The organism is Paraburkholderia podalyriae (assembly GCF_014397785.1).
GTDB lineage: Bacteria > Pseudomonadota > Gammaproteobacteria > Burkholderiales > Burkholderiaceae > Paraburkholderia > Paraburkholderia podalyriae.
Map to the genome: position 1 here is coordinate 1 of NZ_VZQQ01000020.1, position 57,671 is coordinate 57,671.

Here is a 57,671-nt window from a genome sequence, read left to right on the forward strand (position 1 = left end):
GCGCTCAACGTCACGTTCCTGATTCCATTACTACGTTGCGCATCCTGCTTGGACAAAGGCTCATGCAACGGTGGCTCTCTTCCTGTACGGCAATAGACTGCGCAACTACTTTTGTGACACAGTAGTAATAGCCGACGAGGTTCGAACGTGGAAACTGGTTTTTTGCGGCCCCGGTCCGATTTCGGCGAGTAGGCCGGGGCGCGCGGCGGCTCGAACGGGTGACGTGGGCCAAGCCGGACCAACTGTCCGGTTGAAATCTTTAAACCTGCTAAAATATTGGGTTTTTCGCCGATATCACATTCAAAGGGACGCGCCGTGCTGTCTACTGCCAACATCACCATGCAATTCGGGCCGAAGCCGCTCTTCGAGAACATTTCGGTCAAATTCGGGGGAGGGAACCGCTATGGCCTGATCGGTGCGAACGGCTGCGGCAAATCCACCTTCATGAAGATTCTCGGTTCCGACCTGGAACCGAGCTCGGGCAACGTGATGCTCGAGCCGAACGTGCGCCTGGGCAAGCTGCGCCAGGACCAGTTCGCGTACGAAGACGTGCGCGTGCTCGACGTCGTGATGATGGGCCACGCCGAAATGTGGGCCGCGATGACCGAGCGCGACGCGATCTACGCGAACCCCGACGCGACCGACGACGACTACATGCACGCGGCCGAGCTCGAAGCGAAGTTCGCCGAGTTCGACGGCTACACGGCCGAAGCGCGCGCGGGCGAACTGCTGCTCGGCATCGGCATTGCGATCGAAGACCACAACGGCCCGATGAGCAACGTGGCGCCCGGCTGGAAGCTGCGCGTGCTGCTCGCGCAGGCGCTGTTCTCGAAGCCGGACGTGCTGCTGCTGGATGAGCCGACCAACAACCTCGACATCAACTCGATCCGTTGGCTGGAAGATGTTCTCAACCAGTACAACTCGACGATGATCATCATCTCGCACGACCGGCACTTCCTGAACCAGGTCTGCACGCACATGGCCGACATGGACTATGGCACGCTGAAGGTCTACCCGGGCAATTACGACGACTACATGCTCGCCAGCACACAGGCGCGCGAGCGTCAGCAGGCCGCCAACGCAAAGGCGAAAGAGCGCGTGGCCGATCTGCAGGACTTCGTGCGCCGCTTCTCGGCGAACAAGTCGAAGGCGCGCCAGGCCACCAGCCGTCTGAAGATGATCGACAAGATCAAGATCGAGGAATTCAAGCCGTCGTCGCGGCAGAACCCGTTCATCCGCTTCGAGTTCGAGAAGAAGCTGCACAACATCGCGGTGGTCGCCGACAGCATTTCGAAGAAATACGAGCGCTCGATCTTCAATAACTTCAGCATCAGCGTGCAGCCGGGCGAGCGCATCGCGATCATCGGCGAGAACGGCGCGGGCAAGACCACGCTGCTGCGCTCGCTGCTCGGCAATCTGCAACTCGATCACGGCACGGTGAAGTGGGCGGAAAACGCGAACATCGGCTACATGCCGCAGGACACGTACGAAGAGTTTCCGAGCGACGTCACGCTGATGGACTGGATCGACCAGTACCGCAAGGAAGGCGACGACGAGCAGATGGTGCGCGGCACGCTCGGCCGCCTGCTGTTCAATGCGGACGACATCCGCAAGTCGGTCAAGGTGCTGTCGGGCGGCGAGAAGGGCCGCATGATCTGGGGCAAGCTGATGCTCGGCCGCCACAACGTGCTGCTGATGGACGAGCCGACCAACCACATGGACATGGAGTCGATCGAGTCGCTGCAGATCGCGCTGGATAAGTTCGACGGCACGCTGATTTTCGTGTCGCACGACCGCGAGTTCGTCAGCGGCCTCGCGAACCGGATCATCGAAGTGAAGACCAATGGCACGCTGAACGACTTCGGTGGCAACTATGAGGACTTCCTGACCAGTCAGGGCGTTCAATAAGCGTTTCGATTCGCGCTGATCGAATTGCGTCGCAGCAAAAAAGCCCGCTTCGTCGAAGCGGGCTTTTTCATGGCAGCGTCAACCCGCGATGCGCGCGACGAACAGCCTCACACCTTGTCGTTCTGAAACCGCATCGCCGTGCCTTCCCGTTCGATCCGGGCCCAGATCGCGCGCTTTTCCTCGTCGCTGAGGAACACCCAGTTCGACACCTCGCCGGCGGTGCGGCCGCAGCCTTTGCAGACCTCGTCGAAAAGCGTGGAGCAGACGCCGATGCACGGGCTGTCGGGAAGATCGTGGAGATTCGAAGTCATCGGAAACCTTGAGGCGGGGAGGCAAAGTCCCGCTATGTTAACCGATGGCGGCGCGTGCCTTGCACGCGGCGCTCAGCGTCGTGCGAAGTTCCTGCCAATCGCGCTGAGCTTTGCGTCCGCCATCACACCGCCGTCGCCAGTTGCCACAACAGCGCACCATTGAGCGCGATGATGAACGCCGCCGACAGCCACGACAGCGCGAGCGGCACGCCGCGCACGCGCCAGCCGCGCATCAGCGTCGCATCGGACGCACAGCGGATCAGCGGCACGACCGCGAGCGGCAATTGCAGGCTCAGCACAACCTGGCTCGCGACCAGCAACTGATTCGAGCCATGCTGGCCGAACGTTCCGACAGCGAGCAAGGCCGGCCCGATCGCGAGCGCACGCGTGAGCAGCGCGCGTTTCCAGCGCGGCAACCGCACCCGCAGGAAGCCCTCCATCACCGTCTGACCGGCCAACGTGCCGGTGACGGTCGCGCTGAGTCCACAGGCGAGCAGCGCCGTCGCGAACAGGATGCCGGCCCAGTGGCTGCCGACGAGCGGCGCGATTAGCCGATGCGCATCGGCCAGATCGGTCACGTCCCGATGGCCGCTCGCATAGAACACGGCGGCCGCGACGATCAGCAGCGCCGCGTTGATCACAAACGCGAACGCAAGCGAGCCGAAGGTATCGAGATTGACGACATGCAGCGCGGCCTTGATCTCTCCGTCGCTGCTGTCGGGCGCGTGATGCTTGACGAGCGCCGAATGCAGATACAGGTTGTGCGGCATGACCGTCGCGCCGACGATGCCGGCCGCGAGCCACAGCATGCCCGCGCTTCTGATCAGCTCCAGGCTCGGCGCGGTGCCGGCGAGCGCCGCGTGCCAGTCGGGCCGCGCGAGCGCGAGCTGTACGACGAAGCACAGGCCGACCAGGCCGATCAGCGCGGCGATCACCGCCTCCAGCCTGCGGCCGCCTTTCTGCTGGAGCGCGAGCAGCGCGAAGGTGCACACCGCCGACATCAACACGCCGACCGTCAGCGACACGCCGAGCAGCAGTTGCAGCGCGACCGCGCTGCCGAGCACCTCGGCGACATCGCAGGCGATGATCGCGACTTCGCTCGTGAGCCACAGGAACAGCGTCGCGCGCCGGCCATTGCGCTCGCGGCACAGCTGCGCGAGATCGCGCCCGGTCACGACGCCCAGACGCGACGACAGCCATTGCATCAGCATTCCCATCAGGCTCGACAGCAGCACGATGCCGAGCAGGCGGTAGCCGTAGCCTGCGCCGGCGCCGAGCGCGGTCGCCCAGTTGCCGGGATCGATATAGCCGACCGCGATCAGCGCGCCGGCGCCGAGGTACGAAAACCAGTGCGCCGGACGCGTCGGCTCGCCCGGCAAACGCCGGCGGCGGTTGGGACGCATCGCGAAAGGATTGGTGTTCATCGTGCCAGCGTTTCTGGGAAACCCATTCTGCTGCAAATCATATGGCCACCATTGCACGCGCGCCGCGGCTGGCCGGCCGTCGCGCGACGACGTCGCGCAATTCGCATCAAGAGGTCATGATAGGAGCATTCGAGCCGTCGTGGCGCCGCCGCGGCCAATGAAAGGTGCAGATCACGCCGACGCAGCTCGTCACCGGCAACGGCCGCCGGGCACCCGCGCGGGCCACGGCGACGCACCGCCCAGGTGCGCGACGACGCCGACCTGACAACCAGATAACAAGGACTCGACGAAACCCCGCAGCCTGTGCCCAGCGCCGATCAAGCGCGGCCGCGGCACGCGTATTTTTTGATAGACACGCGTCGATAACCCGTTAAAATTGCGCCCATTTTGCAGTGGTGCGGCCAGAGCCTGTACCGTTTGCGCGACAACTCCGGGTTTATTTTGGAGCGGGCAATATTTGGTGGTAGTTTTCGGGGTTTTCAGGGGGCCGTGCGCGCGAGGGCGCGGCTTGAGTGACGAAAGAATCGGAGAACGGGATGAACAAGCGGATAGTGGGGCATATGGCGGCGCTGATCTTGTGCGCGGCGCCGTGGTTGACGGCCGCTGCGAAGGATACGCAGCTCAACGTATATAACTGGTCCGACTACATCGCGAAGGACACGATTCCGAACTTCACGAAGCAGACCGGCGTTCAGGTCAAGTACGACAACTACGACAGCGACGACACGCTGCAGGCGAAGCTGCTCACCGGCAATTCGGGCTACGACATCGTCGTGCCGACCAGCAACTACGCGGGCAAGCAGATCGCCGCGGGCATCTTCGAGCCGCTCGACAAATCGAAGCTGCCGAACCTGAAGTACCTCGACCCGTCGCTGATGGCGCTCGTCGCCGGCGCCGATCCGGGCAACAAGTACGTGGTGCCCTGGGCGTACGGCACGACCGGCCTCGGTTACAACGTGACGAAGGTCCAACAGATCCTCGGCAAGGACGCGCCGCTCGATAGCTGGGACATCCTTTTCAAGCCGGAAAATATCTCGAAGCTGAAGACCTGCGGCGTATCGGTGCTCGACGCGCCGGACCAGATGTTCGCAGCCGCGCTGCACTACATAGGTAAGGACCCGATGAGCACGAACCCGGCCGACTACCGCGCCGCGCTCGCGATGCTGAAAAAGACCCGCCCGTACATCACGCAGTTCAACTCGTCGGGCTACATCAACGACCTCGTCGGCGGCGACATCTGCTTCGCGTACGGCTGGTCGGGCGACGTCGTGATCGCCAAGCATCGCGCGATCGAGGCGAAGAAGCCTTACAGGATCGAGTACTTCGTGCCGAAGGGCGGCGCGCCGGTGTGGTTCGACGTGATGGCGATTCCGAAGGATGCGAAGCACAAGGAAGCCGCGCTCGAGTGGATCAACTACATCGAGACGCCGCAGGTGCACGCCGCGATCACCAATGCCGTGTACTACCCGAGCGTCAATACGGAAGCGCGCAAGTACGTGGACAAGGACGTCGCGAACGATCCGGCCGTGTACCCGTCGCCGGAAACCATCAAGACGCTGTTCCTTTTGAAGCCGCTGCCGCAGGAAATCCAGCGGCTGCAAACACGGCTGTGGACCGAGTTCAAGTCCGGCCGCTAGGCGCGGCAACAAACAGATAAGCAGCATATGAAGCCCTCGGTGTTCACCGGGGGCTTTGTTCGTCAAACGCCGGAGTGAAGCAGCATTATGATCAGCAGTGAGCAGTCGGGCGCGCTGGCCGGGACGGCCGTGCCGTCGACGGGCCCGGACGCCGTTACGGGCGACGCAGCGGACGGGTTCATCCAGATCGTCGACGTCGTGAAGAAGTTCGGCGAAACCGTCGCGGTCAAAGGGGTCAGCCTGACGGTGAAGAAGGGCGAGCTATTCGCGCTGCTAGGCAGCTCTGGCTGCGGCAAGTCGACGTTGCTGCGCATGATGGCCGGCCTCGAAACCGTGACGTCGGGCAAGATCCTGATCGATGGCGAAGATCTCGCGCAGCTGCCGCCGTATCGCCGGCCGGTCAACATGATGTTCCAGTCGTACGCGCTCTTTCCGCACATGACGGTCGAGGCGAACGTGGCGTTCGGCCTGAAGCAGGAAGGTGTGCCCAAGGCCGAGCTGAAAGATCGCCTGCACAACGCGCTCGAACTCGTGCAGATGGGCCGCTTCGCGAAGCGCAAGCCGCATCAGCTATCGGGCGGGCAGCAGCAGCGCGTCGCGCTCGCGCGCTCGCTCGTCAAGCGGCCGAAGCTGCTGCTGCTCGACGAGCCCATGTCGGCGCTCGACAAGCAGATCCGCCAGCGCACGCAGATCGAGCTCGTCAACATTCTCGACCAGGTCGGCGTCACCTGCATGATGGTCACGCACGATCAGGAAGAAGCGATGACGATGGCCAACCGTCTCGCCGTGATGAGCGAAGGCCAGATCGTGCAGCTCGGCACGCCGCATGAAGTCTACGAGTATCCGAACAGCCGTTTCTCGGCGGAATTCATCGGCTCGACCAATCTGTTCGAAGGCCATACCGTCGAGGACGAACCCGATCACGTGTTCATCGAAACGCCGGATCTGACGTGCCATTTGCACGTCAATCACGGCATCACCGGTCCGCTCGGCATGCCGGTGACGATCTCGGTGCGGCCCGAACGCATCGCGCTCACGCGCAAGCCGCCAGAGGGCGCGTACAACTGGGGCAAGGGCGTCGTCACGAATATCGCGTACATGGGCGGCTATTCGCTGTATCACGTGAAGCTCGACGGCGGCAAGACCGTGATCGCGAACGTGACGAGCCTCGCGCTCACCGAAATCGATCCGCCGTCCTGGGGTGACGAAGTCTACGTGCGCTGGAGCGCATCGGCCGGCGTGGTGCTGACGTCATGAAAGAGGCGCTTGCGTCGTTTTTCGCATGGCCCGTGCGGCGTCTGCAGCTCACTGGCCGTACCGCGGTGGTGGCGGGGCCGTTCGTCTGGCTGCTGCTGTTTTTCCTGGTGCCATTCCTGCTGGTCGTGAAGATCAGCTTTGCCGATTCGCAGCTCGGCATTCCGCCGTACACGCAGCTCGTCAACTTCGCGGAAGGCGCACTGCACATCACGCTGGATCTGTCGCACTACGTGTTTCTGCTGACCGACAGCCTGTACTTCGCGACCTATGTGAATTCAGTCGTGGTCGCGGCGATTTCGACGGTGCTGTGTCTGCTGATCGGCTATCCGATGGCGTACTACATCGCGCGCTCGAATCCGGCCACCCGCAATCTTCTGATGATGGCTGTGATGCTGCCATTCTGGACCTCGTTCCTGATCCGCGTATATGCATGGATCGGCATTCTGAAGAACAACGGGCTGCTGAATAATTTTCTGATGTCGGTCGGCCTGATCCATTCGCCGATCGAGCTGTATCACACGAACACGGCGGTCTATATCGGCATGGTCTATTCGTACCTGCCGTTTCTCGTGATGCCGCTTTACGCGCATCTCGTGAAAATGGACCTGACCTTACTGGAAGCCGCCTATGACCTCGGCGCGAAGCCGTGGAAGGCGTTCTGGCAGATCACGCTGCCGCTGTCGAAGAACGGCATCGTCGCGGGCTGTCTGCTGGTGTTCATTCCGGCGGTCGGCGAGTATGTGATTCCTGAGCTGCTCGGCGGCGCGAACACGCTGATGATCGGCCGCGTGATGTGGAACGAGTTCTTCGACAATGCCGACTGGCCGATGGCGTCCGCCGTCACCTGCGCGATGGTGTTGCTGCTGCTGGTGCCGATGGCGCTGTTCCAGCATGCGCAGGCGAAGGCATTGGAGGAGGGCCGCCAATGAAGCCGAATCGCATGCTGCAGTTGATCGCCCTCGGTATCGGCTTTCTGTTTCTGTATATCCCGATCGTCAGCCTCGTCGTCTATTCGTTCAACGAATCGCAACTGGTGACGGTGTGGACGCGCTTCTCGACGCGCTGGTACGCGGCGCTGTTGCAGGACGGCGAGCTGATTACGTCGGCGTGGCTGTCGTTGCGTATCGGCCTGCTCACGGCATTCGCGTCGGTGATCATCGGTACATGGGCCGGCTTCGTGCTCGCGCGCATGGGGCGCTTTCGCGGCTTCACGCTGTACACCGGCATGATCAACGCGCCGCTGGTGATCCCTGAAGTGATTCAGGGCATCTCGCTGCTGCTGCTGTTCATCGAAATGGCGCGCTGGATCGGCTGGCCAGCCGAACGCGGCATCTTCACGATCTGGATCGGTCACGTGATGCTGTGCATTTCATACGTCGCGATCATCGTGCAGTCGCGCGTGCGGGAGCTGCATCCGTCGCTCGAGGAAGCCGCGCTCGACCTCGGCGCGACACCGCTGCGCGTGTTCTTTTCCGTCACGCTGCCGCTGATTTCGCAGGCGCTGGTGTCGGGCTGGCTACTGTCGTTCACGCTGTCGATCGACGACGTCGTGCTGTCCGCGTTCCTGTCGGGTCCCGGCTCGACGACCTTGCCGCTCGTCGTATTCTCGCGCGTTCGCCTTGGCCTGAACCCGGAGATGAATGCGCTCGCGACGCTGTTTATCGCGGTCGTCACGGTCGGCGTCGTCGCCGCGAACTTCTTCATGCAGCGCGCTGAGCGCAAGCGGGCCGTGATGGCGGTCTGAGAGGTTGCGTGATCGAACCGCCCCTCACTACTTCCGACGATAGCGATGATCGAGTCCCTTCTGCGTGTGCTGGACTGGGAGCCGCTTTATCGGCTGTGGGAACTGATCGTGATCATCGTGAAGTTTCTGTGGGAGCTGTTGCAGTTGCTGAGCGGCGGCGGGTGATGACAGTGCCGGCCCACGAGCTTCAACGCGCGAAGCGGTAATCCTGCGGCCGCACACGCCGCGTACGCCTGCGAAAGCTGAACGTGAAGCCGGGCCAGATCGCGGTGACTTTGCCGCTCTGCGTCTGATACCAGCTATGGCAGCCGCTCGTCCACACCGCGTGCTGCATCTCCCGCTGCAGACGCGCGTTGAAATCGCGCTGCACGTCGGCGCGCAAGGTCATCGTGCGTGCGTTCCGCTGGCGCAGCACGCGCAAGCAATCGCCGATGTACCGCAGTTGCGACTCGATCATGTAGATCATCGAGTTATGGCCGAGCCCCGTGTTCGGGCCAACGATCATGAAGAAGTTCGGGAAGTTCGCGATGCTCGTGCCGAGATAGGCCTCGGGGCCATCGCGCAGCCATAGCGTGCTGAGGTCGGTGCCGCCGAGGCCGGTCACTTCGAACGGCGCGGGCACGTCGTTGACCTGGAAGCCGGTGCCGCAGATGATCGCGTCCGCGCGGTGATGCACGCCGTCCTCGGTCAAGATGCCATCCGCGGCGATCTCGCGAATGCCGCTCGTCACGACCTCGACGTTCGGCTGACAGACGGCCGGGTAATAGTCGCTCGACAGCAGCACGCGCTTGCAGCCGAGCCGGTGGTTCGGCGTGAGCTTCGCGCGCAGCGCCGGGTCCTTGACGCGTCGCTCGAGATAGCTGAGGCCGAACTTCATCGGCATCTTCATCAGTTCGGGATTGACGACGAACGCGATTCCGCGCGATTCGAGCTGCCAATAGATCGCGCTGCGAACCAGGCGCTGCGTGAACGGCAGCGTGCGGAACAGCCATTGCGCGCGCGGGCCGATCGGCTTGTTGCGCTTCGGCATCACCCACGGCGCGGTGCGCTGGAACAGATCCAGGTGCGCGACGCGCGGCTGGATTTTCGGCACGAACTGGATCGCGCTCGCGCCGGTGCCGATCACCGCGACGCGTTTGCCGTCGAGCGGATATGCGTGATCCCAGCGCGCCGAATGGAACAGCTTGCCTTCGAAACGTTCGATGCCGGCGATACGCGGCAGCGCGGGACGCGACAGCGGACCGTTCGCGGCGATCAGCACGTCGGCCTCGATGGTTTCGCGAGCGCCGTTCGTGTCGAGCTCGACGAGCCAGATCTGGCGCGCTTCGTCGAAACGCGCGGCGCTCACTTTTGTATTGCAGCGCACGTAGCGCTCGATGCCGTACTTGCGCGCGCAGTGCTGCAGATACGCGAGAATTTCGGCTTGGCTGCTGAACGCGCGCGACCACGCCGGATTCGCCTCGAACGAAAACGAATACAGATGCGAGGGGACGTCGCAGGCCGCGCCGGGGTAGGTATTGTCGCGCCACGTGCCGCCGATGCCGCTCGCGGCCTCGTAGACCGTAAACGACGTGATGCCCATCTGCTGCAGACGAATCGCCATGCCGATGCCGGCAAAGCCACTGCCGACGATCGCAATGCGCGGCGCGGCGGATGAAGCGGAAGGGGCAGATGTCAAGGCGGTCTCCGGCATGGGGCGAAAGCGGCGGGTGAAACGATTGCAGCTGCGGCTACGGCGCAGTGGGCTCGCGCAGCACGAGGGCAGCCAGGCGGAGTCGGCGCGGGTGTAACTTGAACGAAGGCGGTGCGCAAAAACCGGCGGGCAAAAAACAGGCTCCGCGAAGGAGCCTGTTGTTGATTCGACGCGGATCGGCCAGGATCGATCAGGTATCGGTCCAACCGCCGGAATCGTCGTTGCTGCCCATGTCGATGCCGCCGCCGCTGCCGTCATCGTTCCAGTCGTTCGAACCCTGACCGAAGTCGAGGCTGCCGCCGTTTCCTGCGTCGCTGCCGCGCCGGCGCAGTTCGTCGGGGTCGACGATCACGTCGCGTTCGACGACGCGCTCACGCCCATGACTGAGCGCTTCGCCAAGCAGCACGCCGGTCAGCAGACCGCCCATGCCGCCACCCATGCCACCGCCTTGCTGCACGATGACCTGCGGCTGCTGCTGATATGGACCCTGTTGCGGATAAGGCGGCTGCGGACTGCCGAAGCGCTGGGCTTCCTGCGCGTACGGCGATTGCTGAGCGGTGCCCACGGACGCGGAAGTCGGATCGGGCCGGCCGTCGGCGCGCGCGCGCAGACTCGCGATGCGCTGCTCGAATTCGTCGAGTGCATAGGGCGGCAGCGGATTCTTGCCGGTCGACAGCGTTTCGACGGCGCCGCGCAACTGCTCTTCGGTCGCTTCGACGTCTTTTTCGAGCAACTCGTGACCCGGCGCGATGGACAGCTTCACGTCGAGCTTGATCGAACGCACCGTGTTGAGCATGTCGGTTGCGCGCTTCAATTGCGCGCGTCGATCGTCGTCGGCGCGCGTGTCTTCCTGGCTGCGCGCGCGTCTCAAGGTCCAGCGCAACACGAGCGCGATCACCGCGATCAGAACAATGATACCGATCCACATACCCACCCCCGGACCATGCCGTTGTTGCGCTTGCGACATCATCGCCGACTGTTGCTGCACAGCAGGCGCATTCTGCTGCGCGAACGGATTCGCGGCGTGACGGGTGACGTTGCCGCCCGCGCGTTCCGCGTCGCGGCGCAGGCGCGCTTCGGTTTGCGCGAAACGGCTCGGGTCGGCGAAACGGATTTGCGGATCCAGCGTCTTCGCCTGTTGGACCTGCGCGAGCGCCTCGGCCGAACGGCCTTCGCGATCGAGCACCTGGGCGTACAGATAGTGCGCGTGAGCGTTGTTCGGATGCGCTTGCAACACTTCGGCGAGGCCGGCGTCGGCCTGCTGCCAGTTGCCCTGCGACATCGCCGATTCGATTTGCTGAACGGTCGGCACCGCGAACGCCGCGGCCGACACGAGCAGCAGCGAAGCGAAGGCGGTTGCGAAAAATTTTTTCATTTGCAGACCGGGCGCGGCGCGCCCGTCTCCATCAGTCGATTGCGGTGGCTACCTGTGGCGGCCGGTATGCCGGTGCGTTCAGAAGCGAGCGCACCGGCATGTGCTACTACTGCTGCTGCCATTGCTGTGCGTACTTGCTGCGAGCAGGTGCACGCATCCGGCATTTACTGCGCCGGCGTATTGAGTTGCTTTTTCAGCGCTTCGAGCCGATCGTCGACGGACGGGCCGCGGTTCAGATCCGCGAGCTTGTCGTCGAGCGCCTTGCCGCTTTTCTCGTCGGCGGAGTTCAGACGTGCGTCGGAACGCGCGTTCGACAGCGCGACCTTGTCTTCGAGCTTCTGGAAATCCTCGGACAGGTTCTTGCCGCCGATGCCGCCGAGTGCGGTGGCCGCGGTATCTTTCGCCTGCGCGATCTGCTGCTTGGCCTGCAGGATATTCGAGCGCGCGTTCAGGTCGTTGCGGCGCGTGCGCATGTCCTCGATCTGGCTCTTTAGTTGCGCGACCGACGGTTCCAGCGAAGTCAGTTCTTTCGTCAGCGCATCGCGTTCGGCTTCGGCGGTGGCCTGCGCGCCGAGCGCTTCGCGCGCGAGCGCTTCGTCGCCGGACTGCAGTGCGCGGCGGGCACCGTCTTCATACTTCTTCGCCTTGTCAGCGGCAACATCGCGCTTGCTTTGCTGAGTGGCGACCTGCGCCTGAATCTCGATCAGCGAGTTCTCGGCCCGGCCGATGCTGTCGTCGAGTTCGCGCACGATCTGGCGCGAGTCGCGCGACGGGTCCTGCACGGAGTCGGCCGCATCGTTCAGAAGACCTTTGAGCGTGCGCGAAATGCTGTCAAAAAGCGACATGAAAACCTCCAGAGAATGTGGGCGGCGCCGACGATGCGTGCGCGCCTGAGTGCCTTGAACTACTGCTACTTTACGCCGCCGCGCCTGATGCTGCGCAGCGTTCGGACCGGAGTTCGGGGCGCACTTGCCAATTGCAATAGTGCAGCCCGTTTTTGTTGGGGCGCAATGCCGGTTGATGCTTGCCTGGATGTTGGAGAGCCGCGATGGGCATGGACTTGACGGCGGATATTACACCATCGGCTGTCTTAAAGATGGCTTAAACGATGCGGCCGCCCGAAGGCTCGCGCGATACTGGAAAAGCCGCTGTTTGCGCCTGTGGGCGGGCGTTATCGAACGGCATTCATACGGGTGTCACTGATGTAACGATATGCAACCGGCGTTGCGCACGAGTGCCGGCTTGCTCAAAGGCGGTGATCGCGGCTCATGCGGTAATTTTCCGTGACGCTTTTCGTCACGCGAAGCGGCCGCCTTCGGCGCGCGGGTCGCTGTCCGGTTCGTCGTCGTCGGGGGCGTCGTCGATGCGGGGGCGCTTGAGTGAGTTGCGCAGACGCGCCGACGTGCCGGACAGCCGTTTCGACGCTGCATCGTCGATTGCGTCCGTTTCGGCGTTTTCCGCGTTGTCGGCGGCTCGCGCTGCCGTCAGGCGCGCGACGGCTTCGGCGGTGGCCGCCGCCTGTTCGTCCTGCTCGGCGGCGAGCGCGGCGGCGACGCCGGCGGGAAGCAGCGGCGCGGGGGAGTCAGCAGGGTCGGTTGCGGTGTTGGCCGCCGCGTTTGTCGCCGCGTTTGCCGCGGCAGTGTCGCCAGAGGCACCCGCACCATCCGTCTGATGCGCTGGCAGCGACGCCGGCAATGCGGCACGTGCATGGCGTGTACCACGCGCGACGCGCTGCAGCGCTGCATTCAGCGCGTCGGGCGCGCGCGGCGCGCGCAGCCGGTCGACGATGCTCGCGGCCTTGACCTGTTCGCTGGTCGCGCCGAAGCTCAGCACCGCGCGCCGCATCAGTTCACTCACGCTGATACCCAGATCCTCCGCGGTCGCGGTGATCGCACGTTTCTGCGCGGTCGTGACGAATACGACGATGCGCTCGCTGGGCTTGGACATGATCGACTCGCAGTCTTGTTGGCATGGGCGGGTCGGCGCGTGCCTCCGGATACGGTGTCGGAGCCCGTCATCGGATTTGCGTTGGAGCCCGCCGTTGGGTCCCCGTCGCGCGCATCGAAGGACGCGCGCGGGGTTCATCATATGACGAGTTGCGCCGCCACGGAACAAGCGCGGTGCGAAAATCCCGTGACATCAATGAGTTGTAGTGTTTGCGGGCGGTTTGTCCACAGCCCTTTCAACAGAAAATGTTGATAACCCCGCACAAGCCGCGCGTCGAGCGCACGCTGGCACGCGCTGCGCGAAATTACAGACCCTTACCAGCAAAAGGCCGCCGACGAAGGGAATTCTTACAAAAAATCTGCGTTGGACCGCTGCCGATTTCTTTAAAATGCGCTGTTACATTGCGCCGGACATGGTCCGAGGCGTGCCGTGCGGCCGGCCGGGGGCAAGGTCCGCAGGGCGGCGTGTGTCCCGCCCAGCATGTCGAACACGACCCAGCGCGCGCCGCGAGCGCGTGCAGACAGGCGCGCAGTTGCGGGCCCATTACTCCAGTCATGCCAATTATCAAACGACCGCATTCCTCGAACTCTCCGGCCGGTGAAGACCGGGACTCCAACCAACGCACGCCTGGACGCAACGCCGCTTCGCGCGAGCCCGAGCGCGGCCGTCGGTCGATCGGCGCGTCGCTCGTTCTGTGGTTCTTCGGCCTGATCGCGACCGTCGTCGTGGTCGGCGCGCTGATCGTCGGCTATGCGCTGGTCGTGATGGGGCCGCAGTTGCCGTCGCTCGACGCGCTCACCGACTATCGCCCGAAAGTGCCGCTGCGCGTCTATACCGCGGATCACGTGCTGATCGGCGAATTCGGCGAGGAGCGCCGCAGCCTGGTGCGCTTCCAGGACATCCCCGACCAGATGAAAAAAGCGGTGCTCGCGATCGAGGACTACCGCTTCTACGAACACGGTGGCGTCGACTTCGTCGGCATCCTGCGCGCCGGCTTCGCCGACCTGGCGCACGGCGGCGCGTCGCAGGGCGCGAGCACGATCACGATGCAGGTCGCGCGCAATTTCTTCCTCTCCAGCGAGAAGACCTACACGCGCAAGATCTACGAAATGCTGCTCGCGTACAAGATCGAGCGCACGCTGACGAAAGACCAGATCCTCGAGCTGTACATGAACCAGATCTATCTGGGCGAGCGCGCGTACGGCTTCGCAGCGGCCGCGCGCGTGTACTTCGGCAAGGACCTGAAGGACATCACGCTGGCGCAGGCCGCGATGCTCGCGGGTCTGCCGAAGGCGCCGTCCGCGTATAACCCGGTCGTCAATCCGAAGCGCGCGAAGATCCGTCAGGAGTACATCCTGCGACGCATGCTCGAGCTGAACTACATCACGCGGCAGCAGTACGACCAGGCCTTGAAGGAAGAGATTCAGACGAAGAATCCGGGCAACGAGTACAGCGTGCACGCCGAGTACGTCGCCGAAATGGTGCGGCAGATGATGTACGCGCAGTACAAGGACGAAACCTATACGCGCGGCCTGAACGTCACGACGACGATCGATTCCGCCGATCAGGACGCCGCGTATCGCGCGGTGCGCAAGGGCGTGATGGACTACGAGCGGCGCCACGGCTATCGCGGACCGGAAGGCTTCGTGCAGTTGCCCGACGCGGGCGACGACCGCGATCAGACGATCGACGACGCGCTGACCGATCACCCGGACAACGGTGAGATCATCGCCGGCGTGGTGACGGCGGCGAGCGCGAAGCAGGTGGTCGCACAACTGGTCGACGGCACCCAGGTAACGGTCTCGGGCGATGGCCTGCGCTTCGTCGCCGCCGCGCTGAGCCCGCGCGCGAACGCGACGCTGCGCATCAAGCCAGGTTCGATCGTGCGCCTCGTCGCCGACGACAAGGGCAACTGGCAGATCACGCAGTTGCCGCAGGTCGAGGGTGCGCTCGTGTCGCTGACGCCGCAGGACGGTGCGATCCGCGCGCTGATCGGCGGTTTCGACTTCAACAAGAACAAGTTCAACCATGTGACGCAAGCCTGGCGCCAGCCGGGTTCGAGCTTCAAGCCGTTCATCTACTCGGCGGCGCTGAACAAGGGGCTGGCACCGGCGACGATCATCAACGACGCGCCGCTGTTTTTCCCGCCGAGCACGCCCGGCGGCGACGCGTGGGAGCCGAAGGACGACGACCAGCCTGATGGTCCGATGTCGATGCGCGTCGCGTTGCAGAAGTCGAAGAACCTCGTGTCGATCCGGATCCTGTCGTTCATCGGCACCAAATACGCGCAGGACTTCGTCACGCAGCGTTTCGGCTTCGATGCCGACAAGACCCCGCCGTATCTGCCCATGGCGCTCGGCGCGGGCCTCGTCACGCCGTTGCAGTCGGCGGGCGCGTACTCGGTATTCGCGAACGGCGGCTACCGCATCAATCCCTATCTGATCAGCGAAGTGAACGACGCGCGCGGCGTGGCGATTTCGCGCGCGCAGCCTCTCGTCGCTGGGCGCGACGCGCCGCGCACGCTCGAACCGCGCAACGCGTATGTCATGAACAGCCTGTTGCATTCGGTCGCGACCGCGGGTACGGGCGCGGGCACCAACGTGCTGAAGCGCTCGGATCTGCAGGGCAAGACCGGTACGACCAACGACGCGAAGGACGGCTGGTTCGCCGGCTATCAGCAGTCGCTGGTGGCGGTCGCGTGGATGGGCTACGACCAGCCGAAGAGTCTCGGCAGCCGCGAATTCGGTGCGCAGCTCGCGCTGCCGATCTGGGTCGAGTACATGCAGCGCGCGCTGCGCGGCGTGCCGCAGGCCGAGCCGCAGCAGCCCGACGATGTGACGGTGATGAACGGCGAGCTGTTCTTTACCGACATGTTGCCGGGGCAAGGCTTCGTCGCGAGCATCGGTCTCGATTCGGGCAATCCGATGGCCGGCTCGAGCGATGCGGTGGGTGGCGTCGGGCTGGCGGGCATGACGCCGCCAGTGGTGCCGCCGCCGAGCGTGACCACGACTGAGAAGAAGCAGATCATGGATCTGTTCGAGTCGAACAAGCCTTGATGTCGGGAGCGCAGGTGTGCGGGGTGGGCCCATCCTTTTCAAAGCGATTCGGGTGCCCGCCCGCTCTCGCCGCATACCGTCATATCAACGGTGAAATACCTCGACGCGAGGCACCTCGTCGGAAAAAGCGGACAGAAGTTCCCACGCCTCGTCAGGCCTTGCACCGGCAAGATGCTCCGATAACTTCATCGTCAGTTCATGCCAGGCTGAATCGTCTTCGGGCACAGTCAGGGTACGGCCATCGTTTAGCCTGACGAGCAACACGATCGAATTCCCAACCCATTGATCGCGCCCAACACTCTGGCTGATTTCGCACCGTACAAACAAATCGTAATACGTTCAATGCGTTAGCCCGCTTTTCAGGCAGTTTTCAACAGGCTCATCAACACGAACTGGGGATAAGTGCGCAGCGTTCCGTACGGAATCCCTCGTTTAGTTGGATGCCGCCGTGTTCGCCGCTTCAACCGATGCAGGCGCAGAAGCTGAAGTCGCCGCGGTCGATGACGCACCAGCCTGATCAACCGGCGGATTCCCCATCGCCTGAAACAACGCGGCCGTATCCGTCAGCCGCGCGCTCATATAGCGGATCTCATCGAGCTGCGCGTTGCGCCATTGCTGCTCGCTCGAACGCGTCGCCGCGACGGGCAGCGCGCCGAGCCGATAGCGCGCCGATGTCTCGTTGAACACGCCTTGTGCCGAACGCGCGGCGATGTTCGCGGCATCGAGCGACTGCGCGTCGTGCTCGAGCGAGGCGAGCGTATCGGCGACGTTCTGGAACGCGGCCAGCACGGTCTGCTTGTATTGCGACACGCTCGCCTCGTACGTGTGCTGCGCCGCGCGGCGCTGCGCGACGAGCGCGCCGCCATGAAACAGCGGTTGCGACAAAGAAGCGCCGATGCTCCAGATGGCCCCAGCACCTGACATCGCAACCGGCCAGCTAAAGCCGCCTTGTCCCATCGATGCCGACAGCGACAGGCTCGGAAACATCTGCGCGGTCGCGACGCCGACATCGGTCGCCGCGGCCTTCAGCGCGGCATCGGCCGCCTCGATGTCAGGCCGCGTGCGCAGCAGCTCCGACGGCACGACGACCGGCACCTGCTCGGGCACATGCAGCTGCGCGAGATCGATGTCGTCCGGCGCGGCATCGGGTGTGCGGCCGAGCAGCACCGCGAGCGCGTGACGCGTAGTGAGCCACTGCTGCTTCAGCGCCGGCAGACTCGCCGACACGCTCGCCGCGCTTTGCTGCGCGTTCAGCAGATCGGCATGCGACACCGCGCCGAGCGCGAAGCGCCGTTCGGTATCGCGCGCCTGATCGTTGGCGAGGCTCACGAGCCGCTCGGTCGTATCGATCTGAGCATGCAGCGCGGCGCTCGTAATCGTCGCCGTGACGATGTTCGCGGCGAGCGCGCGCCGCGCTGCCTCGAGCTGGTAGACCTGCACGTTCACGCGGGCGGAGAGTGCCGCGTTCGCCAGACGCGCGGCGCCGAACAGATCGAACGTATAGTGCGCCTGCAACTGACCGACGAACACGTTGTACAGAAACGTGTTCGGTCCAATCTCGGGAATCGCGAGCGCGCGATTGCGGGTGGCCTGGCCGCCGGCGTCGATGGTCGGCAGCAACGAGCTGCCCACCTGCGCGCGCAGTTGCTCGCGCGCGGCGGCGAGACTGCGGTCGGTCGCGGCGAGCGTCGGACTGTTGCGCAGGCCTTCGTCAACGAGCGTGTTCAGCGCATCCGAACGGTACAGCTTCCACCATTCAGGCACCGGCTGCGCGCCGGTCACGAACTGCTGCGTGACGCCCTGCGCGGGCACGGTTTGCGTCGGCATCGCTTCGGCGCCGTAGTGCGCGGGCTGCGGCATCGCGGGCGCATCGCCGTTCGGTCCGAACGAGCAGGCGCCGAGCATGCAGGTGAGGCTCGCGATGCTCGTGGCAATCGCGGTACGGGCCAGCGCATCGAAGCCCGCGCGGCGGTGGCGGGATAGGGCGGGAATAATCATGCTCGTGCTCATGCTCAGTTACCCGTGTGCGTGGCGCCGGCACCGGGCGGCGCGTGCGGCTCGCGCTCGTCGGTGCGCACACGGAACGACGCGGCGTACAACGCGGGCAGATAGAACAGCGTGAGGATCGTCGCACTCGTGATGCCGCCCATCAGCGCGGTCGCCATCGGCCCGAAGAAGTTCGAGCGCAACAGCGGGATCAGCGCGAGCACGGCGGCCGCGGCGGTCAGCGTGATCGGCCGGAACCGCCGCACGGTCGCGCCGACGATCGCATCGAAGCGTTTGTGCCCCGACGCGATGTCCTGCTCGATCTGATCGACGAGAATCACCGAATTGCGCATGATGATGCCGAACATCGCGATCACGCCGAGCATCGCGACGAAGCCGAACGGCTGGCCGAACAGCAGCAACGTAAGCACGACGCCGATCAGGCCGAGCGGCGCGGTCAGTACGACCATCAGCACGCGCGCGAAGCTTTGCAACTGGATCATCAGCAGCGTGAGCACCGCGATCACCATGATGGGAATCTGCGCGTTGATCGAGGTTTGACCTTTGCCGCTTTCCTCGACGGAGCCGCCGATCTCGATCCGGTAGCCGACCGGCAGCGTCGCGCGGATCGGCGCGAGCGCGCGATCCACCGCGTGCGTGACGTCGATGCCTTGGGCGCCGGCCGAAACGTCGGACTGCACGGTGATAGTCGGCTGACGGTCGCGTTCCCAGATCACGCCGTATTCGAGGTCGTTGCGCAGATGCCCGAGCGTACCGAGCGGTACCGGGCCGTTCGATGTCGGCATCGCGAGCGCGGTCAACTGCGACGGATCCACACGTTCGGCGCGCGGCGCGCGCAGATCGACGCTGATCAGCTTGTCGCGCTCGCGATACTGCGTGACCGTATAGCCGGACAGCGTCATCGCCAGGAAGCTGGAGACGTCTTCGGAAGTGACGCCGAGCTCGCGCGCGCGTTTCTGGTCGATCTCGAAGCGCACCGAGCGCTCGGCGGGCTCATCCCAGTCGAACTGCACGTTGCGCGTGCCGCGATTGGCGCGCATCGTCACGGCGACGCGCTCGGCGATCGAGCGCACAGTCGCGATGTCGTCGCCGCTCACGCGGAACTGCACCGGATAGCCGACCGGTGGCCCGTTTTCGAGGCGTGACAGGCGCGTGCGGATCGCCGGGAAGTTGTTCAGCAATTCCGGTTCGAGCCATTGCGCGAGCTTCTCGCGATCCTTGACGGACTTCGCGGTGATCACGAACTGCGCGAAGTTCGGTTGCTGCAATTGCTGATCGAGCGGCAGATAGAAACGTGGTGCGCCGGTGCCGACGAAGCTGACCGTGTGATCGATCTCGGGGCGCCCGTGAAGCGCTTTTTCGAGGCGTTCGGCCTGGCGCAACGTGGCATCGAACGACGCGCCTTCGGGCAGCCGCACATCGACCAGCAGCTCCGGCCGGTCCGAGCTCGGGAAGAACTGCTGCGGCACGAGCGAGAAGCCGGCCATCGCGAGCACGAACAGCAGCACGGTGATCGCGAGCACGACGAAACGCCGCTCGATGCACCAGCCGATCCAGCCGCGCAACCGCGTATAGAAGCGCGTGTCGTAGATGTCGTGTTCGTGGTCGTCGGGCTCGTGCGCGTGACGCTTGCGCTCCGGCAGCATGTGATAGCCGAGCAGCGGGATCAGCACGACCGCCGCGAGCCACGACGCGATCAGCGCGATCGCCGACACCTCGAAGATCGAGCGCGTGTACTCGCCGGTGCTCGATTTCGCGAGCGCGATCGGCAGGAAGCCCGCCACGGTGACGAGCGTGCCCGTCAGCATCGGAAACGCGGTGCTGGTGTATGCGAAGGCCGCGGCGCGCGCGCGGTTCCAGCCTTGCTCGAGCTTCACCGACATCATCTCCACCGCGATGATCGCATCGTCGACGAGCAGGCCGAGCGCGAGCACGAGTGTGCCGAGCGATACCTTGTGCAGGCCGATATCGAACAGGTACATGCACAGCGCAGTGACCGCGAGCACGACCGGAATCGAGATCACGACAACCATGCCGGTGCGCACGCCGAGCGACACGAGGCTGACGACCAGCACGATCCCGACCGCTTCGGCGACCGCTTCGAGAAAGTCGTTGACCGAGCGCGCGACCGCGTGCGGCATGCTCGATACTTCGACGAGCTTCAAACCGGCGGGCAGCGCGGCGCGCAATTGGGTCATCTGCTGATCGAGCGCGCGGCCCAGGCGGATCACGTCGCCACCCGTCTGCATCGTCACGCCGATGCCGAGCACGGGCTTGCCGCCGAAGCGCATCTGCGTGACGACCGGGTCGTCGTAGCCGCGCCGGATCGTCGCGATGTCGCCGAGACGAATGGTGTGGTTGTTGATGCGGATCAGCATGTCGGCGAGCGCATTGACGTCGTTGAACTGGCCGCTCGGGCGCACGAACACGCGGTCGTCGGTGGTGGTCAGCGTACCCGCGGGCGCGATCGTGTTCTGCGCGTTGATCGCCTGGCCAAGCTGTTGTGGCGAGATGCCGAGACGCGTCAACTGCGTGTTCGCGATCTCGATGTAGACGTGCTGATCCGGGTCACCGAAATAATCGACCTTGCCGACGCCCGGCACGCGCAGCAGCACCGAGCGTAGCTGGTCCGCGTAGTCGTGCAGTTGCGCGGCGGAAAAGCCGTCGCCTTCGAGCGTATAGATGTTGGTGTAGACGTCGCCGAATTCGTCGTTGAAGAACGGGCCCTGGATGCCCGGCGGCAGGGTCGCCGCAATGTCGCCGACTTTCTTGCGCACCTGGTACCACGTCTCGGGCACCTGGCGCACCGGCGCCGAGTCCTTCATCGTGAAGAAGATCAGCGATTCCCCGGGACGCGAGTAGCTGCGAACGAAGTCTATATAAGGCGTCTCCTGCAGCTTGCGGCCGATGCGATCGGTCAGCTGCTCCTGCACCTGGCGCGCTGTGGCGCCTGGCCAGAACGTGCGGATCACCATCACGCGAAACGTGAAGGGCGGGTCTTCCGACTGCGCGAGGCGCGTGTACGCGAGGATGCCGAACGCGGTGGCGAGCGCGATCAGGAACACGACCAGCGCCTGATGACGCAGCGCCCACGCTGACAGATTGAAGCGTCCTTCTTCGTGCGACGTGCTCATGAAGCGAAGTCCTCGGGATGCAGCGGTGCGATCGCGCGGACTTTCTGGCCGGCGCTCACGGTGTGCACGCCTTGCAGCACGACGCTTTCGCCATCTTTCAGGCCGTCGCTGACGACGAACGTGCGCTCGTAGTAGCGCGTGACGCTCACGCGACGCAGTTCGAGCGTGTTGTCCGCGGCGCGCACGACCCACACGGCCGGCTCGCGTCCCTCGTGAAAGAGCGCGGTGACCGGCAGCGTGAACACGCCATGCTGCGCGGCCGCCACGGCGAGCGGCACGGCCGGCGTGACGTCGGCGGTCATGCCGAGGCGCACCTCGGCACCGGCATCGAGCAGCGTCAGACGCGCGCGCCAGGTGCGGCTTTGCGGATCGGCGGCCGGCGACAGCTCGCGCACGCGCGCGCTGAGCCTGCGGCCAGGCAGCGCGGCGAGCGTGACGCTCGCGTTCTGGCCGACGGCGAAGGCGGTAAGTGCGCTTTCGGGCGCGTCGCACAGCACGTCGACGTCGCCGCTCCACGCGAGGTTGTAGACGGCCTGACCCGCCGACACGTTCTGGCCCGTGTCCGCCTGTTCAGCCGTGATGACGCCAGCATGACCGGCGACGAGCGTCGTGTATTGCAGCTGGTTCTTCGCGAGTGCCGCCTGCTGCTGCGCCTGATCGCGCTGCGCGAGCGCGGATGCGTAGGCGTTGGTGGTCTGTTCGAGCTGTGCCGGCGCGATCAGGTTTTCTTTGGCCTGCGCCTTGTCGCGCTCGAGCTGCTGCTGCGCATAGACGAGGTTGTGCTGCGCGGCGTCGAGCTGCGCCTCGGTGCCGGCGACGTTTTTCTGCGCATCGGCCGGGTCGAGCAACGCGACGACTTCACCGCTCTTCACCGTGTCGCCGAGCCGCACCCGGCGCTCGATGATCTTGCCGGCGACGCGGAACGACAGCGGCGTCGAATAGCGCGCCTGCACTTCGCCGGGCAGCGACGCCGCCTGCAGCGCGTGCCCGTCCGCATGGACGGCGAGCGCGACCACCGGGCGCGGCGCGGGCGCCGCGGCTTCCTGCTTCGAGCAGGCCGCGAGCGCGAGCACGCCTGCCAGCGCCAGCGCGCAGGTCTGCCGGGAGAAGCCGCGGTGACAGGATGGAGGAGACTGCTGGCGCATCGCTGACGATGCGAGAGAACCGGGACGCTTCACAATTACCCCAACTGGAGACAGCGAACGAACTCGGCAAGCCGCGCGGCCCGCCCGCGAAGACCCGCACGCCGAGTCATGCAATTGGCATACAGGTATGGCTTGGAATGACGAGATGCATTCTAATACACTCATGTATTTGAATGTGAGGGTGAATTTGAATTCTCTTCGGTGCTAGACTTGCGCCCATGAAACGTCAAAGACTCACGAGAGAGCAGAGCAAGGACCAGACGCGCGAGCGTCTGCTCGATGCCGCGCAGGTCATTTTCATGAAGAAGGGCTTCGTCGCGGCGAGCGTCGAGGACATCGCGGCCGCGGCCGGCTACACGCGCGGCGCGTTCTATTCGAACTTCCGCAGCAAGAGCGAGCTGTTTCTGGAGCTGTTGCGGCGCGATCACGAAGCGATGCAGGCGGACCTGCATGCGATCTTCGAGAGCGCGGCGTCGCGCGAGGAGATGGAGGCGCGCGTGCTGCGCTACTACAGCTCGCTGCATCGCGAGAACAAGTGCTTTCTGCTGTGGGTCGAGGCGAAGCTGCTCGCGGTGCGTGACGGGCGCTTCCGGCTGCGCTTCAACGCATTCATGCACGAGAAGCTCGAGCAATTGAGCGCCTATGTGCGCGAGTTCTCGGAGCGCGTCGGCACGCCGATGTCGATGCCGCCCGAGCAACTCGCGATCGGCCTGATTGGCCTGTGCGACGGCGTGCAGTTCTTCTACACGATCGATCCGCAGAACGTGCCGGCGGAGATGGCCGAAATGGTGCTGGCGGGTTTTTTCTCGCGCGTGGTGTTCGGGCGCGATGCGTGAGGTCAGGCGTTAAGCCTTGGGCGCGCAGATGCGCGAACGCGCGAGCCGGGCGGATCGCGCGTCAGATCCGGCGAAAACCGGAACAATCAGTCGATTGGCAATTTCGCACAAGCGTCGGCGGCGGGCGCCGCGCACGCGAACGCGTATTGGCCGCTGGCGCTGAGGATCTTTTCCCCGGCGTGCAGGGCTACCTTGATATCGGGGCAGCGCTCGTAACCGATATACGCCGAACTCGCGGCGGCCGACCAGCAAACCAGCGAAAACGCGATTTTTTCGAGCAGATGAAAACGATGTGGCATGGCGGGTGGTGCGGTGATTTCCTTTGGCCGCCATTTTACCTGCTGACTAGGGTTTATACCTAGCTAGAACCGACAATAGACGCCGCAATAGTGGCGCGATTAGCACACTGCGTCGAATCTGACCGGAATGTCATGTCTGGGTCAGGGTTGGGACATGTCCGATCGCTAGAATCGGTTGGGTTGGGCAAACCCGCGCTCGTCCATGCGGCGCGGGTCGACACTGGCGGCAACAGTTGCGCCGGCCCGGCTTTACCGACGCAGGAGTCGTCCCATGAATCAACTGCAGTCGATGCGCGTGTTCGTCAAGGTCGCGGACCTCGGCAGTTTCGTCGGCGCGGCGGGCGCGCTGGATCTGTCCACCGCGGTCGTCACGCGGCACGTCGCGGATCTCGAAGCGCGGCTCGGCACGCGACTGCTGAACCGCACGACGCGCCGTCTGTCGCTGACCGAATCCGGCGCGACCTATCTGGAGCGCGTGCGCCACATCCTCGCCGATCTCGAAGGCGTCGAGCAGATGGTGGTGGCGCGCAATCATGAGCCTGTCGGCACGCTGCGTATCGTCGCGCCGGTCGTGTTCGGACTGCACAGTCTCGCGCCGGTCGTGCAGTCGTACGCGGCGCGCTATCCGGACGTGGTGCCCGACGTCACGCTCGCCGACCGTCACGTCGATCTGGTCGAAGAGGGCTTCGACGTCGGCATTCTGGTTGCGCGGCACATGCGCAGCGCGAGCATCGTGACCCGGCGGCTGACGACCGGCTACATGACGGTCTGCGCGACGCCCGCCTATCTGGCGCAACACGGCACGCCGACGCGCCCCGAGGATCTGCTCAGGCATTCGTGCCTGAGCCGGCCGGCCGAGCAGGGCGGCGGCGAGGAGCGCGTGTTCAAGGGTCCGGATCGCGAAGTGCGGGTGCGGCCGACCAACGCGATCGCGGCGAACAATGCCGAGATGCTTCGGCAGTTCACGCTGCTGGGCATGGGCGTGGCGATCCTGCCGAGCTACCTGATCGGGCGGGATCTGACGGCGGGGCGGCTCGTGCGTCTGCTCGACGGGTACACTCTGCCGCCGATCGAAATCACGATTGCGTATCCGAGCCGGCTGCATCTGCCGGCGAAGGTGCGGACCTTCATCGACCATCTGGTCGAGCATTTCCAGCCGGAAAGCGCGTCGGCGCGGGATTCCCGTAGCGCAGCGCAGTTGCGGGCGACGGTGGAGGCGAGCGGGTCCGACGATCCGACTGCGCGCGAGATGACCGACCACGCGCTCGAAAGTGGTGGCACGACGCGCCGTGTGACGCGGGCCCCGCGCACGCGGATGGCGGTGTCGTCGCAGTTCTGATGAGTAAAGTGAGGCGCGTGTGAATGCGGGTTTGGATCCCTGGGTTCAGATCCCCAGGCCCGGGCCATAATTGCCGCCGATCAAGCGCGTGACCGACTCGATGTCGACATAATCCTGCTCTGGCATGCCGTCGAGCATCGCCAGCACCTCGTTGCTCGCGCCGGCTTCGCGCGCGGCGTCGACGAGCGCATCCTTGTTGGTCGGGAATTCGAGTTCAGCGAGAAGATCGGTAATCTGCAGATCGATCGATTCGCCCGGGATGTCCGAGGCCGTCATGCGCATGCTCCTGTCGTGCTGGTGTTGGTGTTGGTCGTCAGGGTGCAATTGCCGCCGCGCAAATTCAGCACCTCGCCGCGACGAGCTTCTCGCGGTCTCTCGCAGTTCCGCGCGCATCGCCACGCCATCGACCGCCGTTGCGGCCGCCCTCAGGTGGTCAGATGCTCGTTTTGCCCGGTAAGGCTGCGTTCCAGATGTCGGGACTTCGGCAACGCAATATGCTCCCATTGCTGCGGACGACTCGCGTCGGTGCTCGTGACGTCCGGAGCCGGAGGCGCGACCGGCGCGGCGTTCGCGCGTTGGGCAAGCGTGATGGAATCCGTGCTGTCCGACGCGGTATGGACCGGCGCGGCAAAGCACGAGGCTGACAGCGTCACCATGATTAACAGTGTCGAGGTTTTCATCGCCCGACCTCCTAAAACTCATGCGGCGCTGACAATCGAGCAAACCCTGTGCCGTCCCGCGTCGATAGGACGGTGCAAGCCAGGGACGGCGTGGCGCTGCGCGGCCCAGGCCCCTTACCATCTTAGATGGCAAATACTGCAACGCGCGCATATTTGCGACAACACCGTCTTGCAGATTCCATGATCGCCCGAACGGGCTCGCGCGTCCAGGCCCTGCGCTAGCGCAGCACGTCGAAGCGCGTCCACGGCCACGACGGCCGGTCGCGCATGTAGCCGTTCAGCCAGTTCCACTGCGGATGCCGCTTCATGAACGACTGCGCGTCGAACGGCCGGCCGCACGGATGACCCCAGCGCGCGGTGAACGCCATCTCGCGCGCCATTTCGCTATCGACCACCTTGCCGTCGTTCGCGCCCCACGGATTGAACGGACCGTGATCGGTGCCGCCGAAGCGCGCGTCGTCGAGCTCCAGATGCCCGCAGATCGTGCGCGAGCAGGGATTGTCGTTGCGATCGAGATAGACGTCGTGATGATCGGCGATCATCTGCTTCGCGAGTTCGACGTCGATGCTGCCGCGATGCATGTCCTCGAGCTGCATGAAGCGCAGACGCCGCGCGCCGTTCTTGCGCACGTCGGTATAGTCCTCGCCTTCGCCGATGCATTCCTGATTGCGGATCTTCAGATCCGTCGCGGTGTTGTAGCCGCTGTAGAAACCGTCTTTCGTGCTCTCGAAGCCTGAATAGTGCAGCCCGAGTTCGTAGCGCGCGATCTCGCCGGTCTTCGTGTCGCCGAGCAGCCAGCTGTTCGCGTAGCCGCCGTTGTTCGCGAGCGAGAACATGTCGCACCATTCCTTGATGCTGTCCGCATATTGCGACGCGCGCCTCGAGCGATAGAATTCCGGCGCGCCCGCCGCGTTGTAGCCCGCGAAGTTCGAGATCGTCGTTTCGGTGACCATCAGGCCGGCCGCCGTGACCCAGAAGTCGGTCAGGCTCGAAATGCAGCCCGGCAAGCCCTGCATCAGGATGCGGTTGCCGCGATCGGGCACGATGTCGAATACGACGTTGAACGCGTCGCCGGCGGCGTAGCGGTCCCACGAGTTGTGCGCCATCACGATGCGGCCGTCGCGCGTCGCGTTGCCGGTCGCGATGAACGCACTGCAGTGGTGACCGCGCCGGCCGCGCCACAGTTTCGCGCCCAACTGCGGCCGCTGCTGCGCCGCGTGTGTCGGCCACCAGCTTTGCAGCAGATCCATGTAGCCGTTCCACGCGAGCACTTCGGCGAACGGCAGCTTCGCGCCGTCGGCGATCCCCTGGATTTCGTCGGCGAATTCGGTGTCGAGCTTGCTCGCGAACTGGCTCGTTGCGGCGTTGAGGAAGGTGTCGAACTCCTCGCCGGTGTCCCATTTGGCGAGATAGCGCGCAGTGCGGATCGCGTTTCTGATTTCGTCGGCGAGCAACTGGCCGTGCTGTTCGCCGCGATCGTACGGCTCGCCTTCGATATGCACGAAAATCCAGCCGGCTTGATCGCGGCGTACGGCCTCGGGGGACGGTTCGCTCATCTTCGCTCCGACGATACGGCGGGCGCTGTCGCTGCACCCATGCTGGGCTCACGCGTGCCGCCCGCAACAGGGGCCGGCGGTCTGTTCATTGTAGAGAATCTGCGGCGCTTTGCATCGCGCCGCGAAGCGGGTAGCCGCGGAGCTTTGGCGAAGGCGCTAGGGCGATGGATTCATGCGGAAGTACGCATCCAGCAGCGAGGTCTTGTAGACGACGCCGGCGAGCTTCGGATGCGCGGTGCTTTCGATCACGGGCAACCGCTCGCCCTGAAACGCCAGGAAGTGCTGCAACGCGACGGCGAGCGACATGTCCGGCGTCAGCACGTCGAAATGCGGCTGCAGATAATCGGCGGCGGTCTTCATCGACGTGTCGCGGCCCTCGAGCAGATCGGACGTGATGTCCTTCAGCGCGACCACGCCGAGAAACGCGCCGGAGTCGTTCGCGACGTACAGATACTTGACCGGATATTCGAGGAACACGCGGGTCATGTCGTGCACGGTCGCGTTCGGCGGCACGACGGTTTGCGCGGGGCGGATCAGCTCGCGCATCTGCGTCGCGCGCAATCGCGAGCGCTCCTGCTCCTCGCGATTGCGGCGCAGCGTGATCTCGTACATCGAGGTCTTGCCGATCGCGCGCGCGATGAAATACGCGACCACGCACGACAGCATCAGCGGCAGCACGACCTGATAGCTCAACGTCATCTCGAAGATCATCAGGATCGCCATCAGCGGCGCCTGGGTCGCGCCCGCGAGAAACGCGCCCATGCCGACCATCGCATACGCGTAAGCGGCCGACGTCGCATGCGGCCACAACGCGTGCATGGCCTGGCCGAACAGCGAGCCGACCGCCGCGCCGACGAACAGCGTCGGCGTGAACACGCCGCCCACCGCGCCGGAGCCGGCCGTCGCCGCGGTCGCCGCGAGCTTGCAGACGAGCACGAGCAGCAGCGCGGACCACGTCCACGGCGAATGCAGGATCGAGTTCACGACGCTGTAGCCGTTGCCCCACACCTCGGGCTCCCCGACCGAAATGATGCCGACCACGAGACCGCCGAGCGCGAGCCGCAGAGGCAGCGCCACCGGCAGCTTGCGAAAGGCCGCCTTCGACGCATCGAGCAGCCGCAGGAACTGCGGCGCGGCCGCGCCGCACAGCGCGCCGAGCGCGACGAACAGCAGCACCTCGGCGCCGGTCACGGTCGGAAACTCCGGCATCTCGTAGGGCGGCTTGTAGCCGGCGAACTCGCGCATCGTGATGTTCGCGACGACCGCCGCGACCAGCACCGGCCCGAAGCTTTCCATCGCGATCGAGCCGAGCACGATCTCGGTGACGAAAAACGCGCCCGCGATCGGCGCGCTGTACGCGGAGGTGATACCGGCGGCCGCGCCGCACGCGACGAGCAGGCGCAGTCGTGGCGGATCGAAGTGGACCCAGCGGCCGACCAGCGACGCGGCGAGCGCCGCGAGCTGCACCATCGGACCTTCGCGGCCGATCGAACCGCCGCTCGCGATCGTAAACAGCGACGACACGCTGCGCCACAGGCTGAGGCGCACCGGCACGACGCCATCGCCGATCGCGACGGCTTCCATGTAGTCGGTGTGCGTGCTGGTGTCGGCGTGACGTCGCGCGATCAGCAGAAAAATGCCGGCGACCAGACCGCCCGCCGCCGGCACCCAGATGCGCGTGGTCCACGGCAGGCTGCGCGCCAGTTCGACGAAGCTGCCGGATTGGCCGGTCATCGCCAGTTGCAGCAGTTGGATGCAGTTGCGAAACGCGATGGTCGCGAATGCGCCGGCTATGCCGACCACAACCGACCAGACCAGCATCGTGTGGGCTTCGGAGAGGCGGAAAAGACGTTGGGCGCGGGTGCGCAGCTTCAGCAGGAAGGAAAGCACGTCGACGGTACGGGGCGTGAGCGAAGGTTGAAAAAAGCGCGGCACAACAGCAGCGCGCCCGCCTCGAATGGCGGGCGCGCGGCGGCGAGCGGGCGGGGGCGGGCGGCGCGGATCAAGTCGCCGCCCGGTCGAGTTCAGGATAGTGCCGGAAGATGCAACTTTCGTTATGGCCGATGCGCCGGTCCGAGTCCAGATACGCGGCGATGTTCGGTCTTGCGATCACCATGTCGTGCAGCGCGGCGAGCCGCGGATAGTGCTCGCCGAAGCGCTTCAGCGCGCGCGGAAACGCGTACAGCAGACCGTCGATCAGCTGGAACATCGACAGATCGACGTAACTCAGCGTGTCGCCGACCATGAAGTTGCCGCCGGCCGGATTCTGCGCGAGCACGCGCTCGAAGTACGACATGAACTTCGGAATCCGATGGTCGATGAAATCGTGCGCGCGCGACTTCGCCGCGTCTTTCTGCTCCTCGTAGTAGAGGCCGCTCGCGAGCGGATGGTGGGTGTCGTGCGCTTCGGTGACGACGTCGGCGATCGTCAGCTGCAGGCCGTTCGCGACATAGCGCAGACTGTCCACCGTCGGCGCGAGATTGAGCCGCGGGCCGAGATAGAACAGGATGTTGGCGGTCTGCGAGATCACCAGATCGCCGTCTTTCAGAAACGGCGGCGCGAACGGCGGATACGGTTCGTCGGGGCTTTGCATCACCGCCATCATCGCTTCGGTGCCTTGGCCCTTCGAGTGTTTGCCGCGCGCGACTTCGACGTAGTCGACGCCGGCTTCCTCCAGCGCGAGCCGCACGAATTCTCCACGCCCTTGCAGGCCATCCCAGTAGTACAGTTCCAGGCTCATCGATCGATCCTCATTCCGGTGGTCCGGACGCATCGCGCGAAGGCGGTGTCAGCGCTGCCATCGGACGTCGCGCACGGGCGGGTTGCGGGAGCAAAATTCGCAGCAACGAGTATGCCGTGTGATCGGCCCGGATGGTGCGCCAGAAAGCGCAAAACCCCGCGCGCGGCGGGGTGTCGGGAAAGGCGGGGAAGCCGGGGAAGCCGGCGACGGCTCAGTGGAACAGGTGCTGGACGGTCCATGTGATGCCCAGTCCGCCGGCGATCAGCCACACATACAGAATCAGGCCAGTGCTCAGCGCGCGCGGACCCGCTTCGCGAATCTGCGAGACCCGCGTTTCGATGCCGAGCGCGGTCATTGCCATCGTCAGCGCGAAGGTGTCGACGAGGTTCAGCGTCGAGGTGGCGCTTTCCGGCAGCACGTGCAGCGAGTTGATCACGACGCAGGCGAGAAAGCCGAGTGCGAACCAGGGAATCGCAAGCTTGCGCGGGGCGGCGCCGTCCGTGCTGGCATCCTTCGCGCCACGAGCAGCGCGGTTGACCCACAGGCCGACCACCAGCAGTACCGGCACGAGCAGCATCACGCGGGTCATCTTGACGATCGTGGCGATGTGCGTCGCTTCCGGGCTCACGTTGCTCGCCGCGCCGACCACCTGCGCGACCTCGTGGATCGTGCCGCCGAAGAACAGGCCGGCGCCGAGCGTATCGAGGTGCAGCCAGCCGGCCTTGAACAGCACCGGGTACAGGAACATCGACAGCGTGCCGAACAGCACGACGCTGCCAACCGCCATCGCGCTCTTGTGCGGCTTCGATTGCAGCGTCGATTCGAACGCGAGCACCGCCGCGGCGCCGCAGATCGCGCTGCCGGCCGCCGTCAGCAGCGCGGTGTCGCGATCGAGCTTCATGATTTTCATGCCGGCCCAGGTGCCGATCACGAGCGTGCTGACGACGATCAGCACCGACTCCGCGAGACCCGGCAGGCCGACCTGCGCGATTTCCTGCAGGCTCACGCGCAGGCCGAAAAACGCGACCGCGATACGCAGCAGCTTGCGCGCCGAGAAGTTGACGCCGGCCGCCCAACTGGCCGGCATGCCGTCGCGCAGTGCGTTGCCGTAGATCGCACCTGCGACGATGCCGACGATCAGTGGACTCAGGCCGAGACCGGCAATCGCCGGAATCGCCGCGATGCGCGTGACGGCGGCCGCGAACAGCGCGACGAACAGCACGCCGTTGAGCTGGCCGCGGGTGGACAGCGCGGGGGAGGCGGTGGGGAGCGGAACGGTGGGCGTGGACATGATCGGATGCCTGATCTCGTAACGGACTGCATGAAACTGCATGGGGAGCAACGGGGCTAATCCTAAATTAGATATATCGATATGAAAAATCATCATTTAGAATGTAAAGTATCGGCCTAACTGATATTTAATCGAGATGACCCCGGATCAACTTATAACGTTCGCCGCCGTCGCCGAACATCGCAATATCAGCCGGGCGGCGGTGGCGCTGCATCTGTCGCAGCCGGCGGTGTCCGGCCAGCTCAGGCAGCTGCAGGACGAATTCGGCGAGCCGCTGTATCAGCGCGATGGCCGCGGCGTGCGCCTGACCCCGGCCGGCGAGCAACTCGCCAGCTATGCGGCGCGGCTGCGCGACACCTGGCGGCAGGCCCATGCCTATCGTGACGCGCTGCGCGGTCTCGAACAGGGCACCTTGCGGATCGGCGCGAGCACGACGCCGGCCAGCTACCTGCTGCCGTACCTGATCGCCGAATTCCATCGCCGCTACCCGGACGTGACCGTGCATACCGCCAACGGCAACACGGCCGAGATCGTCGGCGCGCTCGGCTCGGTCGATATCGCGATGATCGAGGGGCCGCCCGGCGCCGATCTGCCGCCGGACACGGTCGTGCATGCGTGGCGCGAGGACGAGATCGTCGCGATCATGCCGCGCTCGCATCCGCTCGCGCAGGCGGACAGCGGCGGGCGCATCGAGCTGGCCGCGTTCGGCGCGTATCCGCTGGTGCTGCGCGAGGAAGGCTCGGGCGTGCGACAGACGGTCGAGCGCGAGTTCGCGCGCGCGGGCGTGCCGATGCGTGTCGCACTCGAAATCGCCGGGGTCGAAGGGGTGAAGGAGGCAGTCCGGGCCGGCATGGGCGTCGGCTTCGTGTCGGCGATGTCGATGCGGCACGAGAACGGTGCGCTGCGGCTGATGTCGCTGAGCCCGCAGCCGCTGACGCGGCGACTGTCGATTCTGGTGCCGCACGCGAGCGCACCGTCTCGGCTGGTCGAGCGGTTTCTGGCGATGTGCGTCGCGGATCAGCGCGGCTGAATGGCGCGCGGTCGTGCCAAACGAGTTCCGGGTCACGCTCGCCGCATGCCTACCGCGCCTGGGGATTTCCTCTATGGTGCGCGGTGGCTGTCCCGCGCACTATTCGCACGTCACAGCGCCTCGGCGCTTTTTTTCAAAGTAGTTTTGGAACCGGTTCCAAACATCAGTTTCACCCGAGGATCGAGCGAGTTCGACATGACTGAAGCCATAGAGATCGTGATCGTCGCCAGCGCGTTCGGCATGAATGCGGTGCGCGCCGACGGTCATCTGAAATGGGCGCGAGCGGCAAAGCGGGCCGGCGCGGCCGGGTTCGAAGTGCGCCGCGAACTGTTCGCGAGTGCCGCGGACGCGCACCCGCAACGGCTGCGCGCGCTCGGCGCGGCGTTGGCCGATCTGGGCCTGTGGTCGGTGTTTTCGACGCCGGCATCGTTGTACGCGGCGCACGGCCAGCTCGATACCGACGCACTGCGGGTCGCGCTCGACCAGGCGGCCTCGCTCGGCGCGCGCTTCGTCAAGCTGCAACTCGGTGGCTTCGCGGGCGACGCTGACGGCGCGGCCATCGCCGCGCACGTCGCGAGCGGCGCGCATCCACGAGTCGTCGTCGAAAACGGGCAACTGGCGCAGGGCGGCTCGCCCGCGCAGTTCGTCGGGCTGTTCGACGCGCTCGCGCGCGAAGGCCACGCGGGCGTGCTCGGCATGACTTTCGATACCGGCAACTGGGCGTGGCTCGACGTCGCGCCGCTGCAGATCGCCCCGCAGCTCGCGCCCCATGTCGAGTACATCCATTGCAAGACCACGGCGGGAGAGGGCGCGCGGCGCTTCGCGACCGCACCGGCCGACGATGACGCGCCATTCCGCGCGGTCCTCGACCGTCTGCCGCGCGATGTGCCGCGCGGCATCGAGTTTCCGTTCGACGCGAGCCGGATCGACGCGGATGCCGCGCGTTATGTGAACTGGCTCGCCCGCGTGTAGACGCGCGACGCGGCATCACGAATCACCCGTATCACCCGCATCACCAGCACCGCCAGGAGCCCAGCATGACCCACCCGTATCCCGTCCTCGATGTGATCACCTACGGCGAGGCGATGGCGATGTTCGTCGCCGCCGAAACCGGCCCACTCGCGGGCGTCGGGCACTTCACGAAGCGCATTGCCGGCGCGGACCTGAACGTCGCGATCGGCTTGTCCCGACTCGGCTTCAGGGTGGGCTGGATGAGCCGCGTCGGTGACGACTCATTCGGCCGGTACGTGCGCGACACGCTGACGAAAGAGGGCATCGACCAGCGCTGCGTGAGCACCGACGCGCGCTACCCGACCGGCTTCCAGCTGAAGTCGAAGAACGACGACGGCAGCGACCCGGCGGTCGAATATTTCCGCAAGGGCTCGGCGGCGAGCCATCTGTCGCTCGACGACTACGTCGCCGATTACGCGCTGAGCGCACGTCATCTGCATCTGACCGGCGTCGCGCCGGCGATCTCGGCCAGTTCGCGCGAACTCGCGTTCCACCTGGCGCGCGAAATGCGGGGGTCAGGCAGGACGATCTCGTTCGACCCGAACCTGCGTCCGACGCTGTGGCCGTCGCGCGCGGCGATGGTCGAAGGCTTGAACGCGCTCGCCGCGCTCGCCGACTGGGTGCTGCCAGGCATCGCCGAGGGCGAGCTTCTGACCGGCTACACGCAGCCGGAGGACATCGCGAAGTTCTACCTCGAGCGCGGCGCGCGCGGCGTGATCGTCAAGCTCGGCGCGCAGGGCGCGTATTACCGCACCGCGACCGATGCCGCGACGATCGCCGGCCGGCCGGTCGCGAACGTCGTCGATACGGTCGGCGCGGGCGATGGTTTCGCGGTCGGCGTGATCAGCGCGCTGCTCGAAGGCCGCACGCTCGCGCAGGCGGTCGCGCGTGGCAACCGCATCGGCGCGCTCGCGATCCAGGTAATCGGCGATTCCGAAGGTTTGCCGAGCCGCGCCGAACTCGACGCGCTCGAACTCGCCGAGGTGCCGGGCGTCGCAAGCGCGGCCTGACGCGTATCGGAGCGCATCGACGACGAGCATAAACACCCAGCATCGACGACAACGAGAGCGCCGTCAGCGCGCCCAGATTTTTTCATCATTGATTCGGGACGACGCCGTCCAAGGAGACTTCCATGACCTCATCGCTTGCGATTCGCCGCTGGTGGACGATCATGCCGATCGTGTTCATCACCTACAGCCTCGCGTATCTGGATCGCGCGAATTTCGGCTTCGCGTCGGCGGCCGGCATCAACCAGGATCTCGGCATCAGCAAGGGGCTCGCGTCGCTGATCGGCGCGCTGTTCTTCCTCGGCTATTTCTTCTTCCAGATTCCGGGCGCGATCTACGCCGAGCGCCGCAGCGTGAAGAAGCTCGTGTTCTGGAGCCTCGTTCTGTGGGGCGGCTGTGCCGCGCTGACCGGCATGGTCAGCAACATTCCGTCGCTGATGGCGATCCGCTTCCTGCTCGGCGTCGTCGAAGCCGCGGTGATGCCGGCGATGCTGATCTTCATCAGCAACTGGTTCACGAAGAGCGAGCGTTCGCGCGCGAACACCTTCCTGATTCTCGGCAACCCGGTCACGGTGCTGTGGATGTCGGTCGTGTCGGGCTATCTCGTGCATTCGTTCGGCTGGCGGCAGATGTTCATCGCCGAGGGCGCGCCCGCGATCATCTGGGCGATCTGCTGGTGGTTCCTCGTGAAGGACAAGCCCGAGCAGGTGTCGTGGCTGTCGCAGCAGGAAAAGGACGCGCTCGCGCAGACGCTGCGCGCCGAGCAGGCGGCGATCAAGCCGGTGCGCAATTACAGCGAGGCGTTTCGCACGCCCGCCGTGATCAAGCTGTGCGCGCAGTATTTCTGCTGGAGCATCGGCGTGTACGGTTTCGTGCTGTGGCTGCCGTCGATCCTGAAGAACGGCTCGTCGTTCGGCATGGTGGAAACCGGCTGGCTGTCGGCGCTGCCGTATCTGGCCGCGACGATCGCGATGCTTGCAGCTTCGTGGGCATCGGATAAACTCAACCGCCGCAAGGTGTTCGTGTGGCCGTTCCTGCTGATCGGTGCGATTGCGTTCGCGGCGTCGTACGGGCTCGGCTCCGCGCATTTCTGGGTATCGTATGCGCTGCTCGTGATCGCGGGCGCCGCGATGTACGCGCCGTATGGACCGTTCTTCGCGATCGTACCGGAGCTGCTGCCGAAGAACGTCGCGGGCGGCGCGATGGCGCTGATCAACAGCATGGGCGCGCTCGGTTCGTTCGTCGGCTCGTACGTGGTCGGCTATCTGAACGGCGCGACCGGATCGCCCGCGGCATCGTACGCATTCATGAGCGTGGCGCTCGTCGCCGCGGTGATCCTGACGCTTGCCGTCAAGCCGGCCAGCGTCGAAAAACGCGGCCCCGCTCGTGCCACCGTCGCAAGGAAAATTAGCTGATGAAGAAGATCGTCGCCTGGAAGTCGCTGCCCGAGGATGTGCTCGCCTATCTGCAACAGCATGCGCAGGTCGTGCAGGTCGATCCGTCGCAGCATGATGCGTTCGTCGCCGCGCTGCGCGATGCCGAAGGCGGCATCGGCGCGAGCGCGCAGATCACGCCGGCGATGCTCGAAGGCGCGAACCGGCTGAAGGCGCTGTCGACGATCTCGGTCGGCTACGACCAGTTCGACGTCGACGACCTCACGCGTCGCGGCATCGTGCTCGCGCACACGCCGGACGTGCTGACCGAATCGACCGCCGATACCGTGTTCTCGCTGATCCTCGCGTGCGCGCGGCGCGTCGTCGAGCTGGCCGATTGGGTCAGGGCGGGGCAATGGCGCGCCAGCATCGGGCCCGCGCAGTTCGGGCTCGACGTGCAGGGCAAGACGATCGGCATCGTCGGCCTGGGACGGATCGGCGGCGCGGTCGCGCGACGCGCGGCGCTCGGCTTCAACATGAAGGTGCTGTACACGAACCGCAGCGCGAACCGCGAAGCGGAACAGGCATATGGCGCACGGCGCGTCGAGCTGGCCGAATTGCTCGCGCAGTCCGATTTCGTCTGTCTGCAGGTGCCGCTCACGCGAGAGACGCGGCATCTGATCGGCGCGGCCGAATTGCGCGCGATGAAGAAGAGCGCGATCCTGATCAACGCGTCGCGCGGCGCGACCGTCGACGAACTGGCGCTGATCGAGGCGCTGCGCAACGGCACGATTCACGGCGCGGGCCTCGACGTGTTCGACACCGAACCGTTGCAGGCGGACTCGCCGTTGCTTTCCATGCCGAACGTGGTCGCGCTGCCGCATATCGGCTCGGCGACGCACGAAACCCGTCATGCGATGGCGCTGAACGCGGCGCAGAACCTGGTCGCCGCGCTCGATGGCACGTTGACGACGAACATCGTCAATCGTGACGTACTGGCCAGATGAATCGCGGGGCGGCGCGTCAGCGTCCGCCCGCGGTCCGACACGAGCGATCAGCGAATGAGCACGAAATGAGCACGACCCCGCCCAGCCCGCCACCCGGAAGTCCGCGCGCGGCGACGCGCCGCGCGACCATCACCGATGTCGCGCGCGAAGCCGGCACCGGCAAGACCAGCATCTCGCGGTATCTCAACGGTGAGATCAGCGCGCTGTCGCCCGAGCTGCGAGCGCGCATCGAAGCCGCGATCGCGCGGCTCGACTATCAGCCGAACCAGATGGCGCGCGGCCTGAAGCGCGGCCGCAACCGGCTGATCGGCATGCTGGTCGCCGACCTGACCAATCCGTACTCCGTCGAAGTGCTGCAAGGCGTCGAGGCCGCGTGTCACGCGCTCGGTCTGATGCCGCTGATCTGCCACGCGGCGAACGAGGTCGAGATGGAGCGGCGTTATCTGCAACTGCTGACCACGTATCGCGTGGAAGGCGTGATCGTCAACGCGCTCGGCGTGCGTGAAGAGACGTTGCGGCCGGTCGGCGACGGCGGGATTCCGGCGGTGCTGGTCGATCGGCGCGTCGAGGGGCTGGTCGCCGACATGGTCGGTCTCGACAATGGCGCGGCCGCCGGGCTCGGCACGCGGCATTTGCTCGAACGGGGCTTCGAGCATATCTGGTTCATCGTGCAGCCATTCGAGCAGGTCAGCTCGCGGCAACTGCGCGTCGCAGCGTTCGATCGCGCGATGCGCGACGATGGCCGCGCGCGCGGTCATACGCTGGTGCTGGATCTCGCCGATGCGGCCGCGCTCGAGCGCGGCCTCGCGGCGCTGGATCGTGCGATCGACTCGCTGGTCGGCGACACTGCCGAGCCCGCCGGCGCCACCGCACGCGTCGCGCTGTTCGCGGCCAACGCACCGGTCGCGTTGCGTGTCGCGCTGCATCTGAACGCGCGTTTCGGCGCGCACTGGCAGAGCCGTGTCGCGCTGCTTTCTATCGACGATCCGGATTGGGCCGAGCTCGCCGGCATCACGACGATCCGTCAGCCGACCTACGACATCGGCTATCGCGCGGTCGAATTCCTGCACGAGCGCATCGAAGGCGCGCAGATGGGCGCGCGCGACTGCCTGCTGCCGGGTGAGTTGATCGTGCGTGCGTCGACCGCGCGCTGAGTTCCGATCAATCTGCGATCATTCGGGGCTGCGGCGCGCAGCGGTTGCGCGCCGGGGATTGCAACGAACCCCGCAAGGATACACATGGTCGTGCCACCGCTTACCCTCGCGAGCCTCGCGCTCGCCACGCTCGTCATCGCCGCTTTACCGTTTCTGATTTACCGGCAGTTGCGCCGGCCGCTCGGGCTCAGACCGCGCGACGCGATCGCCGGCGTCGCGGTGTTCGCGCTGTTCGCGATGGTGATCGAGCGTGCGCTGAACGACTATCTGCTGCGCGGCAACGACGCGACCGCGGCGTTCCTTGCGCAGCCGATTGTGTTCGTCGTCTACGGTGCGCTGGCCGCAGGCGTTTGCGAGGAAGTGGGGCGGTTCTTCGGCATGCGGCTGCTCGTGAAGCGCGCGGCGGCGCGGCCGGTCGCGCGCCGAATGGCGAACCTCGACGCGAACGTCGGCGTCGATGCAAGCGCGGGCACCAGCACCGCCGCCAGCACGACTGCCGACCCGCGGACCGCCGCATTGCGCGCTGACGATGGCGTCGCGCTCAGCTACGGCCTCGGCCACGGCGGAGCGGAAGCGTGGATGGTCGGCGTGCTCGTGCAGTGCCAGTGGCTCGTGTTCGCGGTCCTCGAAAACCGCGGCCGGCTCGGCGACTATCTCGGCAATCTGCCGGCCGAAGCGGTGATGCGCGTGCATCTGATTCTCGCGAGCCTGTCGCCGCAACTGGCCGGGATTTTCGCGCTTGAACGCATCGCGGCGCTGGTGTTTCAGATCGGTCTGTCGGTGCTGATGTGGCGTGGCGTGCGGGCCGGCTCGCGCGTCATCCTGCCGCTCGCAATCGTGGTGCACGCGCTGATCGACGTGCCCGCGGCGATGTCGCAGGCGCAGCTGCTGCCGCTCGCGGCGGTCGATACGATCTATGCGGTGGCGGCGCTGTTCGTCGCGGGTTTGCTGATACGGAGTTACCGGCGGCCGGTCGTGGTGTGAGCGAATGAAGCGAATCCGCGCCCGGGTGGCCGGCGCCACGCGCCTCGCTATCCCCTCGGCGTTTCTCTAAAATGCGCCTACGTTTCAGTATCCTCTTTTCCCGGCAGCCTTCATGGAAGCTTACCAATACGACTGCGCGCATCCCGAGTTCGACGAGCTCGCGCGCGTCATCAGCGATCTGTTTCCCGAGCAGACGCAGTTCATCGAGCGTGCGGCCGACGACGGCGCGCCCACGCTGACGATCCACTGGGTAGCGATGCGCTTCGGTTCGACCGCGCGCCGTATCGTGATGACGGTCGCGATCGCGCCGGCGGCGCTCGCGCGTTATCGCGCGATGCCGGCGCGGCTGCGCGGCCGCAGCTTCGCGGTATTGCGCGCGTACGTCGAAGCGAGCCTCGGCTCCCTCGAAGAAATGTACGCGAACCGAGAGGCGGTTCCGCGCGAAGTCACGGTGGATCTCGGCGACGAGTTCGCGTGAAGCGCGGATGAAGCGCGGATGAAAGCGCGGATGAACTTGTCTCAGTCCGCGAGCCGATAGACCTTCGCGAAACGCGCGGCCTGCACGACACCGTAGTCGCCGGGCGCATATTGCATGACCCAGTCGCCGGCCGCGCCGTGCAGCACGTCGCCGCCGCTGGCCGAGCGCGCGAGCGAGAAGGCCTCGTCCATCCGACGGGCAAGCACGACCGCCGGGCGGTTGCGATAGGCGCCGGCCTGGCCGTGCGCGAGCGCGGTATCGGCGGGCAGGTACTTCGCGTCGAAGCGCTCGCGCGACACGACCCAGCGGTCGCCGGTCGAGCCGGTGATCAGCGCGTCGCCGCGTACATAGCGGTTCGGGCCTTCGAGGCTCATCAACTGGCCTTCGGCGGCGGCGAATTCGACGCTGACCGTTTCGTCCTTGACGACGCGTTGGGCGTGCGGATCGTCACGCAGATCGAGATTTCTGAGTTCGGTCATGAAGCGGGCGGGAGATTAGGAGTAGGTGTTGCGGTGAGATTTGCCGCTTTGCGGCGGTCGTGTGTCGGTCGCTGGGACGGATAGCCGGCCCGGACGTCGCGCACCGAATCATGCCAGATGCATGGGCCGGGCGGGGCATTCTGAAAGGCGGAGGGGAGGTGAGCAAGCCGCTTTTCGGGCGCAACGGGAATGGCTCAAGTCAAATGCGTCCGAACGGATCCGCGCCCGCAACGCGGCAACCCCCGCCGCGGGCGCCCTTTGATTACGGCTTCACGGTCGCGTCGCTCGCGGCTTCGGCCGCGGGCTTGCCGCTCGTGCCCTTGCCGTGATGGCCGTGATGGCGGCCACCTTCGGGGCCGCCCCGGTGAAACGTCGCGTCCGCGAGCTTCTTTTGCTCCGGCGACAGGCTGCTATACAGCGGATCGAACGCATCGACGAGCTTCTTCATGCCGTCCGCATGCGCCTGCGCGATCGTTGCGTACTGTTTCATGTCGTCGAGCGCGCTCACGTTGGTGGCTGACTTGCGCTGCTCGAACAGCTGGCCCATCGTTTCGCCGTTGCTGCGCATGACGTCGGCGAACGCCTTCCATTGCGTGTCCTGCGCGGGCGTGATCTTCAGTTGCGAGTGCAGATAAGCGATGCGGTCTTCGACGTTGCGTTCGTGGCCGGCCTTGGCCGCGGAGGCCGATGCTGTGGTGTCCGGCGCCGCGGCCGGCGCGGCGGTTTGGGCGAACGCGCCGCCCATCGAAACGGCCGTAGCCAGCATAACCAGTGCTTTTTTCATCGAAACTCCTGATGTCTGTTCGTTATTGAGACACGGCGCGCGGCGAGCGTCTTACCCCGCGCCAGCGGCGAATGCGGCGTCCGCCAAGCGGCTGCCGCATTCGCCCGTCGCCGCTATTAATAACACGTTAACCCTGGCATACGGTGTGTGTGCGACAAACGCTTACAACCGAAACGAACGCGAAACGGCTCGCGCCTGAGCGGCAATCGCGCCGATACACTGCGCCGAGGCCGCCCCACAATGTGCCGTGCATCTGTGACCGGATAGCGTGACATGGTGCCGCCGCGTGCAGACGCGCGATAATCCGCGACATTCCACACCAACTTCCTCGCCCTTTCGATGAGACCTCCGCGCCTCGACCAGCTCGACGACCTCGACCGCAACCTCGTTGCACTGCTTCAAGCCAACGCGCGCGAGAGCGTCGCGAACCTTGCGCGGCAGCTCGGCGTCGCGCGCACGACCGTGATCGCGCGCATTGCGCGGCTCGAGCGCAGCAACGTGATCGCCGGCTACAGCGTGCGGCTTGGTCAGGACGTACTCGATTCGAGCATCGTCGCGTACGTCGGCATCATCATCGCGCCGAAGCACGGGCCGGCCGTGCAGAAGCGCCTCGGCAAAATGCCCGAAGTGCAGCTGCTGTGCGCGGTGAGCGGCGAGTTCGACTACGTGGCATGGCTGCGCGCCGATTCACCGGAGCGGCTCAACGATCTGCTCGATCAGATCGGCGGCCTCGAAGGCGTCGAGCGGACCACGACGTCGATCATTCTCGCGCGCAAGATCGACCGCGGCACGGTTTGAGCCAGCGCGCGGCGTGACCTTTTCGCGAGCGCTTCGCGAATCCTTCGCGAGCCCGTTGTTAGCGCCTTTTTCTACGACATTTCGACGAATCGTTTTACGCGTTCGTCAGAACGTCGAACCTGATGGTCATACCGCAGCATTTTGCGCGTATGAACTGTTTTTGCTTCTTCCTACACTGTCATTCAAGGGTTCGGCCCGCAGGCGCCGCGCGCAACGCGCGGCGCCCCTTCCAAGCTCGAAGACAGCACATGGATAACAAGGAGAAGCAGATGAAAGTAGCTATCGTTGGCGCAGGTCTGATCGGTCACACCATTGCCCATATGCTGCGCGAGACGGGCGACTACGAAGTCGTCGCTCTCGACCGCGATCAGCACGCGCTCGACAAGCTCGCGGCCCAGGGCATTCCGACGTGCCGCATCGATTCCGCCGACGCCGCCGTGCTGCGCGCCGCGATCCAGGGCTTCGACGTGCTGATCAACGCGCTGCCGTACTACCTCGCGGTCAACGTCGCATCGGCCGCGAAGGGCGCGGGTGTCCATTACTTCGACCTGACCGAGGACGTCCGCGCGACGCACGCGATCCGCGCGATTGCCGAGGATGCCGATCACGCGTTCATGCCGCAGTGCGGTCTCGCACCCGGTTTCATCGGCATTGCCGCGCATGAGCTCGCGAACCGCTTCACGGAAATCCGCGACGTGAAGATGCGCGTCGGCGCGCTGCCCGAGTTTCCGACCAATGCGCTGAAATACAACCTGACGTGGAGCGTCGACGGTCTGATCAACGAATACTGCCAGCCGTGCGAAGCGATCCGCGACGGCCGCACGCAGTGGGTGCAGCCGCTCGAAGGCCTCGAGCATTTCTCGCTCGACGGCACCGAGTACGAAGCGTTCAACACGTCGGGCGGCCTGGGCACGCTGTGCGAAACGCTGTCGGGACGCGTCGAATCGCTCGACTACAAGTCGGTGCGCTATCCAGGTCATCGCAACCTGATGCAGTTCCTGCTGGAGGACCTGCGTCTGTCGAGCGACCGCGATACGCTGAAAGCCATCATGCGCCGCTCGGTGCCGTCGACCGCGCAGGACGTCGTGCTGGTGTTCATCACCGTGAGCGGCATGCGCGACGGTCAGCTCGTGCAGGAGGTGTTCACGCGCAAGATCTTCGCGAAGACCGTCTGCGGCGTGCCGATGAGCGCGATCCAGATCACGACCGCCGGCGCGATGTGCGCGGTGCTCGATCTGTTCCGCGAGCGCAAGCTGCCGCAAAAAGGCTTCGTGCGGCAAGAGCAGGTGTCGCTAGGCGATTTTCTGGCGAACCGCTTCGGCAAGCTGTACGAAGGGCAGTCGCTGGAGGCGATGGCGACGGTTTGAGGCTGCAATAGCTCGCGACAAATAAAAATCCCCGTACGTCGATGACGTAAGGGGATTTTTCGTTATTCAGCCCATCACCGGGCCTCCGCTTTGCGGGTGACGGCGGCCGTCAACCAGCCATGATCCGCGCAACGAGCGCTTCGTAGTCCGCCGACTTCGGCGCGGTATTGTCGAACATCAGCAGACCATCGCGGCTCGCGCCGCTCGGCATGAACCGGCGATGTCGGTACTCGTCCCAGTGCGCGAGCTTGTACGCATCGTTGGGATTCGCGCGCGCGACGATCCGCTGCCGCGCCACATCCTCCGACGTGTGCACCCACACGACACGCAACGTTACGTCCGGCGCGACGCCAAGCCACGCATGGTCGAACAGACGCCGTTCGCGCACCTCGCGCGACAGCGGGCCGACGACCAACGCACTGACGCCGAGTTCGAGATTGTCGCGGGCGGTATCGATGAGGCCGCGATACTCGGGCTCGCGCAGATGCTGCAGGAAAAGAGGGCTGTCGCGATCGTTCGGATCGCCGGTCAGCATGGACATCGCCGCCGCGCTATAGCCGCCGTACAGCGTGTCCTTGTCGAGCAGGCAGAAGGGGATGCCGCTCGCTTTCACCAGCGGGCCGAACAGTTTTTTCGCCAGCGTCGTCTTGCCCGTGCCCGCATGACCGCAAAAGAAAACCAGCGAGCTCACGCAGGCTTGTCCTCACGCGGCGCGGCGGCGGCATCGGGGCGCGGGTCGCGCGCGAACTTGCCGTTGGTCTCGAGCCACATCACGTTGATGATGCCGAAGCCGAGCGCCACACCCACGCCGAGAATCCAGGTGAAATACCACATCGCAGCCTCCCTGATCGTGCGTCCGACTACGGCCAACCGCCAGTGCGGCCGCCTTCGTAACGATCATGAAGAAGAACGCTGCGCCATGCAAGAGGCGCGGCGCCCGAGCCCCGTCGGCGTTGGCTGGCGTGATGCCCGCGCGTTGCTATGATGCGCAACAGCTGTGTCTGCCGATCACGCGGACGCACGACGACGACCCGCACCGCGTAGTCGGAAAGCCGACCCACAATCGGCCCACAATCGAGAGCACACGGGAGAACCAGCATGCCGATGCGCCTGTCTTGCCGCGGCCGAACCGCACGGATGGCCGGCTCCGCACGCTGCGCCGCGTTGGCCCTATGCGTTGCGATCAACCTGATCACGTTAGCCGGCTGCGCGTCGACGCCGGCAGAGCCGGTGCCATTCAAACTGGTGCCGGCCGAGCACATCGTCAGACCGGGCTATACGCAGCCGGGCCCCGGCCTCGTCGCGGTGGACCTGCGGCGCGAGCGTTCGCGCGACGTGATCGTGCGGTTCCGCGATGCGCTCGTCTATATCGACGGCGAGCGCGTGACCGACCTGATGAACGGCGAGCATGTGGTGTTCTATCTACCCGCCGGCGCGCATCGGATCGGCGTATCGACGCAGTTCGATCCGGTCGTCGAACTGAACTTTATCGTGACGGCCGATCCGCGCTACACGAACCGCGCCTCGGTCACGTTCAACGACGATCACCGCATCGGCCTGCAGCGGGTCGCGCAGTAGCGTGTCGTCGATCATTAACAATTGGATACGCGCGGCTTATGCATCCCGCCTTAACATGTCGGCTGCTGCAAGCCGGCTGCAAGCGCGCTTGTCCGTTCATGCAGACCCGTCGCCCGTCTTACGCAACGCTTACGCGGCATGGCGGCCCGGTCTGCTTCCGTATGCAAGGTAATTCGAACATGCTGATCAATTGCGCCGCCTATCAGGACGGCCGGAAGCTCGCTGACATCGATATTGACGGCATCAGCGACTACGTCGCGCGGCCCGAGTGCTTCGTGTGGGTCGCGTTGAAAGACCCGAGCCCCGACGAACTCGCGGTCATGAAAGACGAGTTCAACCTGCACGAGCTAGCGATCGAAGACGCGCAACACGGCCATCAACGCCCGAAGATCGAGGAGTACGGCGATTCGCTGTTTACCGTGATGCACACGGTCGAGATGGACGAGCAAGGCGATTTCGTGATCGGCGAAGTCGACGTGTTCGTCGGCAACAACTATGTGCTGTCAGTGCGCCGCGGCACGCGCACCGGTTTTAAGGGCGTGCGCGCGCGCTGCGAGCGCGAGCCGCAGCTGTTGAAGGAAGGCTCGGCGTTCGTGCTGTATGCGCTGATCGACGACGTGGTCGACCGTTATTTCCCGGTCATCGAGGCGATGAGCACCGAGCTCGAGACGCTCGAGGACCGCATTTTCGAGAAGAGCGATTCGGCCGCCTCGCGCGCGATCGTGCAGGACCTGTACACGATGAAGCGCCGGCTCGTAACCCTGCAGCACCATATCGCGCCGCTGCGCGAAGCGGTCGGCAAACTGACGGGCGGGCGCATTCCGAGCGTCTGTGCCGGCATGCAGGCGTACTTTCGCGACGTCTACGATCACCTCGACCGGATCGTCAGAACCATCGAAGGGCGCCGCGAAATCGTCGTCACGGCGGTGCAGGTGAACCTCGGCATGATCTCGCTCGCCGAGAGCGAAATCACCAAGCGGCTCGGCTCGTTCGCGGCGCTGTTCGCGGTGCCGACGATGATCGCCGGTATCTACGGGATGAACTTCGAGCGCATTCCCGAGCTGCATTTCAAGTTCGGCTATCCGGTCGTTCTGCTGGTGATGCTGGCGATCGACTTCTTGCTGTACCGGCGTTTTCGCAAGGCCGGCTGGCTGTAGCCGGCGCACCTTGCGATTTCCTCGCGGTTTCGCTTGCAGCGCGCGCTATACCAGGCCAGCATAAGCGGCCGGTACGTCGCGTCGCGTGCGACGCACGGGCGACATCGACTGCACGGACTGAGCGAGGGAACCTTGCCACACGCTGCCCGGATCGAGCGAACCCACTGCGGCGGCGCACAGAGTGCGCGGCGGTGCGCTGCAACACCGCGATTCGTTGACAATCCAAAAGGCTTGCGCTGAGAATAGCCTCGCAAACGTTTGCGCATCACTAAAAATACGGCTCGTCCGCGAGCTGACAACCATGGAGATACGCATGAGCCATCGAATCCGTCGCCGCATTCTTGCCGTCGCAGTTCTCGCCACCGCCTCCGCCGTCCTGCCTTTTTCCGCCGCCTACGCGCAGAACGCGCCCGCTCATAAGCCCAAGGTCGCGCTCGTGATGAAGTCGCTCGCCAACGAGTTCTTCCTGACCATGGAGACCGGCGCGAAGGATTATCAGAAGCAGAACCCCGGCAAGTTCGACCTGATCACCAACGGCATCAAGGACGAAACCGACACCGCCAACCAGATCCGCATCGTCGAGCAGATGATCGTGTCGAAGGTCGACGCGATCGTGCTCGCGCCGGCCGATTCGAAGGCGCTCGTGCCGGTCGTCAAGAAGGCGGTCGACGCGGGCATCATCGTCGTCAACATCGACAACCGGCTCGATCAGGACGTGCTGAAGTCGAAAGACCTGAACGTGCCGTTCGTCGGCCCCGACAACCGCAAGGGCGCGCGCATCGTCGGCGACTACCTCGCAAAAAGCCTGAAGGCCGGCGACGAGGTCGGCATCCTCGAAGGCGTGTCGACCACCACCAACGCGCAGCAGCGCACCGCGGGCTTCAAGGACGCGATGCAGGCGGTCGGCGCGAAGGTCGTGTCGGTGCAGTCGGGCGAGTGGGAAATCGACAAAGGCAACGCGGTCGCCTCGGCGATGCTCAACGAGTATCCGAACCTGAAGGCGCTGCTCGCCGGCAACGACAACATGGCGATCGGCGCGGTGTCGGCCGTGCGCGCGGCCGGCAAGCAGGGCAAGGTGCTGGTGGTCGGCTATGACAACATCAACGCGATCCATCCGATGCTGAAGGACGGACGCGTGCTCGCCACCGCCGACCAGTACGCCGCGAAGCAGGCCGTGTTCGGCATCGATACCGCGTTGAAGGCGTTGAGCGAACACAAGAAGCAGTCGCAGCTGTCGGGCGTCGTCGAAACGCCGGTCGATCTCGTGACGAAAGACACACTGAAGTAAGCGCGGCGCGCCTGGCGTCAAACGCGAGCCGGGCGCAGCCGCAGAGCCCGCGGGAAACCGCAAAAAGCCGCGCTGAAGCGCGCGAACAGCACGCTTCGGCGGCAATGCGGCAACCCCGACGATCCGCTTTTATTCAACGAACGCTCAAGAAACCCGCCGCGGCGCCGTTAATTCCAGAGATAAGCGTCATGACGGCGGCTCGCGCGGCGAGAGGAAGCGCGGCCGTGAGCATCTGCGCATTTCGCGCGAGGGGCCGGCATGACTCGTGGCAGCCGGGAGCGGCGAGCTGTGCGGCCAGGCGCAGCGGACCGCCGAAACGCCACGAAGGCGCCAGAAGCGCCATGCAACCAGGAGCGCGATGGATTCAATCGACCACGACGCCTTGCCTGTCGTCCTGACCGTCAGCGGCATCGGCAAGACCTATGCCGAACCGGTGCTGGCAGACGTCTCGCTGTCGCTGCGAGCAGGCGAGGTATTGGCGTTGACCGGCGAGAACGGCGCGGGCAAGAGCACGCTGTCGAAGATCGTCGGCGGGCTGGTCGAGCCGAGCACGGGCACGATGCGGCTCGCCGGCGCGCCGTACGCGCCCGCGAGCCGCACCGAGGCCGAGGCGCTCGGCGTGCGCATGGTCATGCAGGAGTTGAATCTGCTGCCGACGCTGTCGGTCGCCGAGAACCTGTTCCTGAACCGGCTGCCGCGCGCGGGCGCGTTCAGCTTCGGCTGGATCGATCGCGGCAAGCTGCGTGAGAACGCGCGCGCGGCGATGGCGCAGGTCGGGCTCGATGCGATCGATCCCGACACGCTGGTCGGCGAACTGGGCATCGGCCATCAGCAGATGGTCGAGATCGCCCGCAACCTGATCGACGACTGCCGCGTGCTGATCCTCGACGAGCCGACCGCGATGCTGACCGCGCGCGAGGTCGATCTGCTGTTCGAGCAGATCGGGCGGCTCAAGGCACGCGGCGTCGCGCTCGTCTATATCTCGCACCGGCTCGAAGAGCTCGCGCGGGTCGCCGAACGGGTCGCGGTGCTGCGCGACGGCCGCCTCGTGCATGTCGACCCGATGGCGAACCTGACGAGCGAGCAGATCGTCACGTGGATGGTCGGCCGCGAGCTTGGCGAGCATATCGATCTCGGCGAGCGCAACATCGGCGCGCCGCTGCTGAAAGTGGAGCGGCTCGCGCGCGGCAAGGTCGTGCGCGATGTGTCGTTCGAGGTGCGCGCGGGCGAGATTTTCGGTGTGAGCGGACTGATCGGCGCGGGCCGCACCGAGCTGATGCGGCTCATCTACGGCGCCGATCGGAAAGACGCCGGCAGCGTGTCGCTCGCCGCGACGCCGGGCGCGCCGCCCACACCGGTGCGAATCGACTCGCCGGCGGACGCGGTGCGCACGGGCATCGCGCTGATCACCGAAGACCGCAAAGGCGAAGGCCTGCTGCTGCCGCAACCGGTCGCGGCCAACCTGTCGCTCGGCAATCTCGGCAGCGTCGCGCGGCACGGCCTCGTCGACGCGAAGCGCGAGAATGCGCTGGCGCACAAGCAGATCGCCGCAATGCGGATTCGCAGCTCAGGGCCCGCGCAGATCGTCGGCGAGCTGTCGGGCGGCAACCAGCAGAAGGTCGTGATCGGCCGCTGGCTCGCGCGCGACTGCCGCGTGCTGTTGTTCGACGAACCGACGCGCGGCATCGACGTCGGCGCGAAGTTCGATATTTACGGCCTGATGGGCGCGCTCGCTCGCGACGGCCGCGCGCTCGTCGTGGTGTCGAGCGATCTGCGCGAGCTGATGCTGATCTGCGATCGGATCGGCGTAATGTCGGCGGGCAGCATGACGGGCGTGTTCGAGCGCGCGAGCTGGAGCCAGGATGCGCTGCTCGCGGCCGCGTTCGCCGGCTACCGCGGCCGCGAGGCGCTGCTGCACACGCATGGCGTCAACCAGCCAGGGAGTCTGTGATGACCGATCAATCGTGGCGCGAGGCGGCGGGTGTCAAACAGGACGGCCAGTTGGATGGCCAGCTGGACGGCAAGCAAGCCGGCGCGCCGGACGCACCCGGTGCGACGCCGCCCGCCGATCCGTCGGCGCCGCTCGCGAGCGGCAAGCCGGCCGGCACGCGGCTCGGCTTTTCGAACTACCTGGGTCTCGCCGGCGCGCTGCTCGCGATGATCGTGCTGTTCTCGCTGCTGAGCTCGCACTTTCTGACCTACGACACGTTCAGCACGATCGCGAACCAGATTCCGGATCTCGTCGTGATGTCGGTCGGCATGACCTTCGTGCTGATCATCGCGGGCATCGATCTGTCGGTGGGCTCGGTGCTCGCGCTCGGCGCGTCGGTGGTCAGCGTGGTGACGCTCAAGTGGGGCTGGGGGCCGGCCGCGGGTGCGCTGCTCGGTGTCGCGGTCGCGGCGCTGACCGGCACCGTGACCGGGGCGGTGACGGTGGGCTGGCGGATTCCGTCGTTCATCGTGTCGCTCGGCGTGCTCGAGGCGGCGCGCGGCATGGCGTATCAGATGACCAATTCGCGCACCGCGTATATCGGCGACGCGTTCGACTTTCTGTCGAACCCTATCGCGCTCGGCATCTCGCCGGCCTTCCTGATCGCGGTCGCGGTGATGGTGATCGCGCAGCTGATGCTAACGCGCACGGTGTTCGGTCGTTACCTGGTCGGGATCGGCACCAACGAGGAAGCGGTGCGGCTCGCGGGCGTCAATCCGCGGCCGTACAAGGTGATCGTATTCGCGCTGATGGGCGCGCTGTCGGGACTCGCGGCACTGTTTCAGATCTCGCGGCTCGAGGCGGCCGATCCGAATGCGGGCGTCGGCGTGGAACTGCAGGTGATCGCGGCGGTCGTGATCGGCGGCACGAGTCTGATGGGCGGGCGCGGTTCGGTGATCAGCACGTTCTTTGGCGTGCTGATCATTTCGGTGCTGGCGGCGGGCCTGGCGCAGATCGGTGCGAACGAGCCGACCAAGCGGATGATCACCGGCGCGGTGATCGTGATCGCGGTGGTGCTCGATACGTACCGCAGTCGCCGCAAACGCGCCTGAGATGTGCGCCGTGGCGCAATGATGAATGACTGCATGGGACCGGAGAGCAACAGGTTATGGCGACGATCAAGGATGTAGCGGCCGTGGCGGGGGTGTCGTTCACGACGGTATCGCACGTCGTGAACAACTCGCGGCCGGTGTCGGCCGATGTGCGGGCGAAAGTCGAGCACGCGATCCGTCAACTGCACTATGTGCCGTCGGCAGTCGCGCGCTCGCTGAAGGCGCGCTCGACCGCGACGATCGGACTGGTGGTGCCGAACAGCACGAACCCGTATTTCGCGGAGCTCGCGCGCGGCATCGAAGACGGCTGCGCGCGCAATGGCTACTGCGTGTTCTTCTGCAACTCCGACGATGACCCCGCGAAGCAGCGCAACTATCTGCGCGTGCTGCAGGAAAAACGCATCGACGGGTTGATCGTCGCGTCCGCCGGCGACGACGCCGTGCTCGCGCAGGCGCTCGCCGACGCGCGCGAGCCGCTCGTCGTGGTGGATCGCAACATCGAGGGCATCAACGCGGACCTCGTGCAGATCGATCACGAGAAGGGCGCGTATCTGGCCACGCGTCATCTGCTCGAACTCGGGCATGTGCGGATCGGCTGCATCACGGGGCCGGTGCAGACCGCGGTCAGCGCGATGCGCGTGCACGGCTTCATTCGCGCGATGGCCGAACGCGGCATCGAGATTCCGGGCGATGCGATCGTCGAAAGCGATTTCTCGGGGACGGGCGGACACGGCGCGGCCGCGCAGCTATTCGACACGGTCAGGCCGTCGGCGATTTTCGCATGCAACGACATGATGGGCATCGGCGCGTTGCGCGCGGCGGCGGAGCGCAACATCAGCGTGCCGCGCGACTGTTCGATCATCGGTTTCGACGATATCGAGCTGGGCCGCTTCACATTCCCGTCGCTGTCGACGGTCGGGCAGTCGGTGCGAGCGCTCGGCGACACGGCCGCGCAGACGCTGGTCGACCGGATCGCCGAGGCGTCGTCGAACAACCCCGTGCGGACCCCGGCGCGCCGGCGCGTGGTGTCGCCGCGGCTGATCGTGCGCGAATCGACCGCGACATGGGCGGGCGAAGGGCGGCGGGATCTGGCGGCCTGATGCGCCGCACGACGTAGCATGACGGACGCATGATGGACGCGCGCGCGCAATAGCAACCCGATCCGCCGCGCAACGGAGGACACTCAAGTGGCAAGCAACGAAACGCGCGCACGCGTCACGGTGGTCGGCAGTCTGAACATGGACCTCGTGGTGCGCTCGCCACGCCTGCCGCAGCCTGGCGAGACGCTGGCCGGCCGCACCTTCGCGCAGATCGCGGGCGGCAAGGGTGGTAACCAGGCGATCGCGGCCGCGCGGCTCGGCGCGCAGGTGTCGATGCTTGGCTGTGTCGGTGCCGATGCGAACGGCGCGCAGCTACGCGCGGGCCTCGAAGCGGAGCGCATCGACTGCGCGGCGCTCGAAACCGGCAGCGAGCCGAGCGGCGTCGCGCTGATCGTTGTCGACGATGTGAGCCAGAACACGATCGTGATCGTCGCGGGCAGTAACGGCGAGGTCACGCCCGACACGATCGCACGACACGAGCCGACGCTCGCCGCCGCCGATGTCGTGATCTGCCAGCTCGAAACGCCGCCCGAATCGGTGCGCGCCGCGCTCGCCGCGGCGCGGCGGCTCGGCAAGACGGTGATCCTGAACCCGGCGCCCGCCACCGGCCCGTTACCGGCCGACTGGCTGCCGCTGATCGACTACCTGATTCCAAACGAACTCGAAGCCGCCGCGCTGAGCGGGCTTGCAGTCGACTCACCCGCGGACGCCGCGCGGGCCGCCGCCGCATTGCGGGCGGCCGGCGCGCGCAATGTGCTGGTCACGCTCGGCGCGCGCGGCGTGCACGCGGTGCTCGAAGGCGCGGCCGCGACGCTGTACGACGCGCCGCGCGTCGAGGCGGTCGACACGACCGCGGCCGGCGACACGTTCATCGGCGGCTTCGCGGCGCAGCTTGCGCAGGGCGCGAACGTCGAAGCGGCGATCCGCTTCGCGCAACGCGCCGCCGCGCTATCGGTGACGCGCGCGGGCGCGCAGCCGTCGATTCCGACGCGCTCCGAGGTCGACGCATTCAACTGATTCCGTCATCGCGTTAGCACGCTCCCACACTCCCACACTGCCTGATCGATCTACCTGCCACCGCGCGGGGCGATTCCGAACCCACGCGCCATCACGAACTCCCGCCGTTCAAGCGTCAAAAGTCGGCTTTGACGCATATCACCGGGTTGCCCCAACGCGCCGCGACCGAACCGGTCTGCAATCAATTTGCTTTCAACGGCTTACAACGTCTTTGTTCATACCTTTTAAATGCTTCAAGTCTGTGAATGCACTGCCGTAAACCGTGATTAGAGCGCCCGCTCAAAAAGCGCCGAACCCAATTGCGCCGCCCCGGAGTCTGCTGCGCGCAGCCTCCCATTTCAGTACAGCCAACAGGAACCAGCATGTTGAATAAAGGCATCACGATCAAGGCGCGAATTGGCCTCACGATGGCGTTTCTCGCCGCGTTGCTGGTTGCAATCGGCGTTTTCGGTCTGTTCGGCATGAGCCGTTCGAACGACGCCTATATGGACACGTTCACCAACGCGATGCCGGGCGCGGTGAACATCGGCAATGCGGAAATGTACGCAGCGCGCGAACGTCTCGCGCTCGATCGCGCCGCGTTCATGGTCGGCACGCCGGAAGCGGCACCCACCATCGAGCGCGCGCACATGCTGCGCGGCACGTCGGACATGTGGTGGAAAAAATATCTGGATCTGCCGCGCGACGCGGACGAAGACCGGCTCGCGCAGGACGTCGCCGCGAAGCGCAATGCGCTGCATCAGCGGCTCGATTCGTTTGCGGCGGCGATCACGGCGAACGACCAGAGCAAACTGGTCGAGGACGCGAAGAATCTGCAGATCGCTTTCAATGACCTCGTCGTGGCCAACGACGCGCTGCGCAAGTTCCAGTTCGATTCGGCCAAGCAGGGCTACGACTCCGCGCAGAGCAATTTCGAGACCTTTCGAATGGTCAGCATCGCCGCGCTGGTGGTCGGGGTGCTCGCGGCGGCGCTATCGTATCTGACGCTGAGCCGCGCGATCGCGCGTCCGCTCGACGAAGCGCTCGGCCACTTCGATGCGATCGCGGCCGGCGATCTGCGTCGTCCGGTAACCCTGACGTCGCGCGACGAAATGGGGCAGCTGCTCGAAGGAATCGCCAAAATGCAGCGCAGCCTCACCGAAACGGTGCGCAGTGTGCGTGGCGGCAGCGAGTCGATCGCGACCGCGACGCGCCAGATCGCGGCGGGCAACATCGACCTGTCGTCGCGAACCGAGGAGCAGGCGTCCGCGCTGCAGGAAACCGCGTCGAGCATGGAGCAGCTGACCGGCACCGTGCGCCAGAACGCCGACAACGCGCGCCAGGCGAGCGCGCTCGCGGCCAATGCGTCGGAGATCGCCAACAAGGGCAGCGCGGTGGTCGGCCAGGTGGTCGGCACGATGGGCGACATCAACCAGAGCTCGGCGAAGATCGCCGACATCATCTCGATCATCGAAGGCATCGCCTTTCAGACCAACATCCTCGCGCTGAACGCGGCCGTCGAGGCGGCGCGCGCCGGCGAGGAGGGGCGTGGCTTCGCGGTCGTCGCGGGCGAGGTGCGCAGCCTCGCGCAGCGTTCGTCGGCGGCGGCCAAGGAGATCAAGGAGCTGATCGATACGTCGGTCGAGCGCGTGCAGTCGGGCTCGGCGCTGGTCGACGAGGCCGGCCGCACGATGAGCGAGATCATCGGCGCGGTGCAGCGCGTCACCGACATCATGGGCGAGATAGCGGCGGCGTCGGAGGAACAGAGCGGCGGCATCGATCAGGTCGCGCGCGCGGTCACGCAGATGGACGAGGTCACGCAACAGAACGCGGCGCTCGTCGAGGAGGCGGCCGCCGCGGCGGCGTCGCTCGAGGAGCAGGCGACCCGGCTGCGCGGCGCGGTCGCGGTGTTCCAGCTCGACGACAGCGGCCGTGGCGGTCACGAAGCCGCGTCGGCGCTGGCGGCGCCGCAGCGCGTGGCGTCCACGAGCCAGACCGCCGCGCGCGCGCGCAAGCGCACGCAGGCTACGACGCAGCCGGCATCGCGGCCAAAGGCGGCGGTCCCGGCCGCAGTCGCGCCGCCGGTGGCGGCCGCGCCCGCGCCCACGCGCGCGCCGGCCAGGCCCGCGGCGACGGCCGGCGGCGGTCAGGATTGGGAGGCCTTCTGAGCTTGCCCAGATTCAGGTGAACATGCGCGGCAGCGCTGTCGCGCGTCGAGTGATTCGACACGCGACGGTGCGACGCAACATCCGTTCCCCATCGCTCGCTTTCGGTCCAGCACACGCACCGCCCCCAGCGACGATCGCATCGCGAAAAGCGCGCAGGCGTTCGCACGCGCGGTTTATTTTTCGACGCGCGCAAGAATTAACGTTTGCGCGCCGCCGCCTTTCACCGGTGCGCGCCGCGATCCGGTACATTGACGGGCACGGCCCCGATCCGCGTGCGCGACGTGTGGCTGCCCGCACCTCGAACAGGTGGCTCCCACTTATTGCTACGTTCTGTGAACCCTGCCATGCGCCAGCCACAAAGAACCGACATCACGCGATACGATCTTGCGCCACGCCTTGTCGAGGCACGCCGGCAGCACCGGCCGATCGACGCGCCACCACCCGACAGCCTGCCGCCCGACGCGGCGACCGCCTACGCGATCCAGCAGGCGGTGATCGCGGGTCTCGGCGAGTCGACCGGCGCGTGGAAGATCGGCGCGAAGTCGCCGGGCGGCGCCACGTCGGGCGCGCCGATTCCGGCTTCGCTGGTGGTGCCGTCGCCGGCGCGGCTCGCGCATGACGGGTTCTTTCGCGTGCTGGTCGAGCTCGAGATCGCGTTCCGCTTCGACGTGACGATCGAGCCGCGCGCGCAGGCGTATGCGCGCGACGAGGTGCTGTCGAAGCTCGGCGCGGTGCTGCCGGCCATCGAGATCGTCGACAGCCGCTTCGCCGAGTGGCCGAACGTCGCGCCGCTCGCGCAGCTGGCCGACGCGCAGAACAACGGCGCGCTGATCACCGGCCATCCGGCCGTCTACGCGAGCCTCGCGCGCGGCTTCGACTTCGTGTCGCCCGAACTGGAGCTGGGTTTCAACGGCCGCTCGCTGATACCCGAAGTGACCGGCAATCCCGCGGGCGATCCGCGCGAGCTGCTCGTGTGGTTCGTCAACCATTGCGCGGCGATGGGCATCACTATCGAGCGTGACTGGACCTTGACCACCGGCTCATACGTCGGCGCGCACAAGATCGACGAACCCGGCATCGTGCGCGGTCATATCGACGGACTCGGTGAAGTGGAAATCGAACTCACCTGATCGATGCTGCGGCGCTTGTAACCGCAAATTACAGCGCGTCATTTCAAACGGCTGCCCGCGTGCAGCCGTTTTTGTTTTGGCGAATGCGAAATGGTGGCGACCCTTGAATCGTTAACCTGTTCGAATGCTCTGTTTGCATAGCGGCGGGCAGCGAAAACGTCATCACGTGCATGCTTCCAGTGACGAAGTGTGCGTGCGCAGACAGCCGCATTTTTATAAAGGGTCGACGGTGCAGGTACGGGATGTGCAACCACAACGCGATTGCATGGCGCGATGCAGCGGTAAGGCGAAGTCATGCAGGCGCACTGATTAGCGATGCGGTGCCGAAGAAATCAGCGGTACAGCGGAGCAGCGCGGATGTGATTCGTTGCAACGTGAGTGAAAAATTGTAGGTGGTCGAATATTTGTTTCCAGGCGAGGATTGTAGCGTGGCGGTTACGGCGCGATTTTCGCAACGTAGTCCGTGAAAAAAAATTTAAAAGGGTTTAGGATGAATTCGAGCGATGTCGTTTCCGAATAGCGCGCCGCGCACGACATCGCCCCAGACTTCGGCGAGGAGGTAGCATGGATATCTACAGCAGTTTCGCGACCCGCTTCGAGAAAACACGGGAGGACGAACTCTCGCTCGAGGAGTATCTCGCGCTCTGCAAAGACAATCCCGCCGCGTACGCCACGGCCGGCGAACGCATGTTGATGGCAATCGGAGAACCGGAACAGATCGACACGCGCAACGATCCGCGTTTATCGCGTATCTTCGCGAACAAGGTCATCAAGGTATACCCCGCATTCCGTGAGTTCTACGGAATGGAAGAGGTGATCGAGCAGGTGGTCGCCTACTTCCGGCACTCGGCCCAGGGGCTCGAAGAAAAGAAGCAGATCCTGTATCTGTTAGGGCCGGTCGGCGGCGGCAAGTCGTCGATCGCGGAACGTCTGAAGCAACTGATGGAGCACGTGCCGTTCTATTCGATCAAGGGCTCGCCCGTCAATGAATCGCCGCTCGGCCTGTTCGACTACGAGGAAGACGGTCCGGTCCTCGAAGAGCAATATGGCATTCCTCGCCGCTACCTGAGAGGCATTCTGAGTCCGTGGGCGGTCAAGCGCCTGCATGAGTACAACGGCGACATCCGCAAGTTCAAGGTGGTGCGCCGCTATCCGTCGATCCTTCGTCAGATCGCTATCTCGAAGACCGAACCGGGCGACGAGAACAATCAGGACATTTCGTCGCTGGTCGGCAAGGTCGACATCCGCAAGCTCGAACAGTACGCACAGGACGACGCCGACGCGTACAGCTACTCGGGCGGCCTGTGCCTCGCCAATCAGGGCCTGCTCGAGTTCGTCGAAATGTTCAAGGCGCCGATCAAGGTGTTGCACCCGCTGCTCACCGCGACCCAGGAAGGCAACTTCAAGGGCACGGAAGGCTTCGGCGCGATTCCGTTCGACGGCATCATCCTCGCTCACTCGAACGAATCGGAATGGAAGGCATTCCGCAACAACCGCAACAACGAGGCACTGCTCGACCGGATCTTCGTCGTCAAGGTGCCGTACTGCCTGCGCTATAGCGAAGAGGTCAAGATCTACGAGAAGTTGCTGCGCAACTCGTCGCTCGCCAACGCGGTCTGCGCGCCGGGCACGCTGAAGATGATGGGGCAGTTGTCCGTGCTCACGCGTTTGCACGAGCCGGAGAACTCGAGCCTGTTCTCGAAGATGCAGGTCTACGACGGCGAGAATCTGAAGGACACGGACCCGAAGGCGAAGTCGTATCAGGAGTACCGCGACTTCGCGGGCGTCGACGAAGGCATGACCGGCGTGTCGACCCGCTTCGCGTTCAAGATTCTGTCGCGCGTGTTCAACTTCGACTCGACGGAAGTCGCGGCCAACCCGGTACATCTGATGTACGTGCTCGAACAGCAGATCGAACGCGAGCAGTTTCCGCCGGAAACCGAGCAGAAATATCTGTCCTTTATCAAGGACGTGCTCGCGTCGCGCTATGCCGAGTTCATCGGCAAGGAGATTCAGACCGCGTATCTGGAGTCGTATTCCGAGTACGGTCAGAACATCTTCGACCGCTACGTCACGTATGCGGACTTCTGGATCCAGGATCAGGAGTTCCGCGACCACGATACCGGCGAAAGCTTCGACCGTGCGTCGTTGAACGCCGAGCTGGAGAAGATCGAGAAGCCGGCGGGCATCAGCAATCCGAAGGACTTCCGCAACGAGATCGTGAACTTCGTGCTGCGTGCGCGGGCTGCGAATGCGGGCAAGAACCCCGCGTGGATCAGCTACGAGAAGCTGCGCGTCGTGATCGAAAAGAAGATGTTCTCGAACACGGAAGAGCTGTTGCCGGTGATCTCGTTCAACGCC

48 protein-coding genes (1 of these 48 running past the window's edge) are annotated in these 57,671 nt (G+C 65.3%); 28 read left to right on the top strand and 20 right to left on the bottom strand.

The window, feature by feature from the left end; all coding sequences use genetic code 11:
• Positions 1–315: 315 nt before the first annotated feature.
• On the top strand, positions 316–1,908 hold the full coding sequence (locus F6X42_RS22865; protein ID WP_187636377.1) for an ABC-F family ATPase: 1,593 nt from the start codon (positions 316–318) through the stop codon (positions 1,906–1,908).
• 107 nt (positions 1,909–2,015) lie between these two features.
• Here the strand turns inward: F6X42_RS22865 and F6X42_RS22870 are convergent, their stop codons facing one another.
• On the bottom strand, positions 2,016–2,219 hold the full coding sequence (locus F6X42_RS22870) for a DUF1289 domain-containing protein (RefSeq protein WP_187636378.1): 204 nt from the start codon (positions 2,217–2,219) through the stop codon (positions 2,016–2,018).
• Positions 2,220–2,341: 122 nt separating this feature from the next.
• A complete protein-coding gene (locus tag F6X42_RS22875; RefSeq protein ID WP_187636379.1) occupies positions 2,342–3,643 on the bottom strand; it encodes an Nramp family divalent metal transporter in 1,302 nt (433 codons plus the stop codon).
• Between the two features lie 536 nt (positions 3,644–4,179).
• Between F6X42_RS22875 and F6X42_RS22880 the strand changes: the two genes are divergently transcribed.
• The 4 genes from F6X42_RS22880 (at position 4,180) to F6X42_RS22895 (ending at position 8,281) form a co-directional block, all read left to right on the top strand.
• Positions 4,180–5,280, top strand: a complete 1,101-nt coding sequence (locus F6X42_RS22880; protein WP_187636380.1) for a polyamine ABC transporter substrate-binding protein — start codon at positions 4,180–4,182, stop codon at positions 5,278–5,280.
• A gap of 87 nt (positions 5,281–5,367) precedes the next feature.
• On the top strand, positions 5,368–6,537 hold the full coding sequence (locus F6X42_RS22885) for an ABC transporter ATP-binding protein (protein WP_187636381.1): 1,170 nt from the start codon (positions 5,368–5,370) through the stop codon (positions 6,535–6,537).
• Positions 6,534–7,466, top strand: coding sequence for an ABC transporter permease subunit (locus F6X42_RS22890; protein ID WP_187636382.1), 933 nt, complete (start codon positions 6,534–6,536; stop codon positions 7,464–7,466). The genes F6X42_RS22885 and F6X42_RS22890 overlap by 4 nt, the downstream gene beginning before the upstream one ends.
• Positions 7,463–8,281: an ABC transporter permease subunit gene (locus F6X42_RS22895; protein WP_187636383.1), complete on the top strand. Its 819-nt coding sequence runs from the start codon at positions 7,463–7,465 to the stop codon at positions 8,279–8,281. Before F6X42_RS22890 ends, F6X42_RS22895 begins: the two co-directional genes overlap by 4 nt.
• 187 nt (positions 8,282–8,468) lie before the next feature.
• Here the strand turns inward: F6X42_RS22895 and F6X42_RS22900 are convergent, their stop codons facing one another.
• From F6X42_RS22900 to F6X42_RS22915, 4 genes are all read right to left on the bottom strand, one after another.
• Positions 8,469–9,974, bottom strand: coding sequence for a flavin-containing monooxygenase (locus F6X42_RS22900; protein ID WP_376776407.1), 1,506 nt, complete (start codon positions 9,972–9,974; stop codon positions 8,469–8,471).
• Between the two features lie 190 nt (positions 9,975–10,164).
• A complete protein-coding gene (locus tag F6X42_RS22905) occupies positions 10,165–11,349 on the bottom strand; it encodes a tetratricopeptide repeat protein (protein ID WP_187636385.1) in 1,185 nt (394 codons plus the stop codon).
• 164 nt (positions 11,350–11,513) lie between these two features.
• A complete protein-coding gene (locus F6X42_RS22910) occupies positions 11,514–12,194 on the bottom strand; it encodes a PspA/IM30 family protein (RefSeq protein WP_187636386.1) in 681 nt (226 codons plus the stop codon).
• 451 nt (positions 12,195–12,645) lie between these two features.
• On the bottom strand, positions 12,646–13,296 hold the full coding sequence (locus F6X42_RS22915) for a hypothetical protein (protein ID WP_187636387.1): 651 nt from the start codon (positions 13,294–13,296) through the stop codon (positions 12,646–12,648).
• 554 nt (positions 13,297–13,850) lie between these two features.
• On the opposite strand from F6X42_RS22915, the gene F6X42_RS22920 reads away from it, so the two are divergent.
• Complete coding sequence (locus tag F6X42_RS22920) at positions 13,851–16,352, top strand: penicillin-binding protein 1A (RefSeq protein WP_187636388.1); 2,502 nt, start codon at positions 13,851–13,853, stop codon at positions 16,350–16,352.
• A 432-nt stretch (positions 16,353–16,784) separates the two neighbouring features.
• On the opposite strand, the gene F6X42_RS22925 is transcribed toward F6X42_RS22920, so the two are convergent.
• From F6X42_RS22925 to F6X42_RS22935, 3 genes are read right to left on the bottom strand one after another with little or no spacing between them, the layout of a single operon-like run.
• Positions 16,785–18,350 (bottom strand): efflux transporter outer membrane subunit, encoded by a 1,566-nt coding sequence (locus F6X42_RS22925; RefSeq protein ID WP_187636389.1) that lies wholly within the window; start codon positions 18,348–18,350, stop codon positions 16,785–16,787.
• Between the two features lie 14 nt (positions 18,351–18,364).
• Positions 18,365–21,493, bottom strand: a complete 3,129-nt coding sequence (locus F6X42_RS22930) for an efflux RND transporter permease subunit (protein ID WP_187636390.1) — start codon at positions 21,491–21,493, stop codon at positions 18,365–18,367.
• Positions 21,490–22,638 (bottom strand): efflux RND transporter periplasmic adaptor subunit, encoded by a 1,149-nt coding sequence (locus F6X42_RS22935; RefSeq protein ID WP_187636391.1) that lies wholly within the window; start codon positions 22,636–22,638, stop codon positions 21,490–21,492. The genes F6X42_RS22930 and F6X42_RS22935 overlap by 4 nt, the downstream gene beginning before the upstream one ends.
• A 218-nt stretch (positions 22,639–22,856) precedes the next feature.
• Between F6X42_RS22935 and F6X42_RS22940 the strand changes: the two genes are divergently transcribed.
• Positions 22,857–23,474 carry a TetR/AcrR family transcriptional regulator gene (locus F6X42_RS22940; protein WP_187636392.1) on the top strand — a complete coding sequence of 206 codons (618 nt, stop codon included), beginning with the start codon at positions 22,857–22,859 and terminating at the stop codon, positions 23,472–23,474.
• Positions 23,475–23,560: 86 nt separating this feature from the next.
• Here F6X42_RS22940 and F6X42_RS22945 read toward each other — a convergent pair whose 3' ends face one another.
• Complete coding sequence (locus tag F6X42_RS22945) at positions 23,561–23,773, bottom strand: hypothetical protein (RefSeq protein ID WP_187636393.1); 213 nt, start codon at positions 23,771–23,773, stop codon at positions 23,561–23,563.
• 271 nt (positions 23,774–24,044) lie between these two features.
• Between F6X42_RS22945 and F6X42_RS22950 the strand changes: the two genes are divergently transcribed.
• Positions 24,045–25,112, top strand: a complete 1,068-nt coding sequence (locus F6X42_RS22950; protein WP_187636394.1) for a LysR family transcriptional regulator — start codon at positions 24,045–24,047, stop codon at positions 25,110–25,112.
• Between the two features lie 45 nt (positions 25,113–25,157).
• Here F6X42_RS22950 and F6X42_RS22955 read toward each other — a convergent pair whose 3' ends face one another.
• The 6 genes from F6X42_RS22955 to F6X42_RS22980 form a co-directional block, all read right to left on the bottom strand.
• Complete coding sequence (locus F6X42_RS22955) at positions 25,158–25,388, bottom strand: DUF2795 domain-containing protein (protein WP_187636395.1); 231 nt, start codon at positions 25,386–25,388, stop codon at positions 25,158–25,160.
• 149 nt (positions 25,389–25,537) lie between these two features.
• Entirely contained in the window at positions 25,538–25,792 is a 255-nt protein-coding gene (locus tag F6X42_RS22960) for a hypothetical protein (protein ID WP_187636396.1), read from the bottom strand.
• 218 nt (positions 25,793–26,010) lie between these two features.
• Positions 26,011–27,348, bottom strand: a complete 1,338-nt coding sequence (locus F6X42_RS22965) for a C45 family autoproteolytic acyltransferase/hydrolase (protein ID WP_187636397.1) — start codon at positions 27,346–27,348, stop codon at positions 26,011–26,013.
• A 156-nt stretch (positions 27,349–27,504) separates the two neighbouring features.
• Positions 27,505–29,238 (bottom strand): ClcB-like voltage-gated chloride channel protein, encoded by a 1,734-nt coding sequence (locus tag F6X42_RS22970; protein WP_187636398.1) that lies wholly within the window; start codon positions 29,236–29,238, stop codon positions 27,505–27,507.
• A 112-nt stretch (positions 29,239–29,350) separates the two neighbouring features.
• Positions 29,351–30,088, bottom strand: coding sequence for a glutathione S-transferase (locus F6X42_RS22975; RefSeq protein WP_187636399.1), 738 nt, complete (start codon positions 30,086–30,088; stop codon positions 29,351–29,353).
• Positions 30,089–30,299: 211 nt separating this feature from the next.
• Complete coding sequence (locus F6X42_RS22980; RefSeq protein WP_187636400.1) at positions 30,300–31,379, bottom strand: YeiH family protein; 1,080 nt, start codon at positions 31,377–31,379, stop codon at positions 30,300–30,302.
• 136 nt (positions 31,380–31,515) lie between these two features.
• Between F6X42_RS22980 and F6X42_RS22985 the strand changes: the two genes are divergently transcribed.
• The 8 genes from F6X42_RS22985 to F6X42_RS23020 all read left to right on the top strand — a co-directional run bounded on the left by F6X42_RS22985 (position 31,516) and on the right by F6X42_RS23020 (position 39,423).
• Entirely contained in the window at positions 31,516–32,409 is an 894-nt protein-coding gene (locus F6X42_RS22985; RefSeq protein ID WP_187636401.1) for a LysR family transcriptional regulator, read from the top strand.
• A gap of 195 nt (positions 32,410–32,604) precedes the next feature.
• A complete protein-coding gene (locus F6X42_RS22990; protein WP_187636402.1) occupies positions 32,605–33,381 on the top strand; it encodes a sugar phosphate isomerase/epimerase family protein in 777 nt (258 codons plus the stop codon).
• Between the two features lie 65 nt (positions 33,382–33,446).
• Positions 33,447–34,430 carry a sugar kinase gene (locus tag F6X42_RS22995; RefSeq protein WP_187636403.1) on the top strand — a complete coding sequence of 328 codons (984 nt, stop codon included), beginning with the start codon at positions 33,447–33,449 and terminating at the stop codon, positions 34,428–34,430.
• A gap of 122 nt (positions 34,431–34,552) precedes the next feature.
• Positions 34,553–35,842, top strand: coding sequence for an MFS transporter (locus F6X42_RS23000; protein ID WP_187636404.1), 1,290 nt, complete (start codon positions 34,553–34,555; stop codon positions 35,840–35,842).
• Positions 35,842–36,807 carry a 2-hydroxyacid dehydrogenase gene (locus tag F6X42_RS23005; protein WP_187636405.1) on the top strand — a complete coding sequence of 322 codons (966 nt, stop codon included), beginning with the start codon at positions 35,842–35,844 and terminating at the stop codon, positions 36,805–36,807. Before F6X42_RS23000 ends, F6X42_RS23005 begins: the two co-directional genes overlap by 1 nt.
• A gap of 65 nt (positions 36,808–36,872) precedes the next feature.
• A complete protein-coding gene (locus tag F6X42_RS23010; protein ID WP_187636406.1) occupies positions 36,873–37,961 on the top strand; it encodes a LacI family DNA-binding transcriptional regulator in 1,089 nt (362 codons plus the stop codon).
• Positions 37,962–38,045: 84 nt separating this feature from the next.
• The gene (locus F6X42_RS23015; protein ID WP_187636407.1) at positions 38,046–38,945 is read left to right on the top strand and encodes a YhfC family intramembrane metalloprotease; all 900 of its coding nucleotides are present in this window, start codon (positions 38,046–38,048) and stop codon (positions 38,943–38,945) included.
• A 112-nt stretch (positions 38,946–39,057) separates the two neighbouring features.
• Positions 39,058–39,423: a DUF3022 domain-containing protein gene (locus F6X42_RS23020; protein ID WP_187636408.1), complete on the top strand. Its 366-nt coding sequence runs from the start codon at positions 39,058–39,060 to the stop codon at positions 39,421–39,423.
• Positions 39,424–39,464: 41 nt separating this feature from the next.
• Here the strand turns inward: F6X42_RS23020 and F6X42_RS23025 are convergent, their stop codons facing one another.
• Complete coding sequence (locus F6X42_RS23025) at positions 39,465–39,902, bottom strand: PGDYG domain-containing protein (RefSeq protein ID WP_187636409.1); 438 nt, start codon at positions 39,900–39,902, stop codon at positions 39,465–39,467.
• A 262-nt stretch (positions 39,903–40,164) separates the two neighbouring features.
• A complete protein-coding gene (locus F6X42_RS23030; protein WP_187636410.1) occupies positions 40,165–40,686 on the bottom strand; it encodes a Spy/CpxP family protein refolding chaperone in 522 nt (173 codons plus the stop codon).
• A gap of 339 nt (positions 40,687–41,025) precedes the next feature.
• Here F6X42_RS23030 and F6X42_RS23035 point away from each other — a divergent pair, with 339 nt between their 5' ends.
• On the top strand, positions 41,026–41,484 hold the full coding sequence (locus F6X42_RS23035; RefSeq protein ID WP_008922942.1) for an Lrp/AsnC family transcriptional regulator: 459 nt from the start codon (positions 41,026–41,028) through the stop codon (positions 41,482–41,484).
• A 269-nt stretch (positions 41,485–41,753) separates the two neighbouring features.
• Complete coding sequence (locus tag F6X42_RS23040; RefSeq protein WP_187636411.1) at positions 41,754–42,851, top strand: saccharopine dehydrogenase family protein; 1,098 nt, start codon at positions 41,754–41,756, stop codon at positions 42,849–42,851.
• A 109-nt stretch (positions 42,852–42,960) separates the two neighbouring features.
• On the opposite strand, the gene F6X42_RS23045 is transcribed toward F6X42_RS23040, so the two are convergent.
• Both F6X42_RS23045 and cydX read right to left on the bottom strand, forming a co-directional pair.
• Positions 42,961–43,542, bottom strand: coding sequence for a P-loop nucleotide/nucleoside kinase family protein (locus F6X42_RS23045; RefSeq protein WP_187636412.1), 582 nt, complete (start codon positions 43,540–43,542; stop codon positions 42,961–42,963).
• Positions 43,539–43,685, bottom strand: coding sequence for a cytochrome bd-I oxidase subunit CydX (cydX, locus tag F6X42_RS23050; RefSeq protein ID WP_026228716.1), 147 nt, complete (start codon positions 43,683–43,685; stop codon positions 43,539–43,541). The genes F6X42_RS23045 and cydX overlap by 4 nt, the downstream gene beginning before the upstream one ends.
• Before the next feature lie 303 nt (positions 43,686–43,988).
• On the opposite strand from cydX, the gene F6X42_RS23055 reads away from it, so the two are divergent.
• The 10 genes from F6X42_RS23055 to F6X42_RS23100 all read left to right on the top strand — a co-directional run.
• Positions 43,989–44,429: a hypothetical protein gene (locus F6X42_RS23055; RefSeq protein ID WP_246530187.1), complete on the top strand. Its 441-nt coding sequence runs from the start codon at positions 43,989–43,991 to the stop codon at positions 44,427–44,429.
• A gap of 179 nt (positions 44,430–44,608) precedes the next feature.
• Positions 44,609–45,586, top strand: a complete 978-nt coding sequence (corA, locus tag F6X42_RS23060; RefSeq protein ID WP_187636414.1) for a magnesium/cobalt transporter CorA — start codon at positions 44,609–44,611, stop codon at positions 45,584–45,586.
• Positions 45,587–45,899: 313 nt separating this feature from the next.
• Positions 45,900–46,874, top strand: a complete 975-nt coding sequence (locus F6X42_RS23065) for a sugar ABC transporter substrate-binding protein (RefSeq protein WP_187636415.1) — start codon at positions 45,900–45,902, stop codon at positions 46,872–46,874.
• 358 nt (positions 46,875–47,232) lie between these two features.
• Positions 47,233–48,825 carry a sugar ABC transporter ATP-binding protein gene (locus F6X42_RS23070; RefSeq protein ID WP_187636416.1) on the top strand — a complete coding sequence of 531 codons (1,593 nt, stop codon included), beginning with the start codon at positions 47,233–47,235 and terminating at the stop codon, positions 48,823–48,825.
• Entirely contained in the window at positions 48,825–49,916 is a 1,092-nt protein-coding gene (locus F6X42_RS23075) for an ABC transporter permease (RefSeq protein WP_187636417.1), read from the top strand. The genes F6X42_RS23070 and F6X42_RS23075 overlap by 1 nt, the downstream gene beginning before the upstream one ends.
• Positions 49,917–49,972: 56 nt before the next feature.
• Positions 49,973–51,016: a LacI family DNA-binding transcriptional regulator gene (locus F6X42_RS23080; RefSeq protein WP_187636418.1), complete on the top strand. Its 1,044-nt coding sequence runs from the start codon at positions 49,973–49,975 to the stop codon at positions 51,014–51,016.
• 87 nt (positions 51,017–51,103) lie between these two features.
• On the top strand, positions 51,104–52,033 hold the full coding sequence (gene rbsK / locus F6X42_RS23085) for a ribokinase (RefSeq protein ID WP_187636419.1): 930 nt from the start codon (positions 51,104–51,106) through the stop codon (positions 52,031–52,033).
• Between the two features lie 362 nt (positions 52,034–52,395).
• Positions 52,396–54,180, top strand: coding sequence for a methyl-accepting chemotaxis protein (locus F6X42_RS23090; protein ID WP_187636420.1), 1,785 nt, complete (start codon positions 52,396–52,398; stop codon positions 54,178–54,180).
• A gap of 368 nt (positions 54,181–54,548) precedes the next feature.
• Positions 54,549–55,310, top strand: coding sequence for a 2-keto-4-pentenoate hydratase (locus tag F6X42_RS23095; RefSeq protein ID WP_187636480.1), 762 nt, complete (start codon positions 54,549–54,551; stop codon positions 55,308–55,310).
• 564 nt (positions 55,311–55,874) lie between these two features.
• A protein-coding gene (locus tag F6X42_RS23100) for a PrkA family serine protein kinase (RefSeq protein ID WP_187636421.1) crosses the window boundary here: on the top strand, positions 55,875–57,671 show its 5' portion. The gene runs 126 nt beyond the window's last position; only the first 1,797 of its 1,923 coding nucleotides appear in the window; the start codon lies at positions 55,875–55,877; the stop codon falls past the right edge of the window.

Bases quoted from the DNA above. Each gene is read 5' to 3' on its own strand.
- F6X42_RS22870 (WP_187636378.1), bottom strand. From the start codon at position 2,219: ATGACTTCGAATCTCCACGATCTTCCCGACAGCCCGTGCATCGGCGTC.
- F6X42_RS22875 (WP_187636379.1), bottom strand. From the start codon at position 3,643: ATGAACACCAATCCTTTCGCGATGCGTCCCAACCGCCGCCGGCGTTTG.
- F6X42_RS22880 (WP_187636380.1), top strand. From the start codon at position 4,180: ATGAACAAGCGGATAGTGGGGCATATGGCGGCGCTGATCTTGTGCGCG.
- F6X42_RS22885 (WP_187636381.1), top strand. From the start codon at position 5,368: ATGATCAGCAGTGAGCAGTCGGGCGCGCTGGCCGGGACGGCCGTGCCG.
- F6X42_RS22890 (WP_187636382.1), top strand. From the start codon at position 6,534: ATGAAAGAGGCGCTTGCGTCGTTTTTCGCATGGCCCGTGCGGCGTCTG.
- F6X42_RS22895 (WP_187636383.1), top strand. From the start codon at position 7,463: ATGAAGCCGAATCGCATGCTGCAGTTGATCGCCCTCGGTATCGGCTTT.
- F6X42_RS22900 (WP_376776407.1), bottom strand. From the start codon at position 9,974: ATGCCGGAGACCGCCTTGACATCTGCCCCTTCCGCTTCATCCGCCGCG.
- F6X42_RS22905 (WP_187636385.1), bottom strand. From the start codon at position 11,349: ATGAAAAAATTTTTCGCAACCGCCTTCGCTTCGCTGCTGCTCGTGTCG.
- F6X42_RS22910 (WP_187636386.1), bottom strand. From the start codon at position 12,194: ATGTCGCTTTTTGACAGCATTTCGCGCACGCTCAAAGGTCTTCTGAAC.
- F6X42_RS22915 (WP_187636387.1), bottom strand. From the start codon at position 13,296: ATGTCCAAGCCCAGCGAGCGCATCGTCGTATTCGTCACGACCGCGCAG.
- F6X42_RS22920 (WP_187636388.1), top strand. From the start codon at position 13,851: ATGCCAATTATCAAACGACCGCATTCCTCGAACTCTCCGGCCGGTGAA.
- F6X42_RS22925 (WP_187636389.1), bottom strand. From the start codon at position 18,350: ATGATTATTCCCGCCCTATCCCGCCACCGCCGCGCGGGCTTCGATGCG.
- F6X42_RS22930 (WP_187636390.1), bottom strand. From the start codon at position 21,493: ATGAGCACGTCGCACGAAGAAGGACGCTTCAATCTGTCAGCGTGGGCG.
- F6X42_RS22935 (WP_187636391.1), bottom strand. From the start codon at position 22,638: ATGCGCCAGCAGTCTCCTCCATCCTGTCACCGCGGCTTCTCCCGGCAG.
- F6X42_RS22940 (WP_187636392.1), top strand. From the start codon at position 22,857: ATGAAACGTCAAAGACTCACGAGAGAGCAGAGCAAGGACCAGACGCGC.
- F6X42_RS22945 (WP_187636393.1), bottom strand. From the start codon at position 23,773: ATGCCACATCGTTTTCATCTGCTCGAAAAAATCGCGTTTTCGCTGGTT.
- F6X42_RS22950 (WP_187636394.1), top strand. From the start codon at position 24,045: ATGAATCAACTGCAGTCGATGCGCGTGTTCGTCAAGGTCGCGGACCTC.
- F6X42_RS22955 (WP_187636395.1), bottom strand. From the start codon at position 25,388: ATGACGGCCTCGGACATCCCGGGCGAATCGATCGATCTGCAGATTACC.
- F6X42_RS22960 (WP_187636396.1), bottom strand. From the start codon at position 25,792: ATGAAAACCTCGACACTGTTAATCATGGTGACGCTGTCAGCCTCGTGC.
- F6X42_RS22965 (WP_187636397.1), bottom strand. From the start codon at position 27,348: ATGAGCGAACCGTCCCCCGAGGCCGTACGCCGCGATCAAGCCGGCTGG.
- F6X42_RS22975 (WP_187636399.1), bottom strand. From the start codon at position 30,088: ATGAGCCTGGAACTGTACTACTGGGATGGCCTGCAAGGGCGTGGAGAA.
- F6X42_RS22980 (WP_187636400.1), bottom strand. From the start codon at position 31,379: ATGTCCACGCCCACCGTTCCGCTCCCCACCGCCTCCCCCGCGCTGTCC.
- F6X42_RS22985 (WP_187636401.1), top strand. From the start codon at position 31,516: ATGACCCCGGATCAACTTATAACGTTCGCCGCCGTCGCCGAACATCGC.
- F6X42_RS22990 (WP_187636402.1), top strand. From the start codon at position 32,605: ATGACTGAAGCCATAGAGATCGTGATCGTCGCCAGCGCGTTCGGCATG.
- F6X42_RS22995 (WP_187636403.1), top strand. From the start codon at position 33,447: ATGACCCACCCGTATCCCGTCCTCGATGTGATCACCTACGGCGAGGCG.
- F6X42_RS23000 (WP_187636404.1), top strand. From the start codon at position 34,553: ATGACCTCATCGCTTGCGATTCGCCGCTGGTGGACGATCATGCCGATC.
- F6X42_RS23005 (WP_187636405.1), top strand. From the start codon at position 35,842: ATGAAGAAGATCGTCGCCTGGAAGTCGCTGCCCGAGGATGTGCTCGCC.
- F6X42_RS23010 (WP_187636406.1), top strand. From the start codon at position 36,873: ATGAGCACGACCCCGCCCAGCCCGCCACCCGGAAGTCCGCGCGCGGCG.
- F6X42_RS23015 (WP_187636407.1), top strand. From the start codon at position 38,046: ATGGTCGTGCCACCGCTTACCCTCGCGAGCCTCGCGCTCGCCACGCTC.
- F6X42_RS23020 (WP_187636408.1), top strand. From the start codon at position 39,058: ATGGAAGCTTACCAATACGACTGCGCGCATCCCGAGTTCGACGAGCTC.
- F6X42_RS23025 (WP_187636409.1), bottom strand. From the start codon at position 39,902: ATGACCGAACTCAGAAATCTCGATCTGCGTGACGATCCGCACGCCCAA.
- F6X42_RS23030 (WP_187636410.1), bottom strand. From the start codon at position 40,686: ATGAAAAAAGCACTGGTTATGCTGGCTACGGCCGTTTCGATGGGCGGC.
- F6X42_RS23035 (WP_008922942.1), top strand. From the start codon at position 41,026: ATGAGACCTCCGCGCCTCGACCAGCTCGACGACCTCGACCGCAACCTC.
- F6X42_RS23040 (WP_187636411.1), top strand. From the start codon at position 41,754: ATGAAAGTAGCTATCGTTGGCGCAGGTCTGATCGGTCACACCATTGCC.
- cydX (WP_026228716.1), bottom strand. From the start codon at position 43,685: ATGTGGTATTTCACCTGGATTCTCGGCGTGGGTGTGGCGCTCGGCTTC.
- F6X42_RS23055 (WP_246530187.1), top strand. From the start codon at position 43,989: ATGGCCGGCTCCGCACGCTGCGCCGCGTTGGCCCTATGCGTTGCGATC.
- corA (WP_187636414.1), top strand. From the start codon at position 44,609: ATGCTGATCAATTGCGCCGCCTATCAGGACGGCCGGAAGCTCGCTGAC.
- F6X42_RS23065 (WP_187636415.1), top strand. From the start codon at position 45,900: ATGAGCCATCGAATCCGTCGCCGCATTCTTGCCGTCGCAGTTCTCGCC.
- F6X42_RS23070 (WP_187636416.1), top strand. From the start codon at position 47,233: ATGGATTCAATCGACCACGACGCCTTGCCTGTCGTCCTGACCGTCAGC.
- F6X42_RS23075 (WP_187636417.1), top strand. From the start codon at position 48,825: ATGACCGATCAATCGTGGCGCGAGGCGGCGGGTGTCAAACAGGACGGC.
- F6X42_RS23080 (WP_187636418.1), top strand. From the start codon at position 49,973: ATGGCGACGATCAAGGATGTAGCGGCCGTGGCGGGGGTGTCGTTCACG.
- F6X42_RS23090 (WP_187636420.1), top strand. From the start codon at position 52,396: ATGTTGAATAAAGGCATCACGATCAAGGCGCGAATTGGCCTCACGATG.